This is a genomic window from Paenibacillus shunpengii (assembly GCF_042684905.1).
GTDB classification, from domain to species: domain Bacteria; phylum Bacillota; class Bacilli; order Paenibacillales; family Paenibacillaceae; genus Paenibacillus; species Paenibacillus shunpengii.
In genome coordinates this window covers 394,213-451,883 of the sequence record NZ_JBHUMJ010000003.1, presented here as the reverse complement: position 1 = coordinate 451,883, position 57,671 = coordinate 394,213, and the positions used below count along the sequence as shown (strand labels likewise).

General features: G+C 47.8%; 49 protein-coding genes and 1 riboswitch (1 of these 50 running past the window's edge). Of the genes, 13 read left to right on the top strand and 36 right to left on the bottom strand.

The window, feature by feature from the left end; all coding sequences use genetic code 11:
- From guaA to bcp, 7 genes are all read right to left on the bottom strand, one after another.
- A protein-coding gene (gene guaA, locus ACFSVM_RS16360) for a glutamine-hydrolyzing GMP synthase (RefSeq protein ID WP_076314621.1) crosses the window boundary here: on the bottom strand, nt 1-1,013 show its 5' portion. Its footprint begins 526 nt before the window's first position; the window shows 1,013 of its 1,539 coding nt (coding positions 1-1,013); the start codon lies at nt 1,011-1,013; its stop codon lies beyond the left edge, outside the window.
- A 142-nt stretch (nt 1,014-1,155) separates the two neighbouring features.
- Complete coding sequence (locus ACFSVM_RS16355; RefSeq protein WP_379263408.1) at nt 1,156-3,477, bottom strand: transglutaminase-like domain-containing protein; 2,322 nt, start codon at nt 3,475-3,477, stop codon at nt 1,156-1,158.
- A gap of 28 nt (nt 3,478-3,505) precedes the next feature.
- Nucleotides 3,506-4,732, bottom strand: a complete 1,227-nt coding sequence (locus ACFSVM_RS16350; RefSeq protein ID WP_379263406.1) for a DUF58 domain-containing protein — start codon at nt 4,730-4,732, stop codon at nt 3,506-3,508.
- Between the two features lie 6 nt (nt 4,733-4,738).
- Complete coding sequence (locus ACFSVM_RS16345) at nt 4,739-5,707, bottom strand: AAA family ATPase (protein WP_379263404.1); 969 nt, start codon at nt 5,705-5,707, stop codon at nt 4,739-4,741.
- 180 nt (nt 5,708-5,887) lie between these two features.
- Nucleotides 5,888-6,709, bottom strand: coding sequence for a TerC family protein (locus ACFSVM_RS16340; RefSeq protein ID WP_076314625.1), 822 nt, complete (start codon nt 6,707-6,709; stop codon nt 5,888-5,890).
- Between the two features lie 338 nt (nt 6,710-7,047).
- Nucleotides 7,048-8,463, bottom strand: a complete 1,416-nt coding sequence (locus ACFSVM_RS16335; protein WP_379263401.1) for a polysaccharide deacetylase — start codon at nt 8,461-8,463, stop codon at nt 7,048-7,050.
- A 217-nt stretch (nt 8,464-8,680) separates the two neighbouring features.
- A complete protein-coding gene (gene bcp, locus ACFSVM_RS16330; RefSeq protein WP_076314626.1) occupies nt 8,681-9,154 on the bottom strand; it encodes a thioredoxin-dependent thiol peroxidase in 474 nt (157 codons plus the stop codon).
- A gap of 173 nt (nt 9,155-9,327) precedes the next feature.
- On the opposite strand from bcp, the gene ACFSVM_RS16325 reads away from it, so the two are divergent.
- From ACFSVM_RS16325 to ACFSVM_RS16305, 5 genes are all read left to right on the top strand, one after another.
- Entirely contained in the window at nt 9,328-10,347 is a 1,020-nt protein-coding gene (locus ACFSVM_RS16325) for an LCP family protein (RefSeq protein WP_076314627.1), read from the top strand.
- Nucleotides 10,348-10,516: 169 nt separating this feature from the next.
- On the top strand, nt 10,517-11,830 hold the full coding sequence (locus ACFSVM_RS16320; RefSeq protein ID WP_076314628.1) for a glutamate-1-semialdehyde 2,1-aminomutase: 1,314 nt from the start codon (nt 10,517-10,519) through the stop codon (nt 11,828-11,830).
- A 186-nt stretch (nt 11,831-12,016) separates the two neighbouring features.
- Nucleotides 12,017-13,132: a GerAB/ArcD/ProY family transporter gene (locus ACFSVM_RS16315; protein ID WP_379263398.1), complete on the top strand. Its 1,116-nt coding sequence runs from the start codon at nt 12,017-12,019 to the stop codon at nt 13,130-13,132.
- Nucleotides 13,101-14,558 (top strand): spore germination protein, encoded by a 1,458-nt coding sequence (locus ACFSVM_RS16310; protein WP_379263396.1) that lies wholly within the window; start codon nt 13,101-13,103, stop codon nt 14,556-14,558. Before ACFSVM_RS16315 ends, ACFSVM_RS16310 begins: the two co-directional genes overlap by 32 nt.
- A complete protein-coding gene (locus ACFSVM_RS16305; RefSeq protein ID WP_076314631.1) occupies nt 14,555-15,700 on the top strand; it encodes a Ger(x)C family spore germination protein in 1,146 nt (381 codons plus the stop codon). The genes ACFSVM_RS16310 and ACFSVM_RS16305 overlap by 4 nt, the downstream gene beginning before the upstream one ends.
- Nucleotides 15,701-15,756: 56 nt before the next feature.
- On the opposite strand, the gene ACFSVM_RS16300 is transcribed toward ACFSVM_RS16305, so the two are convergent.
- The 10 genes from ACFSVM_RS16300 to ACFSVM_RS16255 form a co-directional block, all read right to left on the bottom strand.
- Complete coding sequence (locus tag ACFSVM_RS16300) at nt 15,757-16,146, bottom strand: sensory rhodopsin transducer (protein ID WP_076314632.1); 390 nt, start codon at nt 16,144-16,146, stop codon at nt 15,757-15,759.
- Between the two features lie 17 nt (nt 16,147-16,163).
- Nucleotides 16,164-17,360: a rhamnogalacturonan acetylesterase gene (locus ACFSVM_RS16295; protein WP_379263393.1), complete on the bottom strand. Its 1,197-nt coding sequence runs from the start codon at nt 17,358-17,360 to the stop codon at nt 16,164-16,166.
- Between the two features lie 35 nt (nt 17,361-17,395).
- A complete protein-coding gene (locus tag ACFSVM_RS16290) occupies nt 17,396-17,839 on the bottom strand; it encodes a helix-turn-helix domain-containing protein (protein ID WP_076314633.1) in 444 nt (147 codons plus the stop codon).
- A 321-nt stretch (nt 17,840-18,160) separates the two neighbouring features.
- The gene (locus ACFSVM_RS16285) at nt 18,161-19,429 is read right to left on the bottom strand and encodes a GDSL-type esterase/lipase family protein (RefSeq protein ID WP_179085583.1); all 1,269 of its coding nucleotides are present in this window, start codon (nt 19,427-19,429) and stop codon (nt 18,161-18,163) included.
- A gap of 148 nt (nt 19,430-19,577) precedes the next feature.
- The gene (locus ACFSVM_RS16280; protein ID WP_177178758.1) at nt 19,578-19,811 is read right to left on the bottom strand and encodes a hypothetical protein; all 234 of its coding nucleotides are present in this window, start codon (nt 19,809-19,811) and stop codon (nt 19,578-19,580) included.
- Nucleotides 19,812-19,880: 69 nt separating this feature from the next.
- Nucleotides 19,881-20,744: an inositol monophosphatase family protein gene (locus tag ACFSVM_RS16275; protein ID WP_083656136.1), complete on the bottom strand. Its 864-nt coding sequence runs from the start codon at nt 20,742-20,744 to the stop codon at nt 19,881-19,883.
- A 133-nt stretch (nt 20,745-20,877) separates the two neighbouring features.
- A complete protein-coding gene (uvsE, locus tag ACFSVM_RS16270) occupies nt 20,878-21,873 on the bottom strand; it encodes a UV DNA damage repair endonuclease UvsE (protein ID WP_379263389.1) in 996 nt (331 codons plus the stop codon).
- 84 nt (nt 21,874-21,957) lie between these two features.
- On the bottom strand, nt 21,958-22,278 hold the full coding sequence (locus ACFSVM_RS16265) for a hypothetical protein (RefSeq protein WP_076314636.1): 321 nt from the start codon (nt 22,276-22,278) through the stop codon (nt 21,958-21,960).
- A 106-nt stretch (nt 22,279-22,384) separates the two neighbouring features.
- Nucleotides 22,385-23,491 carry a D-alanine--D-alanine ligase gene (locus tag ACFSVM_RS16260; protein WP_076314637.1) on the bottom strand — a complete coding sequence of 369 codons (1,107 nt, stop codon included), beginning with the start codon at nt 23,489-23,491 and terminating at the stop codon, nt 22,385-22,387.
- A gap of 127 nt (nt 23,492-23,618) precedes the next feature.
- Entirely contained in the window at nt 23,619-24,626 is a 1,008-nt protein-coding gene (locus ACFSVM_RS16255) for an amidase domain-containing protein (RefSeq protein WP_076314638.1), read from the bottom strand.
- Nucleotides 24,627-24,927: 301 nt separating this feature from the next.
- On the opposite strand from ACFSVM_RS16255, the gene acnA reads away from it, so the two are divergent.
- Complete coding sequence (gene acnA / locus ACFSVM_RS16250) at nt 24,928-27,636, top strand: aconitate hydratase AcnA (protein WP_379263386.1); 2,709 nt, start codon at nt 24,928-24,930, stop codon at nt 27,634-27,636.
- A gap of 73 nt (nt 27,637-27,709) precedes the next feature.
- On the opposite strand, the gene ACFSVM_RS16245 is transcribed toward acnA, so the two are convergent.
- Entirely contained in the window at nt 27,710-29,797 is a 2,088-nt protein-coding gene (locus ACFSVM_RS16245; protein ID WP_379263384.1) for a helix-turn-helix domain-containing protein, read from the bottom strand.
- A gap of 193 nt (nt 29,798-29,990) precedes the next feature.
- Between ACFSVM_RS16245 and ACFSVM_RS16240 the strand changes: the two genes are divergently transcribed.
- Both ACFSVM_RS16240 and ACFSVM_RS16235 read left to right on the top strand, forming a co-directional pair.
- Nucleotides 29,991-31,226 carry an MFS transporter gene (locus ACFSVM_RS16240; protein ID WP_379263381.1) on the top strand — a complete coding sequence of 412 codons (1,236 nt, stop codon included), beginning with the start codon at nt 29,991-29,993 and terminating at the stop codon, nt 31,224-31,226.
- 19 nt (nt 31,227-31,245) lie between these two features.
- Complete coding sequence (locus tag ACFSVM_RS16235; protein WP_379263379.1) at nt 31,246-32,676, top strand: amidohydrolase; 1,431 nt, start codon at nt 31,246-31,248, stop codon at nt 32,674-32,676.
- Nucleotides 32,677-32,844: 168 nt separating this feature from the next.
- Here the strand turns inward: ACFSVM_RS16235 and ACFSVM_RS16230 are convergent, their stop codons facing one another.
- A complete protein-coding gene (locus ACFSVM_RS16230; protein WP_076314643.1) occupies nt 32,845-33,699 on the bottom strand; it encodes a manganese catalase family protein in 855 nt (284 codons plus the stop codon).
- A 120-nt stretch (nt 33,700-33,819) separates the two neighbouring features.
- Here ACFSVM_RS16230 and ACFSVM_RS16225 point away from each other — a divergent pair, with 120 nt between their 5' ends.
- Complete coding sequence (locus tag ACFSVM_RS16225) at nt 33,820-34,857, top strand: hypothetical protein (protein WP_379263377.1); 1,038 nt, start codon at nt 33,820-33,822, stop codon at nt 34,855-34,857.
- Between the two features lie 84 nt (nt 34,858-34,941).
- On the opposite strand, the gene ACFSVM_RS16220 is transcribed toward ACFSVM_RS16225, so the two are convergent.
- The 3 genes from ACFSVM_RS16220 to ACFSVM_RS16210 all read right to left on the bottom strand — a co-directional run bounded on the left by ACFSVM_RS16220 (nt 34,942) and on the right by ACFSVM_RS16210 (nt 38,553).
- Complete coding sequence (locus tag ACFSVM_RS16220; RefSeq protein WP_090725564.1) at nt 34,942-35,421, bottom strand: pyridoxamine 5'-phosphate oxidase family protein; 480 nt, start codon at nt 35,419-35,421, stop codon at nt 34,942-34,944.
- Between the two features lie 117 nt (nt 35,422-35,538).
- Entirely contained in the window at nt 35,539-37,350 is a 1,812-nt protein-coding gene (gene thiC / locus ACFSVM_RS16215) for a phosphomethylpyrimidine synthase ThiC (RefSeq protein ID WP_090725566.1), read from the bottom strand.
- A 226-nt stretch (nt 37,351-37,576) separates the two neighbouring features.
- A riboswitch (TPP riboswitch) is annotated at nt 37,577-37,687 on the bottom strand.
- Nucleotides 37,688-37,803: 116 nt separating this feature from the next.
- A complete protein-coding gene (locus ACFSVM_RS16210) occupies nt 37,804-38,553 on the bottom strand; it encodes an IclR family transcriptional regulator (protein ID WP_076314647.1) in 750 nt (249 codons plus the stop codon).
- Nucleotides 38,554-38,903: 350 nt separating this feature from the next.
- On the opposite strand from ACFSVM_RS16210, the gene ACFSVM_RS16205 reads away from it, so the two are divergent.
- Together ACFSVM_RS16205 and ACFSVM_RS16200 are read left to right on the top strand one after the other, a co-directional pair.
- Complete coding sequence (locus tag ACFSVM_RS16205; protein WP_090725567.1) at nt 38,904-39,896, top strand: alpha/beta hydrolase; 993 nt, start codon at nt 38,904-38,906, stop codon at nt 39,894-39,896.
- A 182-nt stretch (nt 39,897-40,078) separates the two neighbouring features.
- Nucleotides 40,079-41,296, top strand: a complete 1,218-nt coding sequence (locus tag ACFSVM_RS16200) for a Fe-Mn family superoxide dismutase (protein WP_076314648.1) — start codon at nt 40,079-40,081, stop codon at nt 41,294-41,296.
- A gap of 135 nt (nt 41,297-41,431) precedes the next feature.
- Here ACFSVM_RS16200 and ACFSVM_RS16195 read toward each other — a convergent pair whose 3' ends face one another.
- From ACFSVM_RS16195 to ACFSVM_RS16170, 6 genes are all read right to left on the bottom strand, one after another.
- Nucleotides 41,432-42,247, bottom strand: a complete 816-nt coding sequence (locus ACFSVM_RS16195; protein WP_256209785.1) for a lipoate--protein ligase family protein — start codon at nt 42,245-42,247, stop codon at nt 41,432-41,434.
- A gap of 66 nt (nt 42,248-42,313) precedes the next feature.
- Complete coding sequence (folE, locus tag ACFSVM_RS16190) at nt 42,314-42,907, bottom strand: GTP cyclohydrolase I FolE (protein WP_076314650.1); 594 nt, start codon at nt 42,905-42,907, stop codon at nt 42,314-42,316.
- Nucleotides 42,908-42,964: 57 nt separating this feature from the next.
- The gene (locus tag ACFSVM_RS16185) at nt 42,965-43,225 is read right to left on the bottom strand and encodes a YneF family protein (protein ID WP_076314651.1); all 261 of its coding nucleotides are present in this window, start codon (nt 43,223-43,225) and stop codon (nt 42,965-42,967) included.
- A 103-nt stretch (nt 43,226-43,328) separates the two neighbouring features.
- Nucleotides 43,329-45,170, bottom strand: a complete 1,842-nt coding sequence (gene queG, locus ACFSVM_RS16180; protein WP_076314652.1) for a tRNA epoxyqueuosine(34) reductase QueG — start codon at nt 45,168-45,170, stop codon at nt 43,329-43,331.
- 105 nt (nt 45,171-45,275) lie between these two features.
- The gene (gene lepB / locus ACFSVM_RS16175; protein ID WP_076314653.1) at nt 45,276-45,860 is read right to left on the bottom strand and encodes a signal peptidase I; all 585 of its coding nucleotides are present in this window, start codon (nt 45,858-45,860) and stop codon (nt 45,276-45,278) included.
- 220 nt (nt 45,861-46,080) lie between these two features.
- Entirely contained in the window at nt 46,081-46,506 is a 426-nt protein-coding gene (locus ACFSVM_RS16170; RefSeq protein ID WP_047911583.1) for a GNAT family N-acetyltransferase, read from the bottom strand.
- 516 nt (nt 46,507-47,022) lie between these two features.
- On the opposite strand from ACFSVM_RS16170, the gene ACFSVM_RS16165 reads away from it, so the two are divergent.
- Entirely contained in the window at nt 47,023-47,634 is a 612-nt protein-coding gene (locus ACFSVM_RS16165; protein ID WP_076314654.1) for a superoxide dismutase, read from the top strand.
- A gap of 121 nt (nt 47,635-47,755) precedes the next feature.
- Here ACFSVM_RS16165 and mutY read toward each other — a convergent pair whose 3' ends face one another.
- From mutY to ACFSVM_RS16140, 5 genes are all read right to left on the bottom strand, one after another.
- Nucleotides 47,756-48,910 (bottom strand): A/G-specific adenine glycosylase, encoded by a 1,155-nt coding sequence (gene mutY / locus ACFSVM_RS16160; protein WP_076314655.1) that lies wholly within the window; start codon nt 48,908-48,910, stop codon nt 47,756-47,758.
- A 52-nt stretch (nt 48,911-48,962) separates the two neighbouring features.
- A complete protein-coding gene (gene acpS, locus ACFSVM_RS16155) occupies nt 48,963-49,364 on the bottom strand; it encodes a holo-ACP synthase (RefSeq protein ID WP_305954050.1) in 402 nt (133 codons plus the stop codon).
- A 120-nt stretch (nt 49,365-49,484) separates the two neighbouring features.
- The gene (gene nadE / locus ACFSVM_RS16150; protein ID WP_090725571.1) at nt 49,485-50,294 is read right to left on the bottom strand and encodes an ammonia-dependent NAD(+) synthetase; all 810 of its coding nucleotides are present in this window, start codon (nt 50,292-50,294) and stop codon (nt 49,485-49,487) included.
- Between the two features lie 110 nt (nt 50,295-50,404).
- Complete coding sequence (locus ACFSVM_RS16145; protein ID WP_076314658.1) at nt 50,405-50,839, bottom strand: BrxA/BrxB family bacilliredoxin; 435 nt, start codon at nt 50,837-50,839, stop codon at nt 50,405-50,407.
- Between the two features lie 387 nt (nt 50,840-51,226).
- Nucleotides 51,227-52,918 (bottom strand): ATP-binding protein, encoded by a 1,692-nt coding sequence (locus tag ACFSVM_RS16140; protein WP_379263369.1) that lies wholly within the window; start codon nt 52,916-52,918, stop codon nt 51,227-51,229.
- A gap of 243 nt (nt 52,919-53,161) precedes the next feature.
- Between ACFSVM_RS16140 and ACFSVM_RS16135 the strand changes: the two genes are divergently transcribed.
- Complete coding sequence (locus tag ACFSVM_RS16135) at nt 53,162-54,424, top strand: BaiN/RdsA family NAD(P)/FAD-dependent oxidoreductase (RefSeq protein WP_090725574.1); 1,263 nt, start codon at nt 53,162-53,164, stop codon at nt 54,422-54,424.
- Nucleotides 54,425-54,585: 161 nt separating this feature from the next.
- On the opposite strand, the gene ACFSVM_RS16130 is transcribed toward ACFSVM_RS16135, so the two are convergent.
- From ACFSVM_RS16130 to ACFSVM_RS16120, 3 genes are all read right to left on the bottom strand, one after another.
- Nucleotides 54,586-55,053 (bottom strand): hypothetical protein, encoded by a 468-nt coding sequence (locus ACFSVM_RS16130; protein WP_076314661.1) that lies wholly within the window; start codon nt 55,051-55,053, stop codon nt 54,586-54,588.
- 231 nt (nt 55,054-55,284) lie between these two features.
- On the bottom strand, nt 55,285-56,823 hold the full coding sequence (locus ACFSVM_RS16125) for an MDR family MFS transporter (protein ID WP_256209787.1): 1,539 nt from the start codon (nt 56,821-56,823) through the stop codon (nt 55,285-55,287).
- Between the two features lie 105 nt (nt 56,824-56,928).
- The coding region (locus ACFSVM_RS16120) for an ABC transporter ATP-binding protein (RefSeq protein WP_379263366.1) at nt 56,929-57,671 on the bottom strand (743 nt) is incomplete at its 5' end.

Here is a 57,671-nt window from a genome sequence, read left to right as displayed (position 1 = left end):
GTAGCTGTACCACTCTCGACAATATCGGTATACAGCGTACCTTGTGCCAGGAAATCGAAATCGTCGAACTTGCTGGACTCTTCATCAAATACGTAGATGAATTCGTTACCGATGATTTTGCGTTTTTTCTCAGGATCGTCAACGCCTTTAAGCTTGGACATAAACCGCTCGCGAGCATCAATCTTAACAACCTTCATATCGAATTTGCCGACAAAGGTCTCCATAACACTCTCAGCTTCACCTTTACGCAGCAAGCCGTGGTCGATAAACATACAAGTCAACTGATCGCCGATCGCTTTATGGAGCAGGATCGCAACCACTGAAGAATCAACACCGCCGCTTAGTGCACACAGTACCTTCTTGTCACCAACCGTTTCACGAATGTCACGAATCTTATCCTCGATGAAGGTCTCCATGCTCCAGTTGCCTTCACAGCCGCACACTTCATACAGGAAGTTACGAATCATATCGTTACCGTTCAAAGAATGACGTACCTCTGGGTGGAACTGAACCGCGAACAAGTTACGCTCTGGATGGCTCATCGCCGCGATTGGCGCACTTTCCGTACCTGCGTCAAGACGGAAGCCGGAAGGCAGTGTAACCACATGGTCCCCATGACTCATCCATACCGTTTGGTTCGCCTCAAGTCCTTTGGCAAGATGAGAGCCTTCATTGAACAACACGTCCGCTTTGCCGTACTCACGCTTATGCGCACGCTCTACTTTACCTTCAAGCTGATGCGCCATGAGCTGCATACCGTAACAAATACCGAAGATTGGCAAACCCAGGTCATAGATAGCTGGATCTACATGTGGTGCATTTTCTGCATAAACACTGGACGGTCCACCGGAGAAAACAATCCCCTTAGGTGCAATTTCACGAATCTTCTCAACAGGCGTGTTATATGGAAGCAGTTCGCTGTATACTCCGAGATCACGAATTCTTCTCGCAATTAGTTGGTTATATTGTCCCCCGAAATCAAGAACGACAACAATTTCATTTGGCTTTATCATTACCGAGCCTCCCTCAATTAATGAGATTAATTATACTGAACGACAAAACCTAACGTCAAGGATAGCTCGTCCTCTTCATCATTAAGAAATAATGTAAATCAGAATGTCATGGTACAAACTGTTTATATCGTAAATAATTTACTCATTTAAGTGACCTCGAAATCCGCAGACACCGATTCAGAAACGCTACGCTCGATGACCGGGAGAACGGCACTGATGCATAAACCAGCTTCTCCCAATCAGCAGCGAACTGTCGCACGTCATCATGCACGGGAGTACCGCTTAAAGGCAGGGCTGCAGTGTACTCACGCAGCGTCACGCCCTGCTCGCGCACACCATATTTCTGCGCGATCCGCTCCCAGACCGGAGCCCCCACACGCAGTAGGCGCTCACGGTCTGGAAAGGCAGGGCTGTGCGGCCAGCTCAGCATCAGCCGCATCCTTATAGCGGGGCTGTAGCTTCGCCCCGCCTGCACCGCTGCTGCAAGCAGAAGTGCGCAGGCAGCTGCCACAGACAGTGTCAATGGCTGCATGATTAATGTTAGTCCGCTCTTTAGTGAGCTGGCGATTTTTTGCACCACCATGCTGATTACATTGTGTTGTTCTGATGGTACAGTTTCGTCAGTCTCGGCAGCTCCCGCAGCCACAAGCTCTTCTGTGCTATATCCCGGTGTCGCCTCAAAAGGAATCCACCCTACTCCCGGAAAGTACACCTCAGCCCATGCATGAGCATCACCATGAGTCACCGTATATTCATTGGACTCTGGATCACTACGTTCGCCAGGGCCAAATCCCTGTACATATCTCGCTGGAATTCCTTGACTGCGAAGCAGCACAACCATGGCAGTGGAGAAATGATTGCAATAACCCTTTTTCGTGATGAACAAGAAGTCATCTACAAAATCCTTGCCTGACGGAGGCACTCGGGTATCTAGACTGTACGAGTAGTTCGATCTCAAATAGGATGCAACCTTAGTTACAGCATCGTATCTATTCGTTGATCCATCCGTTATATTGGCAGCGAGTTCTCTAACCCTGACTGGAAGAGCCTCAGGGAGCTGCAAATTCATGCGCTTGATCTCTGCCGGATCACTGCCCGTTACTGTGGACAGGCTGCTTAGATCGTCGACGGGAATCAAGACATCAGCACTGTAGCTGGTCACAGACTTATAGCCGCTTGAATACATATCATCAAACCTTAAATTCCCTGAGACATAATCGCTTACTATATACGGAAACTGCTGGTTGCCTTTATTTTGTCCAGTGATCCCTTTCTCATTCTGTGGTGCATCGACATTCTCTGATGGATGAAGAGTCAAACGAACAGGCACTCCACCTGTAAAAATGTCTGCGCCGCCCTGGGCTGGTGTCTGCAGCTCAACAGTTTGTTGAATAAGGCGAAAATACGGATTTTCTTCGATCTCATCCTCCCGGATCCGACCTGAGGTACTTATGTAATGCTTAGATTCGGCATCATTGTATTCACTCTTCCAGCTTCGGCCATCATAAATTGAACGGGACTGGCCTCTCCAGTAAGTTGCCACCGGACTATATGCCGTAAAAAACACTTCATTGTTGGCAACGAGGGGGGCTCCCATTTCACTTCCTCCATTGTCATACCCGGTCCTCGCCAAGGCGGCTTCAGATGGAGGTGATTGCAGTCCTTCCGCCCAGTTGATGAGGCGGTCCCTCGTATTAGCCAGAGCATTTAGATCTGGGGACTTGGCAGGAAGAACCGAAGACACAGCAGCCGCACCACCGGCTAGGAGCACAGATCCCATAGCAATGCCTATCCACAACAGATAGCGATGCTTGTCTTTTCCACGAACCGAGAAGCTCATACTGTTAAGCTTCGGAAGCTGCATAAGTGTCTGCAAGAATAAAAAGCAGCTGATAATTCGAATCATTGCACCTGTCGTATTTTCTCCATTTACCAATTCAACACCAAAGATATACAAGGACGTTACCACACCGAATAATAGGACGGTCCTTAATTGGATGACCAGTATTTGTACAGCACTTACGAACAAGGACCAGCCCAGCGCAACCAAGATTGTCTTGGTCTGATCACTGATGAGCCAGAAGCCATCGCGATTTAACCAAATGAATATATCCTGCCTTAGGATCAACGGATAGTGAAGCATCCAATCTGCACCTGAAACCTCCTTCACCATCCACCACAAGCCTGCGAATGAAAGGACACACCGGATCATAAGGGACTTGCCGAGTGACATATTCCATGTGCCAATCAGCAGCAAGAGAAAAGTCATTACCATCAAACTAATGGAGGAGGGGCTCCATAAATCTCCGCTTATCCCTCCGGGTCTGAGCCATTCCAGGAACATAATAAATAATGCGATAGAAGCCACTGCGCGAAAATACCATGGTTCATGAAAGGCTGCTGCTTGCGCTGCCGTCACTGCCGAACCGACTTCTTTTTGCTCAAGACGGTTACGATCGTACATCTTGTCATTCCTCCTCCCTTAGTTCCGATTACACGGCACTTTCCCTTGAATTCATCTGATCCGGGCCGTTTCCGGACGTTTCACATAAAATAACTTGTATATGCTGCCTGCTGTAATGCTGACAAATTGCTTTATTCAATTCCGTTGACAAGCCAGTAATTATATAAACTTGGGAGCCTGGAACAAGATTGCCGTAAAAAGAGGGCGCATAGAGCCTGCTTCCCGTCCCTTGAATCTCGAATTTCCTACTTTGATCTGTCCAAGTCCCTGCCGGTTCAAGACCTGCCAGATAATCCAACTGTTCGTAACCCTTCCCTTCTCCGGCAGCAGCATCAGGTAAAACAGTCCATTTCAGCACAGAATTATTCTCGCCTCCGCCTTCACCCTCAACCGTATCCAAATGAAAAACATTCAGATGAGCATCTATTCCCTCTTCATATGAAGAGCGGAGGAGCTTCGCACAGGTAGAAACTGCCGCCTCATAGGCATCCCATGAAAACTGACTGCCGCCATCTGCCCGTTTAGACATATAGGCATGGATATTGTTATCCAGCAGGAGATAAACCTGCCCGCATCTCTGTTCCTCCGGAATACGTACCTGCAGCTTCCCGCTGCGAGCCGAGCTCTTCCAATGGATATAGCGCATCGGATCACCCTCCACATACTCTCTGACTTCAGTCCCTAATGAGGTCGGATGATAGCGTGATCTTGAAACCTCTCCTTCCCAGGATCTGGTGAAATCAGTACTTATATGACCAGGGCCTGCCTTGAGCGATGGATGAACAATCAATGTACAAGGTGCCTCAACCCGGCAGCTGCCGGTAAACCATCCGAACACATCTCCCCATACCACCTTGCAGGAGTCAAATTCATATACTCCCCTATGGACTGCACGGATCGTATATTCATATGGATAAGAACGTGATCGTGCCGTAAAAATGAACTGCTTATGTTCAAGCTGAGTATAAGCTGCGGACTCTTCAATCCTAAGCCAGCGCAGAAATATGGGTATATCTGCCTCAAAGTGAACATGCATATTCACTTTATTTCCAGCTGCTACTCTGTCCGCTTCTAAAGTCCGTACGATCCGTATATTACGGGGCTTTGCCAATAGAATCAGCAATCCATAACCCGCTATGGCTGCACAGCAAATCAAGAGAAACAGCAACGTACCTCCACCTTGGATTAGGTAAGCAAGTGACAAACCAGCTAACAGCACCGCCATGAACAGCCAGTTCAGATATGTCCTCCACATCTTCCATCACCCTCTTGCCCGTGCAGGCTGAACAGGGACCGGCATTTCCTGAAGCAAAGATCGAATCATGGATTCTGAATTATAAGGATGAGATAAATCTGCACGGCTCCGAATACGGTGAGACAGTACGGGAATAGCCACTTCCTTGACATCATCAGGAATGACGTACATTCGGCCGTTCATGTAAGCCGCTGCTTGAGCAGCACACATCCAGGCAATACTTCCTCTTGGACTAATACCGAGTACGAGCTCTGGATGTATTCTCGAGTTAGCTGCAAATCCGGCGATATATTCCTTGATCACGGGATCCACAAAAACAGCCGATGCTTCTCTTTGCATTTTGACAAGCTCTTCTGCCAGCATGACCGGTCTGATAAATGCGTCGCCGTAGCCTCCCTGCCGGTTCATCATTTCCACTTCCTCAAGGACTGTGGGGTAACCCAAGCTCAGCCTCATCATAAAGCGGTCCAGCTGCGCCTCTGGCAGACGAAACGTACCCTCGAATTGTAAAGGATTCTGTGTAGCCATCAGCAGAAAGGGTTTAGGCAATGCATAAGTGGAGCCGTCCACCGTTACACTTCTCTCTTCCATGGCTTCAAGCAGGGCCGATTGGGTTCTTGGGGCAGCCCGGTTAATCTCGTCGCCGAGCACAATATTCGCCATAATGGGGCCAGATCTATATTCAAAGTCCCCTGTGATCGGCTTAAACACGGATGTGCCTGTCACATCCGAAGGCATCACATCTGAGGTGAATTGTATTCTCCCGAAGCTTGCGCCGAGACATGAGGCAATCGTCTTGATGAGCTTGGTCTTGCCTGTCCCCGGAACATCTTCCAGCAAAATATGACCTCCCGATAACATTGCGATCAGGATTAAACGAATTTCCTGTGTCTTTCCAACCATCACTGTCTCGACTCGCTGCACCAATCTTTCAAGCAAACCGGCAGCATAATCGCTAGATTTTGAGAATTCCATAATGGCTATCCCTCCTTATTTGGCGCTAGTTCTATGTTAATTTTCACTTGGTTTACTTCTATTATTTCCAATCCACAATTGATATAGACACTAGAACAGCTAAAGTGCTTATAGATACAAAAAAAGACCCGGAGTTCATATTGAACTCCGGATCTCATCCTCAGTTAGTACTCTATAAAATTAATTCGATGTATCTTTACCAGGCTGTACTTCTTCGACTTCCTTCGTTGCCACATCCTCGGCAGGAACTTCTTTCTTCGAAGAAGCGAACCATCCAACAACAGCAATCAGCACAAGCACAATATAGAAGCTAGCTTTCCATGCTGCATTATGTGGGAAGTGCTCATCAATCAGAGCTACATCAGGGTGAGCCAGTGTAATTACTGCCAGCTTAACACCTACCCAGCCTACGATAACGAAGGCCGCAAGCTCAAGACCTGGACGTTGCTGCAGCAATTTAACAAAGAAGGTCGCTGCGAAACGCATGATCACAAGCCCGATGAATCCGCCTAAGAAGATAACGATGAACTGTCCGCCATCCAAACCGCCGATTGCAGGTATTCCACTTGGAGGCAGGGCAACAGCAAGAGCTACCGCTGCAAGAATGGAATCAACCGCAAAAGCGATATCGGCAACTTCGACTTTGAGTACCGTCATCCAGAAACCAGACTGCTTCTTCTGCTTCTCCGGCTTAGGCTTCGCATCCTCTGTCTGCCTCTTGCCAACAAAGTGTTTGACCACATGATTTATGGAAATATATAAGAGGTAAAGCGCACCAATAGCCTGTACCTGCCATACATCCACCAGGAACGAGATAATAAACAGTGACCCCAAACGAAATACGAATGCACCAAGCAAACCGTAGAACAACGCCTTCTTACGCTGATCCTCAGGCAGGTGCTTAACCATGATTGCGAGAACCAGGGCGTTATCTGCCGCAAGTAATCCCTCTAGAGCAACGAGCACAAGCAGTACCCATGCATACTCTAAAAACAGCTCCATGAAACATCCTCCTAGTAATAAAATAAATTAAAAAAACCTTCACCGGCCGGCAAAGGTCTCACAAAAAAGAGACCTCTACCACAGTCTGTGGTAAAGGTCTCGCTAACAACGAATGGTTGCCAACAAAGCCGGGGACTATTCCCGAACTGACGACTTTGCTGTACAGCTACTCCCCTTTAATCACGTTCCTGCTTAACTGATATGATGATCAGCTAAACCGTGATATAAACATATTAAAATCAGAGCTTGAAGTCAAGCATTTTTTGACAATGCATGAATTCCAAGTCTTATCAACGGTTTGCCGGATTTGTATGCATAAAATTGGAATTTCCTACTGTTTACTTAGCGTAGACGACAATTTCTTCTGTTCCACGGACCAGGGATTTTACCTCGAAATGGGCAGCATTCAGTAAGGATCTTAATGGAAGCCACATTACTCCGTTTTCCATATAAATGTCGGTCTCTGCTGTATATCTGTGTTCTGAAACAGTGACCATCTGCTCGTCCGCTCTTAACGTAATTGCTCTATTTCCGAATATTGTTTCAGCACTGCGCTCAGTTGTATTCCACTTCACTGCGCCTCCGAATTTCTCGATTACCTCTCTGAGAGGAACGATATACTGTCCATTCTCTAACCGATATTCGCCGAACTTGAGCTCTGCCACCTGTTTACCTGCCTCAATGACAAGCGCAGGTCCCTCCTCGAATAGTTCAGCGTTAGGAGCGATAACATTATTTATCCATTTGCTGCTCGGCTGAAACTTCTTCTTCGTGGATTCGTCATTTTTCACACGGAACTGAACCGGCTTCTCCGCAGGATCGAGCACGGCAAACTGGTACTTGTGTTTCTGATAGTATTCAATAATGTCCGGCAAGGCTTTAACGGTCTCGCCATGATTTCCTCCATCATGCAGCAGAATAACCAGGTCTTTATCTGAGCTGACCTCTGTTGCCTGCTGAGTGATTTCTGCCGCCGGGACTCCGCTGCGCTTCGAATCACCGCTGTCCACATTCCAATCCACAACGGAATAACCTGCCTGATTCATCAGTTCAAAATAGGTCTCGTCGAAATGACCAAACGTCCCTCCAGGTGCGCGAACCAGCTGCGGTCTACTGCCGGTAATATGTCGAATTGCTTCTTCTGTTTCTTTGATCTGTGACCAAAAATCAGGGAAATCATCATAGAGTTCATCATAATTGTGATTATACGTATGATTGCCGATGGCATGCCCTTCTTCATGCATTCGATAGACCAGTTCAGGATACGTCTCTACATATTTTCCAAGTACAAAAAAAGTAGCAGGCACCTTGTAACTCTCCAATATATCGAGTACTTCAGCAGTGTGCTTGCCCGGGCCGTCATCAAAGGTTAAGTAAACGGTCTTTGGGCTGGCTTGAGGATCAGACTTCTCCTTTGTTTCTGCGGATACTTCATTCAGACGACGATTAGCTTCTTTTACTGCACTTGCTTCCTGCTTACTAGCTTTTTGCTTATTTGCTGCCTGAACAGCTGTCTCTTTTGGCTTCGAATGGTTGAGGTTACGGTGAGCTGCATAAGCTATTTGAGTGATTTCTGCCTGTGGTGAATAATTCACTTCTCTATCTTCAGCGATTACAGAGCTGTTATCTAATCTGCTTTCTTTTTCCGCAGAGGAATTGGCCGAGCTAATGATTTGGGAAGGAACGATGTACGCTGTTATTGCCAATATAACCAAGACAATCATACCTGCTACGATATTCATTTTCGCTTTCATCCTCATTGCCCCCATCTTTTATATTCAATAAGTAGATTTTGAGATTCACAATGCTATCTTATGAAACGGGCGGCTAAAAAAGACTATACAATTGCGAATTGCTAGATTCATATTTTTGGATTAAGTCGGATTCATAAAGGGCATTTAGGGTTATTTCCTATAAAAAAAGCCGATCCTTAATTGGACCGGCAGATATACTCGACTTCTTGGATCGAGACTACTTCTCCATATTGTTCTGAATAAACGCAAGCGCATCATCAATATGGCCCTTCACTTTAACCTTACGCCACTCTTTCACTAATATCCCTTCTTCATTAATTAAAAAGGTGGAGCGAACGATACCCATATACTCTTTGCCGTACAGCTTTTTGAGCTGCCAGACACCGTATAATTCAGACACCTGATGGTCCTCGTCTGACAACAGTGTAAATGGAAGTTCATACTTGGCAATAAATTTATCGTGCCGGCTTACTGGATCCGTACTTACTCCTAAGATCACAGTATTCAGTGTGCTGAACGATGCATGAGCATCTCGAAACTGGCATGCTTCATCCGTACAGGAAGCCGTCATATCCTTGGGATAAAAGTAGAGTACAACGCGTTTACCGCGATAGTCCGACAACCGAACCTTCTGTCCTCCGCTTCCTTCAAGCACAAAATCAGGCGCCTTTGCGCCAATGGTTAGTTCCATGTTGCAGCAATCCCTTCTTCTATTATGTTGCCTTCATGTGCACAGGCCATCCCGAATTGATTTGTATCCCTAAAAGAACTTATAATGTACAGGATATCATATGTATATTATTGTAAATCAACGCCTTCTTGACCTTTATATAACTCATGTGACTGTGAAAGGAAGAGCTCCAGATGACCAAGAAGACCAAACGAATTCTGTGGACCGTTGTTACCGTTGTGATCCTTGCTGTCTTACTGCCTGCAGCTTATTATTTTACTTCGGTTGTAAATGAACTTCAAGATTTGCAGAAGGAAGGTGAGGAGTCCCCTTTCTATAACGTCGAGAAGGTAGACCAGGAGAGAACACCCGAGCCACCAAAATGGGAAGGTAAAGAACCTGTGAACATCCTGCTCATGGGCGTTGACGCCAGAGGCATGGCCGAAGGTGAAATACCAAGATCAGATACGATGATGGTTGCCTCTCTCAACCCGGTTACCAAGAAGATTTCACTGTTCTCTCTCCTTCGTGATACATACACCGAAATTCCCGGATACGGCAGCGATCGCATCAATACTGCGATTACCCACGGCCCTAATGTAGCGATGCAGGCAGCCAGTGATCTGCTCGGCATACCTGTTCAGTATTACGTGTATACGGACTTCCAAGGCTTTATCGCGCTGGTCGATGCGATCGGCGGCATTGAATTTGAGGTTGAAAAAGATATGCACTATGTCAGCAAGGCAGATCATCATGAATATGATATTGACCTTAAGCAAGGGCTGCAGCATCTGGATGGTGAAAAGGCATTAATGTATGTCCGATTCCGGCATGATGCCATGTCGGATTTCTCAAGAACCGAACGGCAGCGTGAGCTGATCGGTGCCATTGCGGATAAAATGCAGACAACAACGTCAATAGCCAAGCTGCCAACCATTTTGAATGAGGTGAATCCATATATCGATACGAATCTCACCTTAAATGACATGTGGAAGCTGGCCTCCCTTGGATATCAGAGCAATTTTCAGGGCAGTGAGCAGATACCGCCAATGAGCCTCCTTGTTGAAGAGAAAATCGGCGGCGCTGCTGTTCTTAGCGTAAGAAATGAAGAGGAATTAAAAACCTATGTTCAAGAGATTGTTAACCCAACAGAAACGGAAAAGGTTAATGATCCAACGACCATCGACAAATCAGCCAGCGGCGACAGTCAGTAGGCAGCTTGCCAGAAGTTATATTCAATCCTGCTGCCTCCCTGCCATAACCATTCACGAAGTGATATACTATAATAGATAAGAACAAGTAAGGGCAGCGAAAGCTGCCCTTTTGAGTTGTCCGCCTGGAGACTTAATTTTACAATATAGAAATGCAGAAAGGATGATATAAATGAATCGTACGCAATCGGAGCATCATTACGCTGAGGCTCTTGAACATATTGTTGGAGGCGTCAACAGTCCTTCACGTTCTTTTAAGGCCGTTGGAGGCGGTGCACCTGTATTTATGAAGCGTGGAGAAGGAGCTTACTTCTATGACGTGGATGACAACCGCTACATAGACTACTTGGCAGCCTATGGTCCAATAATTACGGGACATGCCCATCCGCATATTACGAAAGCCATTACGGATGCAGCAGTGAATGGAACATTATACGGTACACCGACTACACTTGAGATCAAGCTAGCCAAAATGCTGAAGGAAGCCATCCCCTCCATGGATAAAGTTCGCTTCGTCAACTCCGGTACGGAGGCCGTCATGACGACAATCCGCGTAGCCCGTGCCTATACGAAGCGAAACAAAATCATCAAGTTTGCCGGTAACTATCATGGCCACTCGGATCTGGTACTCGTTGCTGCAGGCTCTGGTCCTGCGACACTCGGAATACCGGACAGTGCGGGTATTCCTGCAAGCATTGCTCAGGAGGTCATTACTGTACCTTACAATGATCTTGGCGGTCTGGAAGAAGCACTGAAGACATGGGGCCATGATGTTGCGGCCGTCATGGTTGAGCCGATTGTCGGCAATTTCGGTATGGTAATGCCAAAGCCCGGATTTCTCGAAGGACTGGTTAAGCTTGCGCATGAGCATGGCTCGCTTGTTATTTACGATGAGGTCATTACCGCATTCCGCTTCCACTACGGTTCGACGCAAACCTATGCGGGACTGGATAACCATGATCTGATCAAACCGGACCTGACTGCCCTCGGAAAAATCATCGGAGGAGGACTCCCTATCGGAGCTTATGGCGGATCGAAGGAGATTATGGAGCAGGTTGCTCCGCTGGGTCCCGCCTATCAGGCCGGAACCATGGCTGGTAATCCAGCTTCGATCTCCGCAGGAATTGCTTGTCTTGAGGTGCTGAGTCAGCCTGGTGTGTACGAGGAAATGGAACGCCTGACGATTAAATTGACAGATGGGATTAAAGCTGCTGCTGATCGATACGGTATTCCGCTGACCATTAACCGGATTCGCGGCTCGTTCTCTACCCATTTCTGCGATCATCCAGTCACGAATTATGAAGAGGCCCAGGATACGGATGGAGAAGCGTTTGCGGCATTCTTCCGCCATATGCTGAACCGCGGTGTCCATCTGGCCCCTTCCAAGTATGAAGCATGGTTTCTAACCACCGCGCATACAGAGGCAGATATTGATGCCACCATTGAAGCGGCCGAGCAATCCTTTAAAGCAATGGCAGAAGCCTAAACTATATAATAATGATTAGAAGCTGCGGCTTTCAGGAGGGACAATCCTCCTGGAAGCCGCAGCTTCTTTATATCCTTACGCCATATTTTCTTTGTGAATGAAAATTTATACAGCTGCGCACAATGAAATAAGTCTCTCGATATATTTTCAAAGGTGAGCATATCTAAACAAGAAAGAGGCTGTTTAATGAATCCAGTGAAACCTTCCTTTTTGCAAGCGGCGATGCTGATCATGCTGTCTGTGGGCTTAAGCAATCATGTGTTTATTATTCCGGTTCTGCTCCAAGTCGCAGGTCGGGATTCCTGGTTGTCTGTAGTGATCTCTTCCCTTCCCATCATCCTGTTTACCTTGGTGGTATTTCTCATATCCAAGCAACTGAAAGAAAATACGCTGGCTGAATGGCTATCAAATAATTTGGGCAAGGCAGGCGGGTTCCTGTTCAAGCTGGTCAGTTCGATTTATTTCCTCCAGGTCAGTTATTTTACCTTCTATGACACGGCCATGTGGGCAAAATCATCGTACTTGATAGAGTCCCCCATGTTTGTGATTGGTTTGATTCTGGCCTTACTCTCTGTATTAACAGCCTGTTTGGGAATGCGCACTTTGGCTTTCGCTTCTGGCATTTTGCTGCCTCTGGTCGTCATCTTTGGCTTCTACGTTGCTACCGTCAACGTGCAGTACAAAGACTATAATCGACTTCTGCCCTTATTCGAGCACGGATACACTCCCTTGTTCAAAGGCGTATTTTACAGTCTGTCAGGCTGGTTTGAGCTTGCGCTAATCCTATTCATTCAGCCCTATCTCTCGAAGAAATTCAAGCTTTGGCAGCTGCTTCTCCTCATGTTTATTATGATCGGCCTGACATTCGGCCCACTGACCGGAGCTATCATGGAGTTCGGTCCGTATGAGGCAGAACATATGCGATATCCTGCATTCGAGGAATGGAGGATTGCCTCACTTGGGAAATATATCACCCAGACGGACTTTTTCTCTATTTATCAATGGCTTGCTGGAGCCTTCACCCGAATTAGTCTTGCCATGTATATTGCCATTGTGGTTTGGGACATTAAGAAGAAACGCAATCTGCTCTTCATTATCTGGGGAATCCTGTTAAGCGCAAGTTTGATTTACCCTATGAATGACACTGTCTTTCAGAACCTGCTCATCACTTTGATTTTCCCAGTCAATTTTGCTTACTTCAGCTTTTTAATCGTTATTGCTCTGATGGCCATTCCAATCGGGAAGCTTAAGAAAAAAAGGAGGGGAAACGGTGCAACCTCACGAGAAAGAAGCTCACCTTAATTATGAAATGCTGAACAACTTGTTTCAGAACTGCGCCGACGTCGTCGTGCACCATTTTACAGATATGTCCACGCCCATCACGCTGGTGTATTGCGACGGATTGACGGATCAGAAAACGATTAACGAAATTGTATTGCCACGTCTTACCTCTGTGGACTTGACTGATAGCTCCAATCTCTCTTCCAGGCTGGCTCTCACCTTGAATGAAATTGAATACCCTGTTGATTCCGTTCAAATTGAAGAACCGGTATTCAGTGGACAGCTTCTGATCTTGACTGGAAGTGAACAGAATTCTCGAATATACACACTGGACATTGCCAGTGTACCGGGCAGAATGCCGGAGGAATCTGCACTTGAATCGGCGGTGAAGGGGGCACGAGACGGATTTACCGAGGAGCTTGCAATCAACGTTGGATTGATTCGGAAGCGGCTGCGAACCAAATCCTTTTGCTATGAGCAATTTGTAACCGGCGAGCGCTCACATACCAAGATTGCTCTGTTCTATGTAGAAGATATTATCAATCCAGAGATCTTAAAAACCATCCGGGAGCGGTTGAGTCAGATTAATATAGATGGGCTCGTTGGGTCATCTATCATTGAACGAACCATTATGGGCAGCATTCCGTCCATTCTGCCGCTCACGGATATGACGCAGCGTCCCGACTATATTGTCACCTCCCTCCTGAATGGCCGTTTCGCTGTCATGATGGATGGATCCCCCGTTGCACATATTGCACCGACAACACTGTTTAACCAGATCCATTCGCCAGAAGACGCCAGCACGCCTTTTTTTATGGTCGCTGTAGAAAGGCTGCTTCGAATCTTCGGTCTTCTGGTTGCTTCTCTCTTCCCTGGTTTCTATATTGGTCTGACGACCTTTAATCTCGAGCAGATTCCGCTGCCGCTCCTGGCTACGGTTGCCGGTACACGGGTCGGACTGCCGCTCCCCGTTCCGCTCGAAACATTTATGATGATTGCGATGTTCGAATTGTTCAACGAGGCAGGAAGGAGACTTCCACGTGCGCTTGGGCAGACGGTTACGGTCGTAGGAGGACTGATCATTGGTGATGCAGCAATCCGCGCAGGGGTTACTTCCCCGACCATTATTGTCGCTGTCGCCATCTCCGTTATCTCTTCCTATATGCTCGTTAATACGGTCCTTAGTTCGGTAACATCGCTCATTCGGCTGTTCATACTTGCATTTGCTTCATTTTTGGGAATGTATGGTTTCTTTATAGCAACGTTCATTCTTGTTATTCATCTGGCCTCACTTGAAAGCTACGGCGTTCGCTACCTGTCTCCCGTCACGCCTCTTAAGCTTGGGGATGCCATACAAACCGTTCTCATGAAGCCAACCTTTGGGCGCAAGAAACGACCTGAATCGCTGCAAACTCAGGATAGTACACGTAACGGTAACAAATCATGAGAGCGAGAATACTGCTGCTATGCCTCCTCCTCTCTCTCATGCTTCCACTTAGCGGATGCTGGAGTACGAAGGAAGTTCAAAGCATCAACTTTATTACAACGCTGGGTGTCGATTACCGAGATAAGCAATTTATCGCCTATGCGCAGGTTGTAGATTTTGCCAATATAGCCAAACAGGAAGGCCCCAACCAAGTTAATGAAGGAACGATATGGGTAGGTGAAGGAAAAGGGAAGACACTGATGCTCGCAATTTATGATTTGTACCGCACTTCACAACAGAGAACCATGTGGACACATGTGAAGGCCATCGTCCTCTCGGAAAATATATTGAACGAGAAGCTGGAGGAGACGCTTGATGTCATCCTGCACTCCGGTGAGCTGCGTTATACACCATGGATGTATGGTACAAACGAAGATATTAAGACACTGCTCACCGCCTCGTCCTTACTAAACCAATCGGTGCAAAGCATTGAATTGTTTGAGCCGGTTTCTCTTTATCGTCAGAGCTCCGAATATGAGCCGATCCGTATTCACTTTCTGCTGGACGGTTTCCGCGAGCCTGCTTCCACTGTCCTGCTTCCTTCCGTCGCCACAAATACTGAGGCCTGGAATCAAGAGAGTAACAAGAAGCCACGAATGACCTATTTCAATGGTCTCTACCTGATTTCTAAGAAGAAAAATACGGGAAAAGTCAGTGGACAAGAAGCAGATGGCGCAAGATATGTCAGCTATCGAAAAATGCAGCAGTATCCCCTCGACCTTGATCCTGAAATAAAGAGCTCACATGTGGTGCTCGTTCGTGATGTAAAGTCCAATATTTCTGCCAGATCAAAGGATAACCATACCGTTACCTTCGATATTTCCGTAAATGCCGAGGCGACGGTTCTCGAGGACGAGCAGCTCGCATCGGACGTTCAACTGAAAAAGGAAACCGAGCGCCGAATTGCAGAGAAAATACGTTACACATTCGAACAGACCAAGGCCAAGAAAATGGATATTTACAGCTTGGAGGAGCATTTGTATCGAAGGCATCTTAACTTGTGGAAGAAAGTGTCCAAGGATAAAGAGCACCCGATTGACAATTACGAGCTGGGGGAAGTAAAGGTGAATGTCCATCCGGTAAATACGACTACTTACAAATAAGCTGAATATTAGAAGAGGAATGACCAATTGGAGTCATTCCTCTTTCTAATATGAATCTAGATCGGATAAGCCATTACACTCATCAGTGCCAGCTCCGGCTGTGTTGTATCCAGCCTGCTATATTGAACAATGATCGGAATATTACTCTGCACTGTAATTGCATAAGGTACACCGGCAGGTATCTTCTGTCCCTCTGATTCAAGTCCCGCGGTTCGAATATGGCGGGTCCTTCTGGCAGGAACGACAGTCTCGACTCCCTCCAGCGGCTCCCTGTCTTCGAAATAAATGGTCATCACCAAATGAGCATCCTCGCTGCCCGTATTGAGAACACAGATGCTTTCATGACTTTCAAGACGGCCGCTGCTGTCAGGCGGAATGTAACCGTCAGGAATCATCCACGTAGTGCGTCCAAGCGATTCATATCCCTTTGCCTCTGTTGGATTCATTGCGCTTAATCCCCCACTTATCGATTGATTTGGCCCCGAAGATACATTTGAAGCGGCTGCAATTGAAGCTCGGATAGGGCAGCTGCCACCTCTTTGGCCAGCCGGGTGGCTCCGCGGACAGAGAAATGCGTATTGTCCTCGACTCCTGCCGGATGATTCATGTATTCGCCAGGGAACGCCCATAAAAAGTCATGCTTACTCCCTTCCACGCCTGCTTCTTCAAAGAGCACCCTGCTGCGTGCCGCTAGGTCGATCATTGGAACCTCTTCCTCCACAGCAAGCTCCTTAACCGCTGTAATGTAGTCACCATGCGTGTCGATCAAGCTCCCATCCTCATTAAAATATCTTCGGTGCACAGGTGTAATAAGAACCGGATGAGCCTCACGACGCCTTGCCGTATCTATGTATTGGTGTAAGTACTCTTTATAGGTTGTAAACGGCTGTGTCCCCCGCTGCGCATCCGATTTCTCATCATTGTGTCCGAACTGAATGAACAGATAATCTCCAGGTTTGATACGTTTCTCGATCGCTGCAAGTCTTCCCTCGTCAATAAAGCTCTTCGTGCTGCGCCCGGAATGCGCATGATTGTCCACTACCACGTCATGCTTGAAGCAGGCAGGAAGCATCTGTCCCCAGCCCGAGTACGGGTAGCCTGCTGCAGGCTGGTCGCATACGGTTGAATCTCCGGCAATAAATACCGTCAGTGTTTGATTGGCAGGCATAATCTCCATCGCATTAATCCGAGGCGCAGCTCCCGAGAAAGAGAGTCGTAATGAATCTCCCTCCCTTACATGAACAGTACATTTCTCCTCAATCCATTGTCCTGGCGGCGTTTGTATCTCAGGGAGAATCAACCTTCCTTCTCCTGCCTTTATGATCGTCCTCGTCTCGGTTAATTCATCACCGATGAGCATATGAATTCGGTAGCTCCCCGCAGGGACATCCAGGCGAAATACCGTGTTCAGCGGAATGCAGAAGCTGTCCTGCAAACGCTTCCTAACTGATCCAGACCCTTCCCCGTTCACTTTGCTCTGTTGATTGGTCGGAGCGAGTCGTGCTTCCGCCCGGTCTCTTCCATAAATTGTGCCGACTGGCTCAAACCCGTATCCAAGTCCCTCATCGTAAATCGTGTCAGGCTGGATTCCAATGTAACCGTTTGCAGTGTTGCCGGGACCAAAGTCAAATTTGAAATGGGACAATGTGCTTGTGCTCAAAGAGTTCGTCCTCCTTACCTACCTTTTACAAAACATCATCTTGCCCTTCTCTTGTAATGAGACGGTGTCATCCCTGTCCATCTCTTGAATACTTGGCTGAAGTAACCTGAATTTCCTCCAAATCCAAACCATTCTGCCAACTCAAAAATTCTGACATCCTCATCTTCCTGCTGGATGTAGCTGCAGGCTTGTCGTATCCGGTATTGATTTAAATATTGAGAGAAATTAAGCCCTGTATCCTTCTTGAACATTTTACCTAAATAATCCGGATTCATGTACAGCATATGTCTTGCTACCGTATTCAGGGATAAATCAGCATCGGCATAATGATTGTGCACCAGCTCCAGCATGGAGCTGACAATCGCCGATTGTTTGACACTGTCCTTCTCCTCTCGGAAGACACGGAGTCTGATTACAGGTGCGGACCTTCTGCTGCCAGAATCCCGAGCACGACTAACAACATGCTCCAAATTATTCATGCATTCGCACGCCTCCTTTTATAGAAGCCTGACCTCAGTACGCCGGTAAATCGGAACAAAATCTGTGATACAGAAATATAAATCATTAATTCTTCTGTGTTTATCTGTAGAAGTCTTTGTTGTTGATTATATTACAAATTCATAATTATTGTACAGTGAATCGAATATGATTTATGAAATTGATTCAATCTATTTATAATTCATTAAAACGAATATTTCGAAACGGAAGTGCAACTAAGAATAATATATAAAAAAGCTGCCCTCATGAAGAGAGCAGCTACAGCTGTGAACAAGTATGAAGAGCTGTCATCAGCCTTATTTTTACGGATTAATAAAGACGGCCTTAAGCTTGGCATTGTACTGCACATCATAACCCAACCCTTCAGCGATAAGGGCAAGAGGTACATAAGTCTTCGCTTCCTTGCCTACTTTATGGAGGAATGGAGCATTCTTTACAGGGATCAGCTGATCATTTACGAGTACGTTCGGCTCATTAATCTGGATCTGCACACGATTCGCATTATAAGTAATCATCGTCGCCTTCGCTTCATGAATCCACTGTGATTTAGCGCCTACGGCACTGACAATATCCTGAATGGCCACATAATTCTGGTTGTTTCGCAGCACCGGCTTATACGGAGTATCCAGCAGCTTCCCGCTGACGATTATGTTCATCGGCTCCCCGGTCTCTGCCGCCTTTAATTTAACGTACTGCCCCCATATCGATTCTGCAAATACTTTGGCAATTGCCTCATAACCGAGCTGATTCGGATGGAAATCCCGGCTGCCGATCATGTGGGTCATCGTCCCCTCGCCGCCGACGAACGCCTCGGCGATGTGTGCGACCTTGATCGAGACGCCCTGAGTGCTGAGTTCAGCAGCTAGTAGATCCACTGTGCGGGTAAAGGCAGCACTTGCTTCCATAAGCTTAGCATAGAGACCTGCATTCCCTACCTTGGGTACCGGCTGATACTGGTCTGCCAGCACGATCATAGCATCACCATTCATGGTGTGAAGCTGCTGAACAGCGGCCGTAACCTCTAATGTATATTTTGCAAGCAGCTCCTCAACTCTGCGATCCAAATCTGAAGCATTCATTCCGTCTGCGGTCATAAGCAGCTCCGATACATCATTGCCACCGATCGTGATCGTTATGACATCTGCCTCAGTCACATCCTGATTAATCTGATCGATACTTGCCAAATAAGAGGCCACACGAGCATCTGGAAGTCCGGGCTGTATATCCTCAGGTGATACGGACTTCTCGTTTAATATCGCTTCCGTAAACTGCTTCAATCCATTGCTTTTTAAGCCGCCAATTCCGTAGTTTGTTACCACGGTCCGCTCATGCAATAGACCCTGCTCAAGTAAACGCTCGACGTAGCCGTAAGGAGCAGTAGCGTAATCCTCCATTCCCGGTTCATAGCCTACCGTGATGGAGTCCCCGAGTGCCACAATCTTAAACGGCTCAGTGCCAGTCACTTCCTGCGCTTCCACCGCCGTGTGCCCTGCGCACAAGAAGAGCACCCCTGCAAACATTGAGACAACGCCTTGCTTAGCCCTTCTCTTGAAGCCTGCGATCTTCATCATATGTAACAATATCCCCTCTCTCATGCCATGTTCCTTATTTTACCACCAAGCGTATAGAGGGAGATACTACTATTTAAAGCTTCACACGAAAAAAGAGATGCCCCGATATCGGGGCATCTCTGCAGTATTAATTAATGAATAGCGGTTATTACTCGGATAAACCGGCTTTCTTCATATAGTCATCATACCGATGATCTACTTCCTTCGCCATGCTGCGGAACTTCTTCGTTTCTTCTACAATCGGATCAAGCTGTGTTTGAATGCGGATTTCGTGCTTCGGAGATATGTTCTGCCGCTCTCTTTCCTTACGGTCTCCAAATTCAGGTTCTCCTTCGGTCAGCATTTCGCTAAGCTGGCGTTCCAGTTCACGTGAATCCTTCACGATCCATCACTCCTTAGTTTTTTACATACATTATTCCACCGCAGAGGAATTTCTTATGCAGAACTGGCATCAGTTTACGCCGGTTGCATTCTCTTCTGTCAGTGTATGAATGAGTTCTTCATGAATTTGGCCATTGCTTGCTGCAATATACCGAACCGCCAAATGATATGGATTGCCCTGCGTATCCGTCACGGTTCCCCCGGATTCTTGAACCAGCAGGGCCCCTGCAGCGATATCCCAAGGATTGAGTCCAATTTCGGTGTATGCGCTGAGTCTGCCTGCTGCCACATATGCAAGGTGAAGTGCAGCCGAGCCCCCTGCTCTCAAATTGCGAACTTTGGGTGCCAGCGCCTTAGCAACACTCATGTTTGCAGGGAGCGCAAATTCGGGATCAGGAGGAAATCCAATTGCTACCAAGCTGTCTGCCAAGCTCTCTTCACGAGAGACCTTCATTCGATCTCCGTGAACATATGCACCTTTCCCCTTCTCAGCTACAAAGAGCTCATCTCGAACAGGATCATAGATTACACCTACGATAACTTCCCCACGATAGGCAAGTGCAATGGATACAGAGAAAAACGGAAAGCCATGCACGAAGTTAGTCGTGCCGTCAACCGGGTCTACGATCCACAAATATTCTTCCTCACGTGCAGCCTCAAGCGCCTTGGCCGATGCTTCAGCTCCCGGCTCAACCCCTTCTTCGCCAAGAATTGCATGATCGGGGAAATGAGTCAGGATCAGTCTGCGAATCATCTGTTCTGCTCCTTTATCCACCTCGGTCACCAAATCCTGAGCTGAATATTTCGTCGTTGTTTTAAAGGCGGAGCCAGCGCGGCTCTTAATCCACTCTCCCGCTTTGGCAGCAGCATTAATTGCAACAGCAGTATAACTCTTACTAGTGACTACATATGGAATCTTCTGATTGTCGTTCAAAGCGATCACACTACTTTCTTTGTATCTTTGCGCTATACTGAATGAACTATAGCTAAGCTTACTATAATAGTAACGTTTAAAACGTGTTCTCGTTACACGTAAAAAGCCCTATTTCACAATATTGTGCATTTCCTTACATACGAATTGTAGCTCCGTCTAATATTTCAATACCTTCCCCCGAGAGCTTCTCGAAATCCTTCATTAAATTGAATAACGCCTCATCCTTGCGTTTCGCTTCAATCATCACATCAATAGCAGGGGTCCGGTCGGCAATATGACGCAAGAAATCAAGCAGCGGCTCCAGCACAACACCATCTGCATGGCTCCGGATATCCTTCTCATTCTTGGGGCTCGATACGTGAATTTTGGGAGGCAGGGCTTCTTCAGGGGAAGAATCCGCCTGGGCATAGATCGTCTTCCATGTCTCCAGAATATCATCCCACAATTCCCAGGATGCTTCTCCGTCGTTATTCACCCATTGATGATGTATGTCGAGCACCATAGGGAGGCTTGTCTTCTTACATACCTCCAGCGTTTCGACCGCTGTGAAGGTCTTATCATCATTCTCAAGCGTGATCCGCTGCAGTAACTCGGGAGGCAGGGCTTCCGCATTGACGATAAATCGTTCTGCTGCCTTCCTCTTGTCCCCGTAAGCACCGCCGATATGAATATTGTTCTTCGCCCGTGCATCCAGTCCCATCGCATCAAGCATCGCCTTATGGTGCATCAGATCACGCATGGAGCTTCTCAGCACTTCCTCCCGTGGTGTACTTAACACCGTGAAATGATCGGGGTGAAACGAAACTCGCATCCCATGTTTTTTCACAAAATCACCAACCTCCTGAAAAGAGGGGGTTAATGCCGCAAATGGATCCCAATCGGCCAAATCTCCATGTGTAGCAAGCGGAATGAGCTTGGATGAGAAGCGATAGACTTTAATATCACTTGCAAGGTTATGCCTCAGCAGCCTGAGGGTGTTATGTAAATTCTCGGTTGCAATGCGTTCGAGCTTGCGGATCGCTGCTTCCCGGTCTTCTATTTTGTTAAAACTCGCCATCGTCATCGTCTTGGACGGTGACGCGTTCGCTACCACCATTGACATGGCTACATATCCGAATCGTACGATCATGGAAGCGTTTCAATCCCTTCGTCATAATAGTACAGTTATACCCTATGTCTACGGATTAAAACCTTCTTGGAACCTTATTAAAGGCTACTGATTCTGCTCTCCAAAAAACATTTCATAAGCAAGCGCAGTCTGAATCCGGGATTCCTCTTCGTTCAGCTTGCGTTCAAGCACCATTTCCACCTCAGTGACCTCTTGTCCTTGAAAATTAATCTCGGCGATACAGCCGACAATCTTCACTATGGCAACCGCGGTATTCTCAGGTGTATAGGCAATGACCTTCTGGCCAGTGGGGAACACCCGGAAGCCCTGCTTCACCATTTTGCCACGGCCATATTCCAGCAGCTCGTACAGCTCCTGATCGCTCTTGAATTTACAGACTGAATTAAACTCTGTTTGAAACCCCATCATCAATAACCTCCTGTATCCAAAATGATATGTCCACAAGATTCTGTGGACTTCCTGTATATATGAAAAAAGGAGAGCATATCACTCCCCTTTGTGTTCACATCGACTACCGGTTACCATTCTCGTAATTCAGTGCTTGTTTCTGAGCATACCGCTCCAGAGCAAGCTCAATCATCCGATCCAGCAGCGCTTTGTAGGATACACCTGTCTCCCGCCACAGCAACGGATACATGCTGAACGGCGTAAAGCCCGGCATCGTATTTACTTCATTGATAAGGAGTGCTCCGTCAGATCTGCGAATGAAGAAATCTGCACGTGTAATGCCGTTGCCCTCAATGGCACGAAAAGCCTGGAGAGCAGCCTCACGAACACGGTCAGCCTCTTCCTCATCAAGCGGTGCAGGAATCAGCATCTGTGACTGGCCGTCGATATATTTTGCCGCATAATCATAATACTCACTGGAGGATACAATCTCCCCCGGAACAGAAGCGATTGCTTCCTCGTTACCGAGTACGCTGACTTCGACTTCTCTCGCATCTACAAACTCTTCGACGATGACTTTAATATCGTAGCGGAATGCGAATTCAACCGCCTGAACGAGCTCATCGCGATTACGTGCCTTGGAAATACCAACACTGGATCCAAGATTCGCCGGTTTAATAAACATGGGATAGCCCAGCTGGTCCTCCATTCCCACGATGAGATCGTGACTTGAACGCTTCCACTGCACATGATTGAAATACGCAAATTCACATTGCGCAAGACCCGCCTGTGCAAACAGCTTCTTCATCACGACTTTATCCATGCCTGCTGCAGAGGGCAGCACACCAGCACCCACGTAAGGGATATCAGCCATCTCAAACAAGCCTTGAATCGTGCCGTCTTCACCGTTCGTACCGTGCAAGAGCGGGAACATCACATCTAGTTCACCCTCCGTACCATACAGGCGTCCAAACACGGAATTCAGTGCATCTCTTGTATCTTCCGCACTTCCACCGAGCTTAAGCTCATCTATACTGGCAGGAGGCGCAGTGAGTCTGCCGCCCTTAGCCCAGCTTCCCTGCTTCGAAATAAAGAAAGGAATAATTTCATATTTATCAAAATCAAATGCGCTGATGACGGCAAATGCAGTCTGCAATGATACCTCATGCTCTCCTGACTTGCCTCCATAGACTACGCCTATGGTCATCTTGTTGTCTTTACTGTGTACCATGACTTACCTCCGGTTTCTTAACGGTTACAGGTCCAAGGAAGAAAATCATCTAGATTATCGTATCCGCCAAGGCCTACCGAATTATGCCAGTAGTATATTCATCTTAAGGATGAGCGTTACGCTTTTTTTAGGCTCCAAAAGTATCTGCGATATGGAATAACCGGTATGTTGTGTTCTCGGTCCAGGCATAAGAATCCTTGTAATCCCAATAACGATGCCTGCTGCTTACAGTGTTCGCATTCACAAGGGGCATTCCACCCGCATCAAATGCTGTCACAATCGTACTGTGCTGATACCTGCCGTCCCCATTCCAATCATAGAAAATAACATCGCCCAGCTGCAGCTGCTCGGGCCTCTCAATAAGCGTTGCCGTCAGCCCGCTACGATTGCGCGCAAGATAATTCTCCAAACTATCCGACACAGCCCAGCTGTAGCTCCATTGCTCTTGTCCGGAAACGTAACCTTTATACCACCAGCCTGTTTCTCTCCTACCAGTATAGTTGATCGGCGCTCCCCCTGCAAAGAGACATTGCGAGATATAATTGGTGCAGTTCACTTCGAATTCTTCAAACTCCGGATTACCCGAATTCCACCATTGATCTGCATAAGCCACCGCATCTTCTCTCCGGTATCGAACCAGTCTGGCCGGGATACCTGGATACAGCACTTCTCTATTCAGCAGAGGCTTCCTCTGGATACCTGCCTGCTTGGCATTCTCGGCTGCGATCAACGTCTCATAGGCGACCGGCTTTCGCTCCTGTACATCTCTGACCACACGCGATACGACCCAATGATTACCATCCTTGGTGAAGGTCAGCCGTTCTTTCTCGATGCGGTCCTCCCGGTGAGTAATCCCTCCCTTAGAGTAGAATAACCGGCTGTACAGCTGTACATCGGCCACCGCCTCACCCTTCCGATCCGACAGTGTCCGGAGCAGTTTAGCGCTTGTCTCGCAGCGGAGGGGTACGGCCTGACGATCGCGATACCACTCATCCAGCTGCGCTGCCCGCTTGCCTCGTTCGAGCAGGACAGCAAGGTCCGTAATGATATGCTGCTCCTGCGGCTTATAATCAATCTCGCTCCGATTATACTCTTTCACATAAGAATATAAGGTGTTTTTCCATTCTCGCTCCAACGGCCCATGTCCCCTTTCTTCTCCTCCGCCCAGCCTCTCGATCGTATGTTTACCTTCTCTTTTCACTATATGACTAAGTTTATCTTGGTATGTACGGGGCCTATCCAGAGAGAGCTGAAGCATTCTCTTCCCTGCAAAAATAGGCTTCATTACAAGAAAAAAAACTTTACGTTAATGGATGAAAACGGTATACTAAAGTCAAAAGTTCATTTTTGAAATTACGTTTCACAGCGTGAAACTCCATGGACATTGATCGGATAAAATGAACTTCTGGCATACTATTAATCAAGGAGGTACATCCATGTCTCAACAGAATCATTTCTCTGCTGCAAGCTCGCTTGAAGTCGGAGGCAAAACGTACCGCTATTACAGCCTCAAAACGCTCGAAGAGCAAGGACGCGGCGACATTTCCAAGCTGCCTTTCTCCATTAAGGTGCTCCTCGAAGCGGCGATCCGTCAGTTTGATGGACGCGCTATTACTGAAGATCATGTAAGCCAGCTTACAGGCTGGGCAGAAGGCAAAGATAACAACAAAGAAATTCCTTTTATTCCTGCGCGTATTGTACTGCAGGACTTTACTGGCGTTCCGGTGGTCGTTGACCTTGCCGCTATGCGCGATACGGTGAAGAAAGCCGGCGGCGATCCGAAGAAGATCAATCCGCTCGTTCCTGTCGATCTCGTTATTGACCACTCGGTCATGGTCGATGCATTCGGAACAAACAGCGCACTAGACTATAACATCAAAGTAGAGTTTGAGCGCAATGAAGAGCGTTATCGCTTCCTTCGCTGGGCGCAGACTGCTTTTGACAATTTCCGTGCAGTTCCACCTTCTACAGGGATTGTTCACCAGGTTAACCTTGAATATCTCGCTTCCGTAGCTGCAACCAAAGAGATTGACGGTGAAACCGTTGTGTTCCCGGACTCTCTGGTGGGTACGGATTCTCATACAACGATGATCAACGGTCTCGGCGTCGTAGGCTGGGGTGTCGGCGGTATCGAGGCAGAAGCCGGAATGCTTGGACAACCTCTCTACTTCGTAACGCCTGAGGTTATCGGATTCAAGCTGACAGGCAGCCTGGCAGAGGGCTCTACAGCTACTGACCTTGCCCTGACGGTTACCGAAATGCTTCGTAAGAAGGGTGTTGTCGGCAAATTCGTAGAATTCTATGGTCCTGGCCTGTCCAACATCAGCTTGGCTGACCGTGCGACCGTAGCTAACATGGCTCCGGAATACGGTGCAACTGTTGGTTTCTTCCCGGTCGATCAAGAGACGCTGAACTACCTTCGCAATACGGGTCGTTCTGAAGAACAAATCGAGCTGGTTGAAGCATACTACAAAGCCCAAGGCATGTTCCGTACGAACCATACCGAAGATCCAGTCTTTACAGATACCATTGAGCTTGATCTGGCATCGGTTGTACCGAGCCTTGCAGGACCTAAACGTCCTCAAGACCGGATTGAGCTGTCTCATATGAAAGAGAATTGGGAAGGCATTGTCCGCACACCAATCGACAAGGGCGGTTACGGACTAAGCGATGAGAAGATCGCAGAGAAAGTGCCTGTTACCCATCCTGACGGTTCCAAGAGTGAACTGGCTCCAGGCGCAGTTGTAATTGCTGCAATTACGAGCTGTACGAACACTTCCAACCCAAGTGTTATGGTCGGCGCAGGTCTTCTTGCGAAGAAAGCGGTAGAACGCGGACTGACCAAGCCTGGTTATGTGAAGACCTCGCTGACTCCAGGATCTCTTGTTGTTACAGAGTACCTGACCAAGGCAAACCTGCTCGATCCGCTTGAGAAGCTGGGCTTTAACGTTGCCGGCTACGGATGTGCAACTTGTATCGGTAACTCCGGTCCGCTTCCAGATGAAGTGAGTCAGGCGATTGCTGACAACGATTTGACCGTTGCTGCAGTACTATCGGGTAACCGTAACTTCGAAGGCCGTGTTCATGCTCAGGTCAAAGCAAACTACCTGGCTTCTCCGCCGCTGGTTGTTGCTTATGCGCTGGCAGGTACGGTGAACATCGATCTGCAGAACGATCCGATTGGCTATGATCAGAGCAATCAGCCTGTATATCTTAAGGATATCTGGCCGACTTCCGCAGAAATCCAAGAAGCAATTAATGTCTCGCTTAACGCAGATATGTTCCGGAATAAATACGCGAACGTCTTCACTGCCAATGAACGCTGGAATGCAATTGAAGTTCCAGAAGGCGAATTGTATGAGTGGGATGAGAACTCGACATACATTCAGAACCCGCCGTTCTTTGAAGGACTTGAAGGTGATCTGAACGATATCCAGAACATTCGTGATGCACGCGTGCTTGCACTGCTTGGCGATTCTGTAACGACCGACCATATCTCGCCTGCAGGTAATATTTCGCCAACCAGCCCGGCTGGTCTGTACCTCAAAGACCATGGTGTAGAACGCAAGGACTTCAACTCCTACGGTTCTCGCCGCGGTAACCATGAAGTTATGATGCGCGGAACATTTGCCAACATCCGTATTCGTAACCAAGTGGCACCAGGCACGGAAGGCGGGGTTACCAAATACCTCCCTACCGATGAAGTCATGTCCATCTACGATGCTTCTATGAAGTATCAGGAGAAAGGCAGAAACCTCATCGTACTGGCTGGTAAAGAGTATGGTACAGGAAGCTCCCGTGACTGGGCAGCCAAAGGTACGCTTCTCCTAGGCGTCAAAGCTGTTATCGCTGAGAGCTTCGAGCGGATTCACCGCAGTAACCTGGTTGGTATGGGCGTACTTCCGCTTCAGTTCAAAGAAGGCTATGGATGGTCCAGCCTTGGATTGAACGGGCGTGAAACGTTTGATATCGTAGGTCTCTCCAACGAGGTCACTCCAGGTGAAGAATTGACTGTAACTGCAACACGCGAGGACGGTACTAAATTTGAGTTCCCTGTTATCGCGCGTCTCGACAGCATGGTTGACGTGGATTACTACCATAATGGCGGTATTCTGCAAACCGTACTTCGTCAGTTGATGAAATAATCGACGTACAAATAGTAAGGCCGTATCCCCTGCCTCTCGGCAGCTGGATACGGCCCTTTTTAATATCACCTGATTAATAGGTCTCGCTGAGATGGCAAGCCAGATATACCTTGAGCCAGTCATCAGGATCGCTTAGACTGACCTGCATCAGTTCCTCAATCTTGTGCAGCCGGTGGTACAGCGTATTGATGTGAATATGCAGCACTTCAGCTGCTGCTGAAGCGGAACGATTCGCAGCCATGTAAGCTTTTAACGTGCGCTCCAGATCCTCACCCTGCTGCTTACCCCTTGAATACAGTGGAGACAGCACACTTTCGATATAATGCCCGATCTTTGCAGGCTCCTGATTGAGAAACAATTGGTTCACCCCGATATCCTCATAACGGGTAAGCCCTGTCTTTTGCCTGCGGAGCAGAAAGGATAAGGCATCGAGTGCCTCATCGTTACTTCTGGCCACCTGTTCAAGACCACTGTACAAGCTGCCAATGCCCCCGCTCACGGATTTGCCTGTAGATTTTGCCCATCGCTCGGCAGCTGCTCTCATCCGTTCCACCATTTGCTTTTGCTGAGTGGAATTCAGCGCTGCTGCAATGATCGTTACTTTATCATGGGAGCCAAACAGCAGCTTCTCAGTATGGCCAAGCTCTTTTTCCAAATCGAGTATTAATTTACGCAAAAAAATCTCACGCTGCTTCAGATCTCCGTGCTCTCCCAGAAGATGAAGGACACTAACGAATAGAGGAACGTCCTTAGGCAGTCCAAAATTACTCATCTTGGCCGCTACACGCTCAGGCTCACGAAACTGCACCAGCTCATTAAAAAACTCATGACTCCGTTTGTAATACATTTCCGTGGCAGAATGCGTGTTCATTAGCTGGAGTGCAACGATCGCACCTCCCTGCTCTAGTACAATATGATCCAGCGGCTCCAACGTACGAAGGAGTGGAATCACGAACACACCCAGCAGCACTGGGCCATTCACGACGGGGTACAGGTAATACGCAGGATCTTGACTACCTGGTATCGTGACAGGAGCTTTATTCTCCTCAAACATTTGGAACAAGTCCAGATCGGAGAGCTCATGCTTATCGTCAGCTGCAGGATGCCAGTTGTTCAGCAGCAGGTCAACAAATCGCAGCGGCAGCTTCAGCATAGCAAGCACTTGACCAACCAGCACCTCCACACTTTCCTGCCGGACAGACAGCTTGGTAAATACATTGTGAATATCGCTCCGTTTCACGAGATACTCATTCGCTTCCCGCAGCTCTGAGTACATCCTTGCATTGGATATCGCAATAGCGGCCTGATCTGCAAAGCCCTGAAGATGAAGCAGGTCCTGATCATGAAAAGGCCTCCTGCCATCCTCTAGCTGATGCACCAGCATGACCCCGATCCGATCCCGATTCATCGTGACTGGGACTGCGATGACAGATATTACCTGCACCACGTCTCCGCCAAAAGCGTTAACAAGATAACTCAGCGCATCCTTTGGAACATCATCCATCGCATCCAGGGCCGATCTTGAGGTATATATTTTGCCGATCCCGCTCGTAAATACTTTACCTGTAATCCCCTGGCTGTGCCTTGTCTGAAACTGATAGATTGTATCTTTAATTCCAATGCTCGCCCTGGGCACCAGCCTCTTCTCTGCCTCGTCATACATCATGAAGAAGCCGCAGTCCGCAGTGGGAATGACCTTCAGTGCATTTTGCATAATGTGCAGAAGCAATTCATTCAGGTCAAGGGAAGAGGTCAGTGCCCGGAGCCCCTCAAGCCAGCGTTCGTGATCCAGCTTTTGCTTCGCAAGCCTTCTCGTCAGCAGCTCCATTCTGGTCAGCAGCTCCAGCTGCTCAAGCTCTCTGTCTGTCATTCCACCTTCGGCTTCAATCAGCATCAGCATGTGTCTCTGCTCTGAGGCATCATTCGGTGTAAAATAGATGGATAAGAGTGCAGAATTCTCCACTCGCAGGGAACGGCATACCAGCCTCTCCATATGCTGTTGAAGCGGCAATCCCATTACGTTCCTCTTCACTTTCTCGATCAACCTGTCTGCTCCGTCTGTTCCCAGCCACAGGTATAAGCTTCCATCATTCTCCGTAAGAAACCATGCTCCATACTCTACGTCTCCAAATTTCTTCTCCAAAAAAAGGAGCAAATCCACCTTAACCCCCCCTCCCCACTCGATATATGTTAGATAATATAACATAAATAAATACCTTTTAATTTAAAATAGATTGTCATTGGAAATTCATACAATTTTCTATATAAAACATTAGTCAAATGAACAATGATTTTCGTTAACTCACATTATAAAATGTTACCATACTTAACACAACCGTTTGGAGCGTGATGCTATGAAAAAAGAACCTAACAGTAAATGGATACTTACCGCCTTATTTGCAGCCTGGATTGTCTCCTATATCGACCGAGGAGTAATTACGCTTGCTCTCAGTCAAATGGGCAAAGACATGAGTCTGGATGCTTCGGCACTCGGAATTGTGCTGAGCAGCTTTTTCGTCGGCTATGCGCTCATGCAGATTCCCGGTGGATGGCTCGCGGACAAGTTCGGTTCACGCAAGGTCATTGTCGTCGCAATCCTGTTCTGGTCCCTCTTCACCGGTTTATCCGGCGCCGCCTGGTCCCTGGCCTCTCTGCTCGTAATTCGTTTCCTCTTCGGAATTGGGGAAGGGGCTTATCCTTCTGCCAGCACCAAAGCCATCTCTGATTATTTTGCCAGAGAAAAACGCACCAAGGCTCAAACGACCATGATGTCCTCCAATGCACTCGGAGGAGCCATCGCTCCTATAATTTGCACACCGCTGCTCCTGTGGTTAGGATGGAGACATACATTTCTCGCCATTTCCCTGCTTGGTGTAGTTCTCGTTATATGGTTCCTCTATATCACCCGCGGATCTTCTGTCAAACAAAGTGCGGCTTCACCCCAAGCGGAGAAGGGTGTATACAAGGAACTGCTGCGCAATACGACTTTGTGGAGGGTCATGGCGCTCTTCTTCTTCGCCAACATTGCCAGCTGGGGACTCTCTTCGTGGATGCCTACCTATCTCATAGAAGCACAAGGGATTGATCTGAAGGCAGCTGGTCTTGTGTCCGCTATTCCCGCAGTCGTCGCTGCTCTTGGCATGCTCATCAGCGGCCGGATTATCGATCGAATCGGAGCCAAGGTGAAGTATGTGGTCACAAGCTGCCTGTTCATGTATGCTCTATTCTTATTCCTCGTTACACGTGCCGGCGGACTCGCTGAAATTATGCTATGCATGAGTCTTGCCATGGCGTTTGGCTCCTTCACACTGTCCTTTGTGTTCACGCTGCCTCACCGGCTGATGAAGCAAAGAGTCGTCGGTACCGCCTTTGGTATGATCAACTTTGGTGGACAGGCTGCAGGTATCCTCTCTCCCGCTATAATGGGTTTTCTTATCTCAGCTACAAGCTCTTACAACAGTGCTTTTTTATTCCTCACGGCATCCTGCCTTGTCGCTGCAATCATTTCATTAACCATCCCTAAATTGGACAAACAGCCTGACGAGCCTATTACAGATTCATCTGCAGTCGCTTTGACGGCAAGACACTAAATCTTAGGAGGTATAAGGCATGAGCAAATCAAACCTGATTCAAGCCCTTAACGAAAGTGAGCCGCGTTTCACAAAAATGGCTAAGGATATATGGGAGCATCCGGAGGTCGGCTACACGGAATCCTACGCCTCCTCTCTTCAGGCTGGCCTGCTGGAACAGGAAGGCTTTCGAATCACAACTGGCGTGGGTGAAATTCCTACCGCCTTTGTTGCCGAATATGGTCAGGGTAGTCCGGTGATCGGCATCCTCGGCGAGTTTGACGCCCTTCCTGGTCTGTCCCAAACGGTAAGTCCAGATCAGACACCGATTGTTCCCGGCGGACCCGGTCATGGCTGCGGACACAACCTGCTTGGCACAGCGGGAGTAGAAGCGGTCACCGCGCTTAAGCAGCTCATTCACGAAGGAACGCTCCCCGGTACCGTTCGATATTATGGCTGCCCGGCAGAAGAGCTGTTATCCGGCAAGACCTTTATGGCTCGTGACGGCGTGTTCGACGATCTGGACTGTGTGCTCACTTGGCATCCAGGCAGCTCCAACATGGCGGCGAATTACAGCATGCAGGCACTGACTGGTGTGGAGTTCTTCTTCTCGGGTCGTACCGCACACGCCGGAGCCGCCCCTCACCTTGGCCGCAGCGCCCTGGATGCGGTTGAGCTGATGAACGTCGGCGCCAATTACCTTCGTGAGCATGTGCCGGACGGCAGCCGGATCCATTATCAGATTACAAACGGCGGTCAGGCTCCGAATATCGTGCCGGATGCGGCAAGCGTATACTACTTTTTACGCGGAAAAGACCGTGCAGCCGTCGATCATCTGCTCGAGAGACTCATCAAAATCGCTCAAGGTGCGGCATTGATGACAGAAACGAGTGTACGCTCGGATATCAAAGCAGGCTGCTACGATACACTGCCAAATGCCACGTTGAATGATCTTATGCATGCTCAAACCGAAATTGCAGAAACTATCCGTTTCACTCCGGAAGAAGAGGCCTTCGCCGAACAGCTGCTGAAAAGCGTTCATCCAGACGTCCTTGCAGCCAATGCAGAAGCTGCCCTGCTCTCTGAACAATCTATTCTACCAACGGAGTTTATTAACAATAAACATGTCTTCGGTATGACGATGGGCGGCTCCTCTGATGTGGGTGATGTGTCCTGGATCACACCGATGGGTCAGATCATGACGACCTGTGCTCCGCTCGGTGTCCAAGTCCACACTTGGCAGGCCACGGCCGCCTTCGGCTCCTCCATTGGAATGAAGGGGATGCACTATGCCGCGAAGCTGATGGCTCTATCCGCCTATGATCTGCTTCTGAATACGAATGGTGTCATTGAGCAGGCCAAGGCTGAATTTAAGGAAAGAGCAAATGGGGTCTCTTTCAGAGCCGGAATTCCCGCTGAAGTGAAGCCTCCGGTGCCAGCTCATATCAAAATGACGGTACCGGCAGGCTGACTATAATGCGTATACTAGATATGCGACCAAGTCGGCGCGCGAATCATGTTCATTCTCTAGCCGATTATGTTCCCATTAGAAAAACTCCAGCTTCCTCGCTTTCAGGCAAGGGGGAAGCTGGAGTTTTTATGTTGGTTCTACTCGTATTTTCATAAGAAAACCAGGCTGTTATGTGTTTAAATCATTAAGACCTGGGGCATGCTCATTTGGCATGTCTGGCAGCATGGGTACCGGATGACCGATTGGAGGAGGTGTTACCTCAAGCTCACCACCATTGCGGCTTGGAGATTTACCACTGAAAATTTCTCCGATCCGGGTATCGTCCAGCCTAAAGTTAAACTGTGCGTTATGAAAGCCCATGTCCACATATTTTCTGCACTCCGGATACTTGTTGATATCATAATTAGGTACCGGGAACAGTTTGCCCCACTCTACACCAAGCGTCTCAAGCGCTTTGGCGAACGCATTCTGATGGGCATTATCCCGCACGATGAGAAAAGCCAAGGTTTCTCTGAACGTCTTATTGGAGCTCATTTCATAAATACGGGATTTTTGCAGAACTCCTGTTGATTCAAGAACCAGATTATCCATAAGGTCAGCTACAAGATTACCATGGTTATATACGTAGTTGCCCATCCATGGATTCCCGGCCGCATCTACGGGCAGAGACCCTTGTGCACCAACAATGTAATGATGCGGATTTGCATGGCGAACAGCCTCATCCAATGGAGCGCCATCTACTCCTGCATTACCCGGCGTCTCTTCGCCTGATCCATTCAGCAGCTGATTAATGGTCGTTTGCACCAGCTCCACATGGCTGATCTCCTCCAGAAATACACCTCGCATCAAATCCCGATACTGGGTCTTATTCCCACGGAAATTACTGCTCTGAAAAAAATACTGCATCATCGTACGCATTTCGCCGAACCGTCCACCCAAAGCTTCTTGCAGTACCTTAGCTGCAGCGGGATCAGGCTTGTCAGGCACGATAATGTTGATAAGATCCTCTTTGTAGAAATACACAGGGAACACCTACTTTATTGGCGAATTTGAAATACATCCTATTTTGTTTCAAGAGCTCCTGTTTTATGCAAAAAGAGGAAGTCACGATATCTTTCTAGAGCACCTGAAAGGAGTGTACAGATGAATATCGGTTCTGCCAGACAAGCAGCAGTAAATTGGGTAATGAGCCACGGAAGTCAATGTCCCGGTTATCTCGGCGCTTATTTCAGCGGCTCTACTGTTCCTCTACCTGACAACGCTATGCTGCCTCCTGCTTCGGATGTTGATATTGTCCTTGTTACTCAAGAAGTACCTTCTATTAAACTCGGGAAATTCCGATATCAAAATGTCTTGCTGGAAGTAACCTATCTGCCGTGGGATCTGTTCGATTCAGTAGAGAAAGTGCTTACAAACTACCATTTGGCCGGAAGCTTTCGCACGAACACGATCATCGCCGATCCTTATTCACGTCTGTATCCGATATACCAGCAGGTATCTCAGCACTATGCTCAAAAGTCATGGGTCGAGAAGCGATGTAAAAACGCCCTTCATAAAATAGAGGCAGGGCTCCAATCCATAGATATGACGCTGCCTCTCTATGATCGAATCACAGCACTTCTCTTCCCGGCTGCCATTACAACACATGTCCTTCTCACCGCTGCACTGCAAAATCCGACGGTCCGTTTACGGTATCTCCGCGTGCGAGAGGTACTCGCCCAGTATAATCAGCTCCCGGTATACACTGAACTACTGCAGCTGCTCGGCTGTGATCAGATGACCGCGGAACAAGTTCGTCAGCATCTTGAACAGCTTGAAATAACCTTTGATACAGCTGCGGATGTATCGTCTACCCCTTTCTTTTTCAGCTCCGATATTACAGTAAGCGCACGACCCATTGTGATCGAGGGAAGCCGCGAGCTTATTGAATCCGGAAATCACCTTGAGGCTGTGTTTTGGATAGCAGCTACTTTTGCCCGATGTCACAAAATTTTGGATGCTGACGCTTCACCGGAGACTAAGCAGTCACTTGCACCTGCCTTCCAGGCGCTGATCAATGATCTAGGCATCGGTACACCTGAGGCTTATCTGAATAGGGCAGGGCAAATTCTAAACTACTTGCCTGCACTTTCCAAGACAGCTGATGATATTATCAACGCCCACCCTCAAATATGGAGTTGATTCACAGCATTAATAATTCATCGCACAAAAAAAGTGGAGGCCCATAGACGGGCCCCCTTTATGTGCAATCCTGTACAAGCTCCGTCACAGATCTACGGTCTTGTTCAAATCCATCTCATTCTTGCCTGTCATTTTGTTGAACAGATTCTTGACCAGCTTCGTTTTACTGCCTGTTTCCCAATACTCGGCGGTATCTGCCTGAATCTTGATGAGCACCAGCGAAGGGTCGTCATAAGAAACATCAAGCAGCATCTCATAGGCTTTGTTCCAGAACTCCTTCACTTTCGCCGGATCCTGAATCAGCTCCGCTTCACCCCGAATGGAAACATAGGATTTACCGACATAGGCTACATTGACCAGCGGATTTTGCATCAATTCCCGATACTTATTTGTGTCCTTTTTCGTCAGGAACCAGAGATCTCCGTCAAATTCAACCTCCTGTGTCTTCATCGGACGCGAGACCAATCCTTCTGGAGTTACGGTGGTCAGCATCGCTGTATCTATATCCTTGATCAAACCTCTTACCGTCTCAATTGCTTCTTGATTCACTACTGGAGTATTCATAAATGTGATTCCCTCCTTGGCTTCTGGCTCTCACATTTATATTAACCAACTGGAGAATCTGCAATCTACGAAACGGGATCTCACATTATTTTCCTCAATCATAGGGAGATCATTCATTCATCTATTCTGACCCCGATATTCTTCTGCCTTCTCCTGCATACCTGCATGGATCGCTTCCTTCTCACTAACTCCCTTAACGGATGCCATATTTCGAATATCCTGAGTGATGCGCATGCTGCAGAATTTCGGACCGCACATCGAACAAAAATGCGCCGTCTTCGCCCCTTCTGCAGGAAGAGTCTCATCATGATAGGATAAGGCACGCTCCGGATCAAGGGACAGATTGAACTGATCCTTCCAGCGGAACTCAAATCTCGCTTTGGAGAGGGCATCATCTCTTCTGTGCGCTCTAGGATGACCCTTGGCCAGATCGGCAGCATGGGCAGCGATCTTATAGGCAATGACCCCTTCCCTTACATCATTCTTATCCGGCAGTCCCAAATGCTCCTTCGGCGTAACGTAGCACAGCATAGAGGTGCCAAACCAGCCGATCATCGCTGCCCCGATCGCAGATGTAATGTGATCATATCCCGGAGCAATATCTGTTGTAAGTGGACCCAGCGTGTAAAATGGAGCTTCCTGACAAATCTCCATCTGCAGATCGACGTTCTCTTTGATCTTATGCATGGGTACATGTCCGGGACCTTCAATCATCACCTGCACATCATGCTTCCAGGCGATCTTCGTCAGCTCCCCGAGCGTCGCCAGCTCTGCCATCTGGGCTTCATCGTTCGCATCATAGATGCTGCCGGGTCTTAGTCCATCTCCAAGTGAAAAAGCAACATCATATCGGCTCATAATCTCACAAATCTCTTCAAAATGAGTGTACAAAAAGTTCTCCTGATGATGTGCCAGACACCAAGCTGCCATGATGGAACCGCCCCGTGACACAATTCCAGTCATCCGCTCTGCTGTCATTGGAATATATCTTAGAAGAACGCCTGCATGAATCGTAAAATAATCAACACCCTGCTCCGCCTGCTCGATCAGCGTATCTCGGTATATTTCCCAGGAGAGCTTCTCTGCCTCCCCGTTCACCTTCTCCAACGCTTGATAGAGTGGAACTGTCCCAATGGGTACAGGAGAATTGCGGATAATCCATTCTCTAGTCGTATGAATATGGCGGCCCGTCGAGAGGTCCATGACTGTATCCGCTCCCCAGTGCACAGCCCAGCTCATCTTCTCTACCTCCTCCTCAATCGAAGAGGAAACAGCAGAGTTTCCGATATTCGCATTGATCTTAACATGGAATCGGCTTCCGATCAGCATCGGCTCACTTTCCGGATGATTAATATTTGCAGGCAGGATTGCCCTTCCTCTTGCAATCTCACTCCTTACAAGCTCCGGATCAAGCCCCTCGCGGATCGCTGCAAACTCCATTTCAGGCGTCACGATCCCTTTTCTGGCATAATGCATCTGAGTTACACATCGCCCTGACTTGGCTCTGAGCGGCTGTCTTCTGACGCCCGGGAACACCTCTACCTCCTGCTGGGCACTTCTGTCCGATCGAATCCCATTATCCTCTGGCCGTATTTCTCTTCCTTCATAAAACTCAACATCTTCACGCTCAAGGATCCAATTCTGACGCAAGAGTGGAAGGCCTTGACGAATATCAACTTCAGTATTCATGTCACCCATGGGTCCACTCGTATCGTAAACCCGAAATGGCTCATTCTGCTCTACTCCTTGGGGTGTGCTGGTGGGATGGAGCTCAATTTCACGTTCGGGTACGGCAATGTCCGGCCTTGATCCTTGGATATATACCCTCTTGCTGGCGGGGAATGGCTGTAGCCTTCCAGATTCGATCTTTAATTGTTCTCCTCTTATAGCCGATGTCTCTGTGTTCAATCCTTTGTTCGAATGATTCATATGTGCTTCCTCCTTTGTCGAGTTGGGTAGCCCTCTCCTGAGCTGCGTTTGAAAGACAGAAGCTTCACAAACGATAGCCAGTTATATAGAAGCTGCGGCAACAAAAAAAGAGCCCATTCCCACAGGGGAATCAGCTCTAATCCAAATAAGATCTTGGTGTACAGGCTAATAGATCTGCATAGACCACTAACAGAGCCATCACCGCATACAACGGATCCTATCCACATTATATCGCCAATTACTTCCCTACGCTGGTATGATCCAGATCAGGTCCAAAGAGTCCGGCACCTTGCAGTGCCATCTCAGCCCGGCATTTCGGGCTCCCCTAGTAAATTGTTATTGTTGTTTAAAAGAAATGGATTGACCTCATCCTTCGTCTGCATCAAGGTCCATACAAGATTATCTCATTCAGAGCATATTTTCAACCTTTATTTTCCATCCAATCCGAGAGAATTACCTCAGCATGAAACCCATTTGTGCCGCCGTCTCCATAACAATAGGCGCATATTCCCGAAGTGTCTCTTCCGACAGCCTGCTGACGGGTCCGGATAATGACAGTGCCGCTGCCACCTTACCCTTGCGATCAAAGATCGGCGCTGATACCGCTGCTGCTCCAGGCTCTCTCTCTTCATAGCTCGTTGCATATCCCAATTCTCGGATCTCTTGCAGCTGACTCATATAAATATCTTGATCAACGGACAAGGGGATATCAAAATTGCGTATCAGCTGCTCCTGCTCTTCTCTTGCTGCAAACGCAACCAACACTTTGCTTGATGCACCAACGGACAAGGGCAGCCTTACACCAACAGGTGCTACCCTTCGGATCGCTTGATTGCTCTGTACGGCCTGAACGCGTATCCGCTCATTGCCGTCCTTCAAATACAAGCTAACGGTCTCTCCCAAGCGATCACGAAGGCGCTCCATCGCAGGCAGCAGTAGAATCGCCGGGTCATCACTCTGGGACATATGTGCCGCAAGCTCCCATATGCGAATACCAAGCCTATACTTCTCCGTTGAAGGATTGCGCACAACAAACCCCCTGTCCTCCAGTGTTGTCATTAAACGATGAACGGTACTTTTATGTAAACCGATCTTACCCGAAATTTCTGTAAGACCCAGATCTGATTGCTCTGTAAAGCATAACAAAATATCCAATGCCCTCTCGACCGCTCGAACCGTTAATTTGCGATCTTGCTCTTCCATGGCATAATCCCCTCTCTGTTTCATCACGTGAAACCTGGTTACATAAATTATATGAGAATCGATGACCAAAGTAAAGGTTTAATTGAGAATTAATCTCAATTAAACCGCTCATTTCTCTCAACAATCGATCATAATGGAGAAATTTTGGAATAAGTCTTCCTTCACTTGACAAACATTTTTCACCAATAATTTCACTTACATTACAAGTGTGTAACAATTAGTCCCAATCAATTGACATTAGACAGGACGCATCATAGGATAAAGAATAAGTTATACCAACCTCAACTTTATTCATAGGTTGGATTTAGTAATTTAGTCCTATATAACATTCTATTGGAAGGAGGAGTATGATGTTTCCTATCTCCGAGAATAGATCCCTTAATCAGAACGTATCGAGTGCTCCTCCCGCACTTTCCACTCGGCTCATCCGTTTTAAGCATATTGTGGTTGCTCTTATTTTATCGATTATATTTTTCCTCGTATTTTGCTTTATTGCTCTTCATGCCTATATCGCATGGGTACTGTCCTACCCGGCAGTAGCTCCGGTATATTCCAATCCCCTGCTGTCCAAGGGTATGGAGTATGAAGAGGTGACTTTCCCTGCTACGGACGGAAGCCGGGACGTCAGCGGCTGGTACATTCCTGCCGAGGAGAACAGCAGCAAAACGATTGTGTTCAGTCACGGCTATGGGGCCAACCGGGAAGAATCCTGGATTCCCATGTATGATTTGGCCCATTACGCTCATCAGCAGAATTTTAATGTCATTATGTTCGATTATGGCTTCGCCTCCCAGAGCACAAGAGTCGTTGCTACGGGCGGGAAGGCAGAATCGAAGCAGCTTCTCGGCGCAGTTCAGCTCGCTAAGCAAAAGGGAGCTCAAGAAGTTGTCGTATGGGGCTTCTCGATGGGTGCAGGGACCGCCCTTCAGGCTGCCCTTCAAACTGAGGACATTGATGCCATGATTCTTGACAGCACCTTCCTGCTGGAGCCGGATACGCTGTATCATAATATACAGAATCAGATTGACTTGCCGAAGCAGCCTACGCTACAAATTCTGACCATGCTGTTTCCAATCCTGAATGGCACCAGTCTAAACTCCATCCCTTATCAGGAGGTAAGATCAAAGGCTTATGACATTCCTATCTTCTTCATCCACGGGACCCAGGATGAGAAGGCGCCTTACCCAATGGCAGAGCTCTTTGCGAGTAACCAGACGAATCCAAACTCTGATGTGTGGATTGTAGAGGAAGCACGTCACGAGCTCATATACAGAGAGCATCCAAGAGAGTACTTGAACAAGGTGTCTTCATTCCTTGGCGGTATAAGTCTCGCTCAAAAATAGATCAAGCTGAGGCACCTTTAAATAGGTGCCTTCTTCGTATTCTTTTTTAAACGCTCTCTTATTTTGACAAGTCATCATAGTCCAAGCCCTAATGAGAATAAGTATACGTTAGATCATTACGCCGCCTGCTGTTATGCACAACATTGATTTGATAAGAATGATTCTTGGGAGGTGCCGAGCTTATGGAGCTCAGTTATGGACCCTATTTACCGCTGCGCGCGCTGGAAGAGATAAGGACTTGGAAGGATACTGAAATGGGTTGCACAAATATGATTACATCGATTGCACCGGAGCTTGAGGAGGCCTATGTGAAGCTTCTCAATGAATGGGGAAGCGTATTCCAGCGATCGGCTGATGCAGCAGATGATCTGCTTCAGCGGGTAAGCACAGGCGTACAGCCTCCAGATGATTATGCGCTTGCTCAGCTGGATGTGCTGCTGGCCGCTTCGTTTACCCAATCGAAGGAATTCCATCGTCACCTCGGCCACATTCTTGAGCATAGCACCGCGTTATCAAGCAACCCTGCTGCCGAGGTTGTTTTTCGATATATCCAGGGCCAATCAGAGCAGACGGTGAACAGGCTCCGAGGACTGGATCAACCCGCAGCCATTTCCCAAAGAGTAAAACCTATAAGCATCTGGAACGAAGAGCCCTTCCCTTATCCGGAGGTGTCGACACCGCGAACTGGAGCTTCGGAGGAATTGGTTCAGCAATTATCCTCAGCTCTCACTGTATCAGACACTGCATCAGCAGACAGTTCCCCTCCTGAGTCTCCTGTTCCGATTGGAGGACACAAGCTGCCGCCGCTGCCTTATCCCTACAATGCGCTGGAGCCCTATATTGATGAGAAGACGATGCGCATCCATCATGACAAGCATCATAAGACGTATGTCGACGATCTTAACACCGCGGAGAAGAAGCTTCAGGAAGCACGGCAAACCGGGAATTTCGAGCTTGTGAAGCATTGGGAACGAGAGCTGGCCTTTAACGGAGCAGGGCATTACCTTCATACCATCTTCTGGAACATCATGAGCCCAAATGGCGGCGGAAAGCCTGTCGGGTCACTGGGAGAACAGATCAGAAAGGATTTTGGAAGCTATGAAGCATTTAAGAAGCACTTTACAGAAGCAGCCAATAAGGTGGAAGGCGGCGGCTGGGCTGTATTGGTGTGGAGCCCAAGAGCGCATCGGTTAGAAATATTACAGGCAGAAAAGCATCAAAATCTATCTCAGTATGATATTGTTCCTCTTCTTCCGCTGGATGTGTGGGAGCATGCCTACTACTTGAAGCATCAGAATGAACGCAAGAAATACATTACCGACTGGTGGAACGTTGTATACTGGCCTGCTGTGGCAGAACGTTTCCAAGAAGCCCGCAAGCTGAAATGGACTCCTTATTGACCGTAGGGAGAACATCAAGGCAGCTCTCCTTATTTTTTCAAAATAAATGTGGGCTCTCTAACTGCACCCCTATTCTCAAAGTAAAAGACCTCCCTCCGAGGTCTTTTATTGTCACTACACCTTTTGGGGATGAGCTTAATCGTAACGTTCCTTTAATACAGCCACTGTGCGTTCCACCTCGGATCGAGGAACAGACGGTCTAACTCCGGTATACACCTTCTCTGCCGAAGAACCGATCGTTTCTATTAAAGACTGCATATACGCCTCAGCAGAAGGTACATCTGACAGTTCATTTAGACTCCCCATACTTCCGTACTTCACTTGAGGATAGCCCTCATCAGCATCTCCGGCTGCCTGATCATAGAACTGGATGATGTCCTCTGTCAGCTCATCCCCTCTTCCTTCCACGATAATAAAGCCAGTAACAAGATAAGCCTTGGCCAAACGACGCTGGGCAATTCCACAAAACTTCCGTCCATTGATCGCTACATCATAGTCTCCCGGGCAATAGGCTCCTTCGATTTCTCCTGCCACTGCATGTCCTCCCCAGGGAAGAATCGCTTTCCGGATATATTCAACCATGGATTTAAAATCATCATGAATATTAATCGCATGTCCAGGGTTCGGAAGAATGAGACTAAGATTCACCACTCCTCTGGTCAGTCTGACCGCCGCACCTCCGGAAGGACGCACACAGGAGCTTATCCCCTTATTCCGAAATTGCTGCATGGCCTCCTCAGCCTGCTTCAGCCTGTGGTCCCGGAGACCGATGACAAGCGCATTCTCGTGACGCCAGAGATGAGCGACAGGGCGATGCCCCAGCCCCACTTGCCTGCACATCACCTCTTCCCATGCAAAAGCTTCAAGCACGTCCTCATCCTTCTTCATGAGCGGCGATTCCCAGATTTGGATCTCCTTGAATTTGTGAAGCATTGTATCTTCGCTCGCCATGCGCCTCATCTCCCCCTAATAAAAAAGCCTTGATCAGTACGATCAAGACTTTCCGAAATTTCAAGATTAACCTTTAACAAGAGATAGGAACTCAGCCCGGGAAGCTGCATTATCCCGGAATGTACCACGTGTAGCAGAAGTTACTGTCTTGCTGCCCGGCTTCTTCACACCACGAGCACACATGCATAGATGTTCTCCTTCTACAACAACCATGACCCCATTCGGGTTAAGCGCATCCTCAAGGATGTCCGCAATTTGAGAAGTAATCCGCTCCTGTACCTGCAGACGACGAGTTACCGCCTCAACCAGTCTCGCAAGCTTGCTAAGCCCGACAATTTGTCCACTTGGTACATATCCGATATGGACCTTACCGAAGAACGGAGCCATATGATGCTCACACTGACTGTAGTACACAATATCCTTCACAATGACAAGCTCTTCATGATTCTCATCAAAAGTGACACCAAGTACATCTCTAGGATCTACTTCATAGCCCGCAAAAATCTCTTCGTACATACGGGTAACTCTAGCCGGTGTTTCCAGCAGACCTTCGCGTTCTGTATCTTCACCGATCAGCTTCAATATCTGTTCAACATGATACTCAATCTTCTCGCGATTAGCGCCGACAGAAGAGTTCATGTAATCTTTAACTCCAGCCATTCCTTCTTCCTCCTCCCAAGCGGCATACACCTGTACCTGGCAGGCAAGATAGCAGCATTATCTTTTTCTTCCCTGATTCTTGCGCATAGGCGGCTGCATCTTGCCTGCACCATTTCCGCCCTGCTGGGATTTCATCATCTGTTGAGCACGCTGCATCTGCTTGCTGTTCAAATTGTAGCCCATTTGTTTTGCCATTTTTTGTAGAGCTTCAGGATCACTCTGCATCTTCTCAAGCTGCTTGCGCAGATAGAATGCACCGATAAAGAATCCCCCAACGAGGCCTACAATTAGTGTAATAATGGGAATAACGATATCCATACTTATACACCCCTGTTTTTTGCTTGATTGCTATTCTTAACGCATCATACACGATATCATAGCATGTAGAAACGCGGCTAGCAAACGCAATTTGGAGTTTTTGTCAATTCGTAGTCTGTGCTTCCAATGAGAGCAGGCGTTCCTTCACATGGAGCCCTCCAGGGTATATCGTTACTCCACCCTCACTTCCCGTCAAACGGTGATGAGGAATAATAATAGGAAGCGGATTTTTTGAAACTGCCGCTACAACCGAGCGAACAGCCTTCGGTCTCCCTATCTTCTCCGCTAATCCGAGACTTGAGACATGCTGACCATATGAAATCTCCATTAGCGCCTGCCATACCTGCAGCTCAAATGGGGTTCCTCTTAGATCCAGCTGAAGCTCGAACTCTGTACGCTCTCCAGACAAGTATTCCTGAAGCTGCCATGTCACCTCTTGGAACCGGGAAGGATCATGTACAAAATGATATTCACCCAGCCAAGTGCGTGCCCACTGCTGCAGATGCGCCTCTCTTACCGTGTAGTTACCAAAATCGAGTCTTGCAAGTCCTTGTTGCGTGGCACAAAGTGTAAGCTCTCCTGCTTCTGTTGATATTTCATGATAATATACAGGCTCACCCGTAAGCTTGGTTACCGGAGTAGGCTTCCAGGCTGCCGTGTTGTCATTGCGATTCAGCGCCATATTAGACTCATTGTTATTGCCATCCGATGAACTCGATTCAGACGAACTATATTCAGCAGCAAACTCTGCTTCGTATTTCTTCTTCTCGGATAGAGGCCCCATGAGCAGCTTCTCCTGGGCTCTCTGCAGCATGTTCAGTACGTTCCCATCTTGTTCTCTTGCAGCAGCTTCCGATATCACATTCATTGCTTCTTCTCCTCCTATTTGGCTGAGCGACCAAGCAGCGGTTCCTCTCAGTTCGGGACGAGGATCCCGCAGCAACACTTCGCTCAGCTCGGGTACAGCGCTTTGATCTTTAAAATTACCAAGCGCGATGACGGCATTGCGTTGTATTGGTTTTTTACCTCGCCAAGCGGCAGAGCTGTGTCCAAACCGTTCCTTAAATTCCTTATTGCTCAGGGAGAGCAGTGGTTTAAGCAAAGGCTTGACAATCTCGGGGTCGGGTGCAAATTCAGGATGATGATCCCAATTCTTCCCTCTATTCTTCGGGCATACGATCTGGCATGTGTCACAGCCGTACAGCCGATTCCCGATTTTCTTCATATATTCTTCGTCCAAAAAGCCTTTGGTTTGCGTCAAAAAAGAAATGCACTTCTGGGCATTCAGCTGTCCCGGGCCAACAAGCGCTCCTGTAGGGCAGGCATCAATGCACTTCGTGCATTCTCCGCATCCTTCTGTCACCGGTGCATCCGGTGTAAAAGGAATGTCTGTTATGAGTTCCCCTAGAAATATCCACGAACCGAATTTGGGTGATATGATTGCGCAGTTCTTGCCGCTGAAGCCAATACCCGCCCGCTCTGAAACAGCCCGGTCCACCAGAACACCCGTGTCCACCATATTCTCAATGCGCGCCTCTGGAACCCTCTCCTGGATAAAGGCGGTGAGCTTGTCCATCGCTGCCCTCAGAACATGATGGTAATCCTGCCCCCACGCTGAGCGGGCCAATATCCCTCTATAGCTGCCAGGCTCCGACTTTGGCGGATCCTTCATCTTGGAAGGGTAGGCGATGGCAATAGCAATAAGCGAAGCAGGCTTACCCGAATCCAGCGCGGGATTCACCCGTTTCTCGATATCAGGCTCTTCAAATCCTGACTCATAGCCTTTGGCACGATGCTCCAGCAATATGGAACGCAAGGATTCAAACGGTTCCGCAGAGGCAAATCCAACATCATCGATTCCAAAAGACGGTGCTGCCTGTTTAATTTCCTGCTTCAGCCACTCAAAATGTACTCCCGGGCTTACAAGCGAATCTCGACTAATCATATTATCACCTCTAATCCAATCAATCTCATAATAACTTTGCTGTCACAAATGGAATAAACGTCAATTCCTCACATATATCTGTATAGCCTGATCTTCTGTTCCCATTCACAGCTTCTTCATATCACTCATGGGCCAAAAAATAAATTCAGCTTTCCCGACGATCTCTTTAGCCGAGACACTCCCGAATGATCGGCTATCCTTGCTCTTACCTGCATGCCTGTTATCTCCCATGACGAAGTAACGGCCTTCTTCCAGCCGGATTGGACCAAAATCCGGATCCTCAATTGAAGTATTTGTATAAGGTTCCGTCTGTGGCTCTTCGTTGATATATAGTACGTGTTCCCGTATTTCTATCATATCGCCGGGAATACCAATGACTCTTTTGACAAGAAACTCTTTACGATCAGGCGTATGGCTCGGATCATGCAGCACGACGACGTCATGACGCTTCGGCGTATCAAATTCGTATACGATCTTATTAATGAACAATCGATCTTGTTCAACTAGGGTTGGCTGCATCGATTCACCCTTAACAATCGAAATATTGAAGACAAACAAATTAAGAAGCAGCATCAGTACGACAGCAATCAAAATGGTCTTAAGCCAATCCAGAAGCTCTCCGGACAGAGTTGAGCCCGAAGAGGATGTTGTCGCCGTATTCTCTATATCTGGCGGTATTTCCCGGCTCATTTGCTTCTATCACCTCAAGGTTATAATAAAAATGCCATATCAATAGAAAAGCATATCTCGGTTCCATTTGCAATTGGACGCCAAGATATGCCTATTATGGATTAACAATAAAAAATAGAATAAAGTCTGTGTTCTCTCTCTCTCTATATCTGATCTCGCTCATTGCTTGAACATGAGACGCCAATCTAGCAAAACTATAACTTGCATTCAGTACACTTCATTAGCTGTGTGCCAGAATACTAAGATTCTGGAATGCCTTCATGACCTGACTAGCTCCGTAACCCATCGCTTCATACAGCGGCATCGCGGCTTTGTTATGCTCGTCACCAGCGACCCACACCCCTCTTACCTTGCGCTGTTGAAAACGCTGTTCAAGCGCCTTAACCAAGGCTTTTCCAACGCCTTGACGTCTGAAATCAGGGTGAACCGCAATACGATAAATACAACCATGGTTCTGATCAATAGTACCGATTAAAGCACCGATCAGCTCCCCATCCTGCTCAGCAACCATAATAAGGTCTGAATCCCAGGATAACTGGCGAGCGAAAGGACCCATCGTGTTCTCAAAGCAATCTTCCGACAAAGCAGCCGCAAGGAGCTCTGTTACACCATTTGCGTCACTCAACTGAAAGGAACGAATGTTCATCTGCTAAATCTCCCTTTTCGTTATCTTTAGTGAGGTTTTACAAAAAAGGCACGCCCTTTTTACCAAAAACCCGATGATGATCCATCTGAATATATTAGAATGATATGTACAGACGGAAAAACCGGCAAAAAGCCGGCCGAAACATCTGCCACGCCTATTAAGGAGAGCCAGAAATGTTCAGGAAATGATAATATGACAAAAAACGAGATATATCTTCTTCATCGTCCATTAAACCACACTTTGCTCCAGAAAACACGCTTTTTCTTCTGTAAGCGCTTAATATCAAGCGCTTACATTTTTATTGCTAAACTTTGTATATTTGGTATTAAACTAGTTAACACAGTAATAGACTTCAAAAACTGTTTTGTTAATTTCATGTTATATTAAAACCCTTTTATAACAGCTTAACAAACAAAAATGTTGATTAAATAGACTGAATAAGGTTTAATATAAGTGTCGAGGGGAAATCTACATAAAGATTTAACCTTTAATTTATTTTTAGGAGGAATTTCAATCATGGCATTCCAATTACCAGCACTTCCTTACGCAAACGATGCATTAGAACCACATATCGACGCTCAAACGATGGAAATCCACCACGATCGCCATCACAATACTTATGTAACGAACCTGAACGCTGCTTTGGAAAGCGCTCCTGAGCTTCAAGAGAAATCCCTTGAAGAGCTGCTTGCGAACCTCGACAGCGTACCTGAGAGCATCCGTACAGCAGTCCGCAACAACGGCGGCGGTCATTACAACCACAGCCTGTTCTGGGAAATTATCGGACCTAACGGCGGCGGCGCTCCTACAGGCGAAATCGCTGCAGCAATTGACAGCGAGCTGGGCGGCTATGACAAATTCAAAGAAGATTTTGCAAAAGCAGCAACAACTCGTTTCGGCAGCGGCTGGGCTTGGCTGGTTGTCGGCAAAGACGGCAAACTGGCAATCACTAGCACACCTAACCAGGACAGCCCTGTATTTGAAGGCTTGACTCCAGTTCTTGGTCTGGATGTATGGGAGCATGCTTACTACCTGAAATATCAAAACAAACGTCCTGACTACATCGGAGCATTCTGGAATGTAATCAACTGGGATGAAGTAAATAAACGTTACGCTGCAGCGAAATAAGAATTAGACCTCTGCAGTTCAACAGCGGTTACCGCTGTTTGCTTCTAAAAAAGCAGTCCAGAATAAAGCGGCCTTTGCCATTTTATTCTAAGACTGCTTTTTTTCTTATACTCTTCACTATCTATTCATTCAATTCATTAAAATAATCGCGCAATAATTTCAGGAATACATTCGGAAAGGCCATGGTGTCCATATCCTTCGGCTCGATCCAGCGGTACAGATGTCTCTCTTCCTTATAAGCTTCCACCTGTTCTGCAACCATAGTGGATGTCAGCACCGCTTCCGCCTCTGCACAATGATATACCTGCAGATTCCAGTGAATATGACTGAAGGTATGCTCGGCCATTCTCCAGAACGAGTTCGGCTTAATATGATAGCCCTCCTCAAGCAAATGTCCAGCAATCAGATCCATCGCAGGCTCGTGAGGAACCAGATGGGCCAGCTCGCCAGGTGCTGATGCCTGCATATGAGGAAGCTCCCACATCTTGGCCAGCAAGCCGGTTGCAGGACGCTGACGAACCAGCACCTTCCCTTCGTTCACCCCCGTACCGACAACAAGCGCAGCAATTCTCTGCTCGGGACGAGGCGGCTTGGCCTTTTTCTTCACTGGTAATGTGTCTTCTCTTCCTTCAATCCGTCCCGTGCACATCTCCATCACTGGACAAGTCAAACAATGTGGGGATTTTGGCGTACATACGAGCGCTCCGAGCTCCATTAATGCCTGATTGAAATCCGATGCTCGTCCCTCCGGGATGAGCTCCTCTGCCAGCGTCTCCATCTTGACTCTTGTGCTGCCCTTCATAATGTCATCTTCGATCAGAAAATAACGTGACAGCACCCGCATGACATTTCCATCCACAGCAGGCTGCGGCTGATTAAACGCGATGCTGAGAATTGCACCCGCTGTGTAAGGACCTACACCTTTAAGATGAAATACCGCATCCTTCTGGTTCGGCACTTCCCCGCCATGCTGCTCCATGACCTGCCTTGCGGCCGCCTGCAGGTTACGGGCACGAGAGTAATATCCGAGCCCCTCCCACAGCTTAAGCACATCCTCCTCAGGCGCCTCTGCCAAATCCTGTATTGTCGGAAAGCGTTCGATAAAACGCTGAAAATACGGAATCACCGTATCTACCCTTGTCTGCTGCAGCATGATCTCCGATACCCATATATAATAGGGGTCCCGATGTCGCCGCCACGGAAGATCACGTTTATTTTGCATATACCAATGAAGCAGCTCCGTACTAAAGAACTTTTTTGCATTGCTCTGATTCATTCGATTCCTATTCTCCCATTCTGTATTACTAAATGATTCGTATAATCCTCAGTTACATCCGTTCAACGATGGCGAACGCAGCTGCAACGCTTGGCTGATGCGAGATGCTGATGTGAACCATGTAAGAATACTCGCCGCTAAGACCAAGCCGTTTCCGAGCAGGCTCAGAGATGGCCGCAGTCGGCTTACCCAGCTTGTTCGGTAAAATCTCAATATCCTGGAAGCCCAGCAGCTCCCCGATTCCACAGCCAAACGCTTTAGATATCGCTTCCTTCGCTGCAAATCTTCCCGATACATACTGAACTTCACTCTGTGTACGCTCACTAAGTATAGCTCGTTCCTCTTCAGTCAGCACTCGGCTGAGAAATCTGGCCCTGTGAGCGCCTTCCATAATTCGAGCAATCCGGTCTGTCTCCAGCACATCGTTGCCAATCCCGTAGATCAAGCTCTTCACCACCTTTTCAACCTAATCTATTGTATCAGTTGTTTGGACAAATCAAAAACCCTCGTCGGGGCAGTAAATTGTCCCATATTACGAGGGTTCTCTTGTTTATAGGTTATAGGTAGCCGCTAATTAGATACCCGGAATCGCATTACGCTTATGTGCTGTACGAAGGTAGGCTGCTTCAAGCTTCTCTCTTGCTTCTGCATGAATTTCCTTGCCTTCCAGATAGTCGCTGTTATCGTCATATGTAATACCAAGTTCCTTCTCATCGGTCTGACCTTCCCATAGTCCCGCTGTCGGCGCCTTGTCCAGAATCTCCTGCGGCACTCCCACATAGGCTGCAATTTGGCGGACCTGACGTTTGTTCAGGCTGGTCAGCGGAGTAATATCAACGGCGCCATCGCCCCATTTCGTGTAGAAGCCCGTAATGGCTTCCGATGCATGATCTGTCCCGACAACGAGCAGATTCATTTCAAACGATAGTGCGTACTGTACAACCATCCGAGTTCTGGCCTTCACATTCCCTTTACCCTGCGGTGTCATATGACGCGGAGATCCAAGAGCTTTGAAGCCATGCTCTACTTCAAGGGCAATCTCGTTAACCGCTTCTTCAATGTTTGTCTCAACCGTATATTTCAGGTCAAATGCCTTCGCTACCGCATAACTGTGCGCAATATCCACTTGTTCTCCGTAAGGCTGGAACACACCCAGTGTCTTGTATTCTTCGCCATTCTCCTCTGTCAGTTCATCCGTAGCCTGCTTGCACAGCGCTGTTGCTACTGCACTATCAATGCCGCCGCTAATCGCAATAAGCAGCCCTTTTGTGCCGGACTTCAGAACATATTCCTTTAGGAAATCCACCCGTTTCCGAACCTCTTCTTCCACGTTGATCTGTGGTTTCACTCGTAATTCTGCGATGATTTGCTCTTGTAAACTCAAGTTTACGCACCCCGTCTCTTAGAGATTAGTAAGTATGAATAATGGAAAAAGCCAAAACGCCCCGTAATTTCGGGACTAATCCGAAAGAATCGGGGCGTTATGTAACTAGCTTATTTGCAATACTGGTTAAAGGCCCCCACTAAATCGGCAGCAATTTCTTCAGCAGAACGATTCTCGATCTGATGACGCTCGATAAAGTGTACCAGCTCTCCATCCTTCATCAAAGCAATGGAAGGGGAGGAAGGCGGGTATGGAGCAAAATATTCACGAGCCTGAGCAGTGGCTTCTTTGTCCTGACCTGCAAACACCGTAAACAAGTGGTCAGGGGTTACTTCATTCTCAAGCGCTCTGGCTACACCAGGACGTGCTTGGCCTGCTGCGCAGCCGCAAACCGAATTGACGACAACAAGGGCAGTTCCTTCAGCACCCGGCAGTTTAGCTTCTACTTCTTCTACGGTACGAAGCTCTTCGATACCGAGGCGTGTCAGTTCATCCCTCATGGGTTGAACCATATCTTTCATGTATTGGTCAAAAGACATTGACATGTTCTATTCACTCCTTCACTAACTTTTATTATACATTCCTAAGTTGTGAACGCAAGAGATGGACATGTCAAACCAGCTGGTGTAACTTACGACACCTCAGATCTTGATGACCAAGATGGGCCTGTAATCTCATGGAGTAACAAACCTACGTTGCCGGGAAATTGTCCCCTTCGAGCTTCTTGTCAACGATTTGACCTTGTCCTCTCTGGTTCTTCTTGTTGGACTGCTTCTGGATTTCCTGTTGTTTGGAATCATTTTTTGCCATGGGAAACTCTCCTTTTTCACTTCAAGATTAGGATTCTCACCCGTTAACTAACAGATGGCCATGTTATTATGACTCCAGACGATCGTTTCTATCCTTCAAGCAGCGTATGCATAGATGCCTCTTTACAGCTTAAAAACAACCGTGAACATCGTGCCTCGTCCATCACCAGATTCCACCTGAATGACGGCATTATGCCGCTCAGCAATACCCCGGCATAACGCAAGTCCGAGACCGGTGCCCTTCGATTTGGTCGTATAGAAAGGCTCGAACAGCTTCTCTTGAACTGCCGGTGGAATACCCGGACCTTCCTCTATCACCTTAAGCAGAATTCGATTCTGCTCACACGATGTCTCGATATAGAGTGTTCCCTTGCTGTCCATGGCCTCCATACCGTTTCGTGCCAAATTCAAGATCAGCTGCTTCATTTCCTTTGAGTTCAGATGATATCTAGGTATCCTATCGCTCAAGTTAAGCTTGACCGTCTGCCCCCTCATGTTCGCATCCGCCTTTAGCAGCGGAAGCATATCATGGATAATGTCATGCAGATGAACCTCTTCCTTCTCGACGATCCGATTCTGAGCAAGGGACAAAAAATCTGTGATAATTCCGTTGGCCCGGTCTAATTCCTCCATAACAATCCGATAATAGTGATCAAGTGACCGTGGACTTCTCTCATGCATCAATTGCAGGAACCCTCTTACGACGGCCATTGGATTCCTCACCTCATGCGTGATGCTTGCAGCCATTTGTCCAACCAGGCTGAGCCTTTCTACATGGGCAAGCTCACTGCGGAGTTTTTCTAGCTCCGTGATATCCTGAAGCACAAGCGAGCTTCCAATCAAGGATCCTTCATAAGGGTCTCTGACTGGCGAGATTAACGTATGGAAGATATAAGGTCCCACATTTAAATACTCTGATGAGATCTCTCCACTCTTCGATGCAACTCGAATTCTCTCTGTTACTCGCGACCCATGCTCTTGTCCAACGATCGATTCAATACGCTTGCCGATCATGTCAGACTCATGATCCATGCCCGGATTTCTTCTCCGCAGCTCATCAAGCATTCGTTCATTCATGTTCACAATTCGACCATCAACATCAAAAGCGACAACCGAGACAGGGATCGTGTTCAGCAGCTGCTTGTTTAAATTAGAATGATGTATGAACTGCCTGCGTTTGGCTTCGATCTCCGAGGCAAGCGCCTGCTGAACGAACTGAAGCTCTATGAATTGAATAATGGCTAGTCCCGTCACTACAGACAAGACCGAGTAAACAAGAGAGTATAGGATAAAATCAATGTGAACCGAGTCTGCCTTGGCGAAATATGAGGCATACGCAGCAGCCATGCTGATCATTGCGAAGAGTGCAAATGGGACGAGGAACAGCTTTCTTTTACCTTGTATTCTGTCTTGCTTGAAGCGCTTTGCCAGCAGCAGCATAATAGGATACAGCAAAATGCCGGATTGAAGAAAGATCAGAGGATCATTCCATAAATCCGTCGTAGTTACAAACAGTAACGTGCTAAAAATCGACACAAATAGACCCGCCGAAGTGCTTCCATACAGAATTGCCACCGTAACAGCGAGCGTATCTAAATTCAAATACAGGGAATCAAATAAAGTCGTAGAGAAAATAACACATAACACCATGGATATTATGCATGCCAGCAATAAATGTCTCTCTGCAGTCTTTGACCTATGAGACGAATTCAAGTCATGAAAATGACTACGCATGCGCCCAATAAATAACGAAAAGAGAAGTGGGGTAATTCCTGCCAGCAGAATCTGCAGCAGAATATTCTTGACAGCAAACACAGGCGTTTATCTCTCCTCTCATTTCGTTCACTATCAATCGACCTTATGTAACCTTATGTAACCTGATTAAAACATAGGCGACACTATATTACAATATTTTCTATGTGTAGTTATGCAAATGCACCATTTTATCTCGGAATAAAACGATGAACTTGTTGATAATAAACAAAACATAAACAAAAAACGACAAGAATCTGGTACGATGTTTGAAGGAATTTGTATTGAAGAGGAGATTTTTAAAATATGAAAAAAGTAATTGTCATCGGTGGAGGACCTTCCGGCCTTATGGCTTCCGTTGCCGCTGCTGAGCATGGTGCATCGGTTGTTCTCGTTGACAAAGGCAATAAACTCGGGCGTAAGCTCGGCATATCCGGCGGAGGACGCTGCAATGTGACCAATGCCAAAGATCAGGATGAGCTAATCAAGCATATCCCCGGGAACGGAAAGTTCCTGTACAGTGCATTTCAGCATATGGATAATCAGGGGATTATGCGCTTTTTTGAAGATCTCGGTATTGCCTTGAAGGAAGAAGATAACGGAAGAATGTTTCCCGTGTCTGACAAAGCCAAGACGGTCGTCGATGCATTGATCGGCAAAGCAAGCTCGCTTGGTGTGAAGATGCTGACAGACTCTCCCGTAGCTGAGGTTCTCTACGAGGAATCCAAGGTTGCTGGTGTGAAACTAGCTTCGGGGAGAGTTCTTGCAGCTGATGCAGTCATTGTAGCTACAGGAGGCAAATCTGTGCCGCAAACCGGGTCAACCGGCGATGGCTATCCATGGGCAGAGGCCGCTGGCCATACCATAACAGAGCTGTATCCAACAGAGGTGCCCATTACCTCTAATGAAGCCTTCATCACCTCTCGGGAGCTGCAGGGTCTGAGCTTAAGCGATGTCGCTCTATCTGTTCACGATGCGAAGGACAAGACGGTCATTCGGCACGAGGGAGATATGATCTTCACCCATTTTGGACTGTCCGGCCCCATTGCGCTGAGATGCAGCCAGTTCATTCGCAAGGTGCAGAAGAAGACGGGGACGAAGAACGTTATTATGAAGCTGGATTTGTATCCGGCATGCTCCTTATCCAAGATGGAGCAGGACCTGAAGCACAAACTTGAATCGGAGCCTAAGAAAGCCATCAAGAACGCGCTGAAGGGCATTGTCCAGGAGCGGCTGATTCCTATCGTATTGACAAAAGCAGAGCTGGACGGTGAGACAACCTATCATCATCTTCCAAAAGGCTCTATTGAAACGCTGGCTGCTGTCATTAAGGGCATGCCGATTCAAGTGAATGGCACACGTTCGCTTGCCGAAGCATTCGTTACCGGGGGCGGGGTGCATTTGAAGGAGATTTACCCCAAGACCATGGAATCTAAACTCATGCCCGGTCTCTTTTTCTGCGGTGAAATCCTGGACGTTCACGGCTATACCGGGGGTTATAATATTACATCCGCCTTCTCCACAGGCTATACGGCTGGCAAGCACGCTGCTATGGAGGACACTTACTAAGGGTCATAAATAAACAATTTAAGATAAGTACACACCAAAAAAAAGCGATCCCTTCTTCATCCATATTGTCGATACGGTGAAGGAGGATCGTTTTTTTGGTGTACAAGCTATTTGAAGTAAAGTTTGCTTGTTATTCAATCACTGTTACGAGACCCGGAGTATTACGCCTTTACGCTTCCAGAGAATCCGCCAAATGAGCCTCCGAATTCGGTATCCTCGGTTCGGTTATGCTCTTCGGCGAACTCTGTGTCATCATCCTCTGATGCTAAATCGTAGCCTGATGACTCCATTCCATAGGGTGAATCGGAGTAACCTGCCATATAGGATTCATCCAAATCCTCATTTACGGTATGTGCAGGAATCGGCATATAGGCAAACTCCGTATCACTTATTTGATTCATCTCTGGAGTCAAAGCCTCATGCACCTGCTCATTGCTGTCATCCTGAACCTCTCCGCCATAGGCTTCAATAATTTCGAGCGCTGAGGTTACATCCTGCCGCTCAATGTTGACGTCCATCATGCCACCGCCAATCATATTGGGCTTGTATCCCAGCTCCACGAGCATATCAAATGCCCCGCGGGCCTTCTGCTCATTCTCAAATTGCACGAGAAATGCTGCATCATTCATTTTACTTCACCCTTTCCTTCTGTCTGTATAAATTAATTACCCTTAACTGTGCCCGTCACGCTAAGGGTAATATTCCACAAGGTGAAGTAAATTATATTAAATCGTTCTTTCGAAACAAAAGAAGCCCGGCTGCTGTTGACACAGTCCGGACTTCCTCTATATAAACACCAATATATAATAACTCTCGTTCATGGATCTCGAAGAAGAATGGCATATTGACTATCACGCTAGCTATTCTTCTCTCTTGCCTGCAATCTGCGCCTGTGCAGCCACTCCTGACTCGACCGGTGACGGCGGCTGCTTGCGCAATCCCGCTGTGACAATAAATCCGCAGATTCCAATGATAAACATGATAAGAAATAAAGAATGCAGGCTTAGTTCCAGTACTTGCTGCAGCAATGCCTGAATTCTCTCGGGCAGCTCAAGCGTTCCGTGCGGCGCCAGAATCGTATTGATATCCTTCTGTGTTACGCCCTGCTCAGCTAAATTCATGGTCTCTGTATGTGCAGAAATCCGTGAGTTCAGCCATGTTCCAAACGCCGCTGCCCCAATCGTTTGTCCTAACGTACGCATAAAGGTGTTGAGCGCAGTCGATGCTCCTCTCTGCCGATAGCCGACAGAGGATTGGGCAATAATCGTAAATACAGTGAAGGAGAAGCCGAAGCCCAGCCCATATACGAACATATAGAAGAGCAGCAGCCAGCTTGGTGAACTCGCGCTAAGGAAGATCAGTCCGGCTGAGCCGGCGACAATCCCGGTCAAACCGATCAGGGAGGTATAACGAGACCCCAGCCTCATCAGCAGCCTTCCTGCAAATATACCGCCAATCAGCCACCCGATGGACATCGGCGCAAGCGCAAGTCCTGATGTCGTAGCGTTCCCGCCCTGCACGCCTTGTATCCATAAGGGAAGGTAACTCGTCAGACCAATCATCAGCGCGCTGGTCAGCAGGCCCGCAATGTTGGCCAATGTAATATCCCGTATCTTAAACAGTCCGAGCGGTACAATTGGCTCCTTCGCTTTGGTCTCCACAAATAGAAAAGCCGCAATAAACACGACGGCAGCTAGTAATAGACCCATGATGAAGGGAGAGCCCCACGAGTAAGCGTGCCCGCCAAGGGATAAAGCAATGAGGAGGGAAGTAATGCCGACGGTAAATGTAATCGCTCCCAGATAGTCAATTTGCACTTTTTGCTTCACAACATCTTCTTTCAAATACCTGCCCACATACCACATGGCCAGCAGACCAAATGGAATATTGAAACCAAATATCCACGGCCAGCCCAGGTAATCTACAAAATATCCACCAATCAGCGGTCCCAGTAACGAAGAAATACCCCATACAGAGCTGATCATGCCCTGAACCTTACCGCGTTCCTCAATGCTGTAGATATCCCCGATAATCGTAAAAGTCACCGGCACCACAGCACCAGCGCCAATCCCTTGTATCGCCCTAAACAGAATCAAGCTCTGCATATTCTCAGCAAAACAGCATAGCAGGCTTCCGATCAGAAATAGCCCGACACCGATCAAAAAGACGGGCTTACGCCCGAACAGGTCACTGATCTTCCCAAAAATCGGCGTACTGACCGCCATCGTCAGCAGATACGAGGTGAAGATCCAGCTGAGCAGCGATACATCACCCAGTTCACTCACGATGGTCGGACCTGCCGGACCGATCACCGTTCCTTCAATTGCGGACAAGAACGTGGCAAGCAGTACACCCGTCAGAATAAAGCCCCGTTTTGGAATGTTAGCCTGTGTATTCAAGATTTATGTACCTTCTCTCTATAATTTACATCACTTCAACCATCATAACATGAGCTTACTTGCCATGGAATAATGAAGTAAAGTTTCGAGAAGGGATGTGGCTTCTTACTTCTGCACATCCAAACGCCCATCTGCAAGATGCCATATTTGATCGGCATGCGCAGCCAAGAGCTCTGTATCATGCGTAATCATCAGGATGGCGGCTCCCTCATTCAGCTTCTGTCTGCACAAATGTATAAGGACCTCAATCAAGGCGTAATCAAGCCCGGCTGTCGGCTCGTCCAAGATGTAGAGCTGCTTCGGGACGACCAGCTGGGCGATAATACTAAGCAGCTTCTTCTCACCGCCGCTGAGCAGATAGGGCGAAGCATTCTTTTTGCCGATTAATCCGGTTACCCTAAGCAGATCCATTGCTGCTTCAGCATGAGCTTCCGGAATAACATCTTCAGGCTTCAGCGACAGTGCTCCCCGAATCCCGTAAATGCATTCCTCCCACACCGTACTCGCCACGAATTGATGCTCCGGCTGCTGAAAGACGTATCCCATCTCTCTGGACAGCTGATGTACTTTGAGCTCAGCGATATCCCTGCCTTGAAAATACAGGCTGCGCTTCGGCACCGGCAGCAAGCCCATCATAAGCCGGCTCAGGGTCGTCTTGCCTGAGCCGTTCTCGCCGGTCAGCAGGGTCCACTGACCTGCTGACAGCGTACCGTTCACCTCCTGCAGCGCCTTGCGGCCAGCAGGATAGGTGAACGTAAGCCCCCGCGCCGCGAGCAGCGGGGGCTGGCCTTGGGCCCGTGCCTCCCGCCCCGCAGCTTCGCGTGTCGGCGGCGGCAGCAGGCCCAAGG

Excerpts from the sequence above, each read along its gene's own strand:
- ACFSVM_RS16355 (WP_379263408.1), bottom strand. The coding sequence starts at position 3,477 with ATGTACGATCGTAACCGTCTTGAGCAAAAAGAAGTCGGTTCGGCAGTG.
- ACFSVM_RS16350 (WP_379263406.1), bottom strand. The coding sequence starts at position 4,732 with ATGTGGAGGACATATCTGAACTGGCTGTTCATGGCGGTGCTGTTAGCT.
- ACFSVM_RS16345 (WP_379263404.1), bottom strand. The coding sequence starts at position 5,707 with ATGGAATTCTCAAAATCTAGCGATTATGCTGCCGGTTTGCTTGAAAGA.
- ACFSVM_RS16340 (WP_076314625.1), bottom strand. The coding sequence starts at position 6,709 with ATGGAGCTGTTTTTAGAGTATGCATGGGTACTGCTTGTGCTCGTTGCT.
- ACFSVM_RS16335 (WP_379263401.1), bottom strand. The coding sequence starts at position 8,463 with ATGAAAGCGAAAATGAATATCGTAGCAGGTATGATTGTCTTGGTTATA.
- bcp (WP_076314626.1), bottom strand. The coding sequence starts at position 9,154 with ATGGAACTAACCATTGGCGCAAAGGCGCCTGATTTTGTGCTTGAAGGA.
- ACFSVM_RS16325 (WP_076314627.1), top strand. The coding sequence starts at position 9,328 with ATGACCAAGAAGACCAAACGAATTCTGTGGACCGTTGTTACCGTTGTG.
- ACFSVM_RS16320 (WP_076314628.1), top strand. The coding sequence starts at position 10,517 with ATGAATCGTACGCAATCGGAGCATCATTACGCTGAGGCTCTTGAACAT.
- ACFSVM_RS16315 (WP_379263398.1), top strand. The coding sequence starts at position 12,017 with ATGAATCCAGTGAAACCTTCCTTTTTGCAAGCGGCGATGCTGATCATG.
- ACFSVM_RS16305 (WP_076314631.1), top strand. The coding sequence starts at position 14,555 with ATGAGAGCGAGAATACTGCTGCTATGCCTCCTCCTCTCTCTCATGCTT.
- ACFSVM_RS16300 (WP_076314632.1), bottom strand. The coding sequence starts at position 16,146 with ATGAATCCAACAGAGGCAAAGGGATATGAATCGCTTGGACGCACTACG.
- ACFSVM_RS16290 (WP_076314633.1), bottom strand. The coding sequence starts at position 17,839 with ATGAATAATTTGGAGCATGTTGTTAGTCGTGCTCGGGATTCTGGCAGC.
- ACFSVM_RS16285 (WP_179085583.1), bottom strand. The coding sequence starts at position 19,429 with ATGATGAAGATCGCAGGCTTCAAGAGAAGGGCTAAGCAAGGCGTTGTC.
- uvsE (WP_379263389.1), bottom strand. The coding sequence starts at position 21,873 with ATGATCGTACGATTCGGATATGTAGCCATGTCAATGGTGGTAGCGAAC.
- ACFSVM_RS16265 (WP_076314636.1), bottom strand. The coding sequence starts at position 22,278 with ATGGGGTTTCAAACAGAGTTTAATTCAGTCTGTAAATTCAAGAGCGAT.
- ACFSVM_RS16260 (WP_076314637.1), bottom strand. The coding sequence starts at position 23,491 with ATGGTACACAGTAAAGACAACAAGATGACCATAGGCGTAGTCTATGGA.
- acnA (WP_379263386.1), top strand. The coding sequence starts at position 24,928 with ATGTCTCAACAGAATCATTTCTCTGCTGCAAGCTCGCTTGAAGTCGGA.
- ACFSVM_RS16240 (WP_379263381.1), top strand. The coding sequence starts at position 29,991 with ATGAAAAAAGAACCTAACAGTAAATGGATACTTACCGCCTTATTTGCA.
- ACFSVM_RS16235 (WP_379263379.1), top strand. The coding sequence starts at position 31,246 with ATGAGCAAATCAAACCTGATTCAAGCCCTTAACGAAAGTGAGCCGCGT.
- ACFSVM_RS16225 (WP_379263377.1), top strand. The coding sequence starts at position 33,820 with ATGAATATCGGTTCTGCCAGACAAGCAGCAGTAAATTGGGTAATGAGC.
- ACFSVM_RS16220 (WP_090725564.1), bottom strand. The coding sequence starts at position 35,421 with ATGAATACTCCAGTAGTGAATCAAGAAGCAATTGAGACGGTAAGAGGT.
- thiC (WP_090725566.1), bottom strand. The coding sequence starts at position 37,350 with ATGAATCATTCGAACAAAGGATTGAACACAGAGACATCGGCTATAAGA.
- ACFSVM_RS16210 (WP_076314647.1), bottom strand. The coding sequence starts at position 38,553 with ATGGAAGAGCAAGATCGCAAATTAACGGTTCGAGCGGTCGAGAGGGCA.
- ACFSVM_RS16205 (WP_090725567.1), top strand. The coding sequence starts at position 38,904 with ATGTTTCCTATCTCCGAGAATAGATCCCTTAATCAGAACGTATCGAGT.
- ACFSVM_RS16200 (WP_076314648.1), top strand. The coding sequence starts at position 40,079 with ATGGAGCTCAGTTATGGACCCTATTTACCGCTGCGCGCGCTGGAAGAG.
- ACFSVM_RS16195 (WP_256209785.1), bottom strand. The coding sequence starts at position 42,247 with ATGGCGAGCGAAGATACAATGCTTCACAAATTCAAGGAGATCCAAATC.
- folE (WP_076314650.1), bottom strand. The coding sequence starts at position 42,907 with ATGGCTGGAGTTAAAGATTACATGAACTCTTCTGTCGGCGCTAATCGC.
- ACFSVM_RS16185 (WP_076314651.1), bottom strand. The coding sequence starts at position 43,225 with ATGGATATCGTTATTCCCATTATTACACTAATTGTAGGCCTCGTTGGG.
- queG (WP_076314652.1), bottom strand. The coding sequence starts at position 45,170 with ATGATTAGTCGAGATTCGCTTGTAAGCCCGGGAGTACATTTTGAGTGG.
- lepB (WP_076314653.1), bottom strand. The coding sequence starts at position 45,860 with ATGAGCCGGGAAATACCGCCAGATATAGAGAATACGGCGACAACATCC.
- ACFSVM_RS16170 (WP_047911583.1), bottom strand. The coding sequence starts at position 46,506 with ATGAACATTCGTTCCTTTCAGTTGAGTGACGCAAATGGTGTAACAGAG.
- ACFSVM_RS16165 (WP_076314654.1), top strand. The coding sequence starts at position 47,023 with ATGGCATTCCAATTACCAGCACTTCCTTACGCAAACGATGCATTAGAA.
- mutY (WP_076314655.1), bottom strand. The coding sequence starts at position 48,910 with ATGAATCAGAGCAATGCAAAAAAGTTCTTTAGTACGGAGCTGCTTCAT.
- ACFSVM_RS16145 (WP_076314658.1), bottom strand. The coding sequence starts at position 50,839 with ATGTCAATGTCTTTTGACCAATACATGAAAGATATGGTTCAACCCATG.
- ACFSVM_RS16135 (WP_090725574.1), top strand. The coding sequence starts at position 53,162 with ATGAAAAAAGTAATTGTCATCGGTGGAGGACCTTCCGGCCTTATGGCT.
- ACFSVM_RS16130 (WP_076314661.1), bottom strand. The coding sequence starts at position 55,053 with ATGAATGATGCAGCATTTCTCGTGCAATTTGAGAATGAGCAGAAGGCC.